Source organism: Mesorhizobium sp. M0802 (assembly GCF_040320115.1).
Classification (GTDB): Bacteria; Pseudomonadota; Alphaproteobacteria; order Rhizobiales; family Rhizobiaceae; genus Mesorhizobium.
The window spans coordinates 54,437-109,297 of the sequence record NZ_JAMYOY010000017.1 but is presented as its reverse complement, the minus strand read 5'-3'; the positions used below and the strand labels follow the sequence as shown (position 1 = coordinate 109,297).

Here is a 54,861-nt window from a genome sequence, read left to right as displayed (position 1 = left end):
ACCGCAATCCCGGCGATCACTCCTGCGAGCACAAGTTCAAGGAAATCAACGAAGCCTACGAAACGCTGAAGGACCCGCAGAAGCGCGCGGCCTATGACCGTTTCGGTCACGCCGCCTTCGAGCAGGGCGGCATGAATGGCGGCGCGCAAGGTTTTGGCGCCGGCGGCTTCGCCGACATTTTCGAGGATATTTTCGGCGACATGATGGGCGGGCGCCAGCGCCGCTCGTCGGGCGGCCGCGAACGCGGCGCCGATTTGCGCTACAATATGGAAATCACGCTGGAAGAAGCGTTTGCCGGCAAGACCGCGCAAATCCGCGTGCCGGCCTCGATCTCATGCACGGAATGCTCCGGGACCGGCGCCAAGCCCGGCACCCAGCCGGTGACCTGCTCGATGTGCCATGGCCACGGCAAGGTACGGGCGACGCAAGGCTTCTTCTCGATCGAGCGTACCTGCCCGCAATGCCAAGGCCGCGGCCAGACGATCAAGGACCCGTGCCCGAAATGCGCCGGCCAGGGCCGTGTCACCGAGGAACGCTCGCTGTCGGTCAATATCCCGGCCGGCATCGAGGACGGCACCCGCATCCGGCTTGCCAATGAGGGCGAGGCGGGCCTGCGCGGCGGCCCATCGGGCGACCTCTATATTTTTCTGGCGGTGAAGCCGCATGAATTCTTCCAGCGCGACGGCGCCGATCTCTACTGCAAGGTGCCGATATCGATGACGACGGCCGCCCTTGGCGGCTCGTTCGAGGTGACGACGCTGGACGGCAGTCAGACCAAGGTGAAAGTGACCGAAGGCACGCAGAACGGCCGCCAGTTCCGCCTCAAGGGCAAGGGCATGCCGGTGCTGCGCCAGCCCAATGTCGGGGACCTCTATATCCAGACCGCGGTCGAAACGCCGCAAAACCTGTCGCGCCGCCAGCGCGAGTTGCTGGAAGAGTTCGAGCAGCTGTCGTCGAAGGACAATTCGCCCCAGTCGAGCGGCTTTTTCGCCCGCATGAAGGACTTTTTCGAATCCTTCGGCGAGCACTGAACCCAAACTAAGGCCGCCACGCTTCCCGAACGTCATCAACATCTTATGCCAGATCGCGCCTTGCCTTGGACCTGTTAGCTGCTAAGTAGCGTTCGGGGAGTGTTGAGGAGAACTTGCATGGCACGTGGTCCGGGATTGCGGAAGGCGCTGGCGGAAAAGTTCGACGACGAACTCAAATTCTTCAAAGGCTGGATCGACAAGCCGAAGTCGGTCGGTTCGATCGTGCCGACAAGCTCCGTCACCGCCCGCAAGATGGCTTCCATCGTCAATCCGAAGTCCGGCCTGCCGGTGCTTGAAGTCGGCCCCGGCACAGGCGTCATCACGCGTGCAATCCTCGCCCAGGGCGTTAAGCCCGAAAACCTCTACGCGGTCGAATATTCCACCGATTTCGTGCGCCATCTGCGCCAGCTCTATCCCGGCGTCAACGTCATCGAGGGCGATGCCTTCAATCTCAACGCCACGCTTGGCGAGAAGAGCGGTATGGTTTTCGATTCCGTGGTCTCCGGCGTGCCGCTGCTCAATTTCCCGGTCGCACAGCGGATCGCCTATATTGGAAGCCTGCTAGACCGCATCCCGGTTGGACGGCCGATCGTGCAGCTGACGTACGGCCCGTTGTCGCCGATCCCGCCCGGCAGGGGCAACTACACGGTCAAGCATTTCGATTTTATTCTCCGCAACATCCCTCCGACGCAGCTGTGGATCTACCGGCGCGAGGTGCATTGATTTGCACTGCCGGCGGCTGTACCTGTCCGGGAACAAGAGTGGCCAATGGCTGTGATCGCGAAAATCCTCGTCTTCGCCGGCTCGGTGCGCAGCGGCGCCTTCAGCGGCAGGACCGCCGATGTGGCGCAGAAGGAGCTGGCCATGCAAGGCGCCGAGGTGACGCGCATTTCGCTGGCCGACTATCCGCTGCCGATCATCGACGAGGACCTCGAAAAGGAAAAAGGCGTTCCCGACAACGCCGTGAAGCTCGGCCGGCTGATCGCCGCCCATGACGGGCTACTGATCGCGACGCCGGAATATAATGGCTCGATCCCGCCACTGCTCAAGAACACGATCGACTGGGTAAGCCGGGTGCGCCTCGATGGCGGCTGGCCGGTGAGGCCATTTGTCGGCAAGGTCGCCGGCCTGTGCTCGTCTTCGAACGGACATTTCGCCGGGATCCGCTGCATCAACCATCTGCGCGCCGTGCTGGTGCGCTGCCAGCTGGAGATGGTGACGCCGGAATGCTCGGTATCCGATGGCGGCAGTGCCTTCGACGGCGACGGCAATTTCAGGGATGATAGACTGACCAAATCGATGGAGCACCTATGCCGCACGCTGATCGAAACCTCGCGCATGCTATCGACCCGGACCGGGGCATGATTTCCACAGCCATGCAGGCCCATACCATGAGAGACAGGCTGATCGTCGGCCTCGACGTGCCGACGGTGAAAGAGGCCGAACAGGCGGTGCAGGAGCTCGACGGCGTCGTCTCCTTCTACAAGATCGGCTATCAGCTGGCCTTCGCCGGCGGGCTCGACTTCGCCAGGGAGTTGGCCAGCGGCGGCACGAAAATCTTCCTCGACATGAAGCTGCTCGACATCGACCACACCGTGGCGAAGGGTGTCGAGAACATCGTGCGCATGGGCATGACCATGCTGACCATCCACGCCTATCCCAAGGCGATGCGAGCCGCGGTGGAGGCCGCCAGGGGCAGCGACCTCTGCCTGCTGGCGGTCAGCGTGCTGACCTCGATGGACGAGCAGGACGTGATCGACGCCGGCTATGAATACGACCCGCACACGCTGGTGCTGAGACGTGCCGAACAGGCGCTGCATGCCGGCATGGGCGGCGTCGTCTGCTCGGCCGAGGAGGCGGAAGCGGTGCGCCGCATCGTCGGACCCGACCTGGCGGTGGTGACACCGGGGATACGGCCCAAGGGCAGCGACCATGGCGACCAGAAACGCGTGGTGACGCCCGGCCAGGCGATCCGCAACGGCTCCAGCCATCTCGTGGTCGGCAGGCCGATCGTGGCGGCAAGCGACAGGCGCGCGGCTGCCGAAGCCATACTGGAAGAGATGCGCGCCGCGTAGCGAGGAGAAGAAAATGCCCAAGGGATACTGGATAGCCCGCGTCGATGTGCGCGATGCTGAAGGCTACAAGGACTATGTCGCTGCCGCCAAGCTCGCTTTCGACCGTTTCGACGTGAAGTTCCTGGCCCGTGGCGGTGAGCATGAAAAGGCCGAGGGGCCTGGCCGCGCCCGCAATGTCATTATCGAGTTCGAATCGCTGGCGATGGCGCATGACTGCTACCACTCGCCGGAGTACCAGCGCGCCGTCGCCATCCGTCAGAAAGTGGCCGATGGCGAGATCGTGCTGGTCGAGGGTATCTGACGCGCGAAGCTGCTCTGCTCAGTGCGGCGCTTCCTCCTGCGCCAGCACCTCCAGTTGATGGCGGTGCCCCGACAGCTCATAGCCGACAACAGTGACGGCCGGCGCTAGCGTGAGTAAGATGAGGCAGACCGCCATGTCGACGCCGGCAATGGCGGCGATGATGGCAAGTGCGACGACCGCAGCCGTTCCCGCCAGCAGCCAGACGTGGAGGGGATCGAAGCGCTGGACGAGATAATAATACAGCGCATAGATCGCCCCCAGGAACACGCCTAGCGGAATGGCGACTGACAGCAGGGTCGCTACCGGGCCGTTATGGGTCTTGTGCTCGATGAAATAGGCCGCGACATGCAGCCCGGCGCCGGTGGCGACGATGGCAGCGACGATCACCATCTGGCCATAGCCCCAGACGAAGGAACGGCTGCGGTGCTGGTGCAGCACCGTCCCCGAGGGCAGCATGTAATAGACCCACCACATGCCGAAGGTGAGACCCATTCCGGCAATGCCGATCAAGGCGACATCGAGGTTCCAGCCCTGCTCCTCGACCACGGCCGACAGCGTCGCCAGCGTGCCGACCACCCCTTCGCCCAGCGCGATGATGGCGAACAGGCTGTAGCGCTCGGCGACGTGATGCGCGTGCCAGGGCGTGCCGCCATCCCGGCGTTCGGCGATGACCGGTCCGGCAAGCTCGATGAGAAGCAGGACCGCGCCGAAAGCCAGGCTCGTCGCCAGCGAGAAATCGACCAGGATCTGCACCACCCAGCCGATCTGGGCGATCGCGATGGCGGATGGCATAGGTGAGACAGGCACGCCGCCGCCCAAGGTCCTGCCGCGCCGCGCGCAGCCATTGGAAGATCATGGCGACGCGCATGATGACGTAGCCCAGCACCATGACCGAATTGTTGAGGTGTTCGCCATGCTCGATCGAGGCGAACATGCGCGGCAGGCCGATGGCCAGCACCAGCACGCCGATCATCTGCACCATGGTGACGAGGCGGAAGATCCAATCGTCGGTGTCATAGGCGGAGGAAAACCAGGAGAAATTGATCCACGCCCAGCAGATGGCGAAGCTGGCAAAGCCGAAGCCGATCAGCGCCGCCGCGTAGTTGCCCTCGGCAAGGGCGTGCGCCAGTTGCGCGGCGGCAAGGCTGAAGGCGGTGACGAAGGTCAGATCGAACAGCAGTTCGAGCGGCGTGGCGACGCGATGCGCCTCGTGCGGATCGCGCCCGGCCATGCGCCTGATGTGATGGTGGAGGGAGCTTGCTGGTGTGCTCATCGCGCGGCCTTGCCTGAGGACTGTCCCGCGACACTCAAGGTGGAGCAAAAGCCGTCAAGGCGCGGTAGGTCGCGCCGGTCCCTCGACCGTTCAGATCGCCTGTCGGTTCAGTCGGTTCGCCGCCGTCTCGGCAACCGCATCGGCCAGCGTCATGCCCCATTGCATCAGGCAATAGGCGCGGAAATCGAAGCAGGGCAGGCCGGGACAGACCTCGAACTCGATGAGGTGGACATGGTCGTTAGCCTCGACCCTGAAATCGAGGGAAAACACGTCTCGCAGGCCGAGCCCGCTGACCAGCCGCTCGGCGATGCGGCGGATGGTTGCCGCGGCTGCCGGCTGGGTGTCGGCAACCGCCTCCAGCACCGGCTCGCTGTATAGTCCAGCCGCCTTGGCGGCCTCGCCGGTGTCGCCGTAAAGCGCCATCGAGTCCGCCATGGTCTGGAAATCGCCGCCGGAGTCGACGAATGCAACGCCGAGCGCTTCCGCCCCGGCATCCGTTTGCAGCCCAAGGAAGCTGGCGCGGACATTGCGACCGCCGACATAGGGCTGGACGACGACATCGTCGCGATAAGCGGCATAGACCCGCCGGCTAAGCTCCAGCGCATGGGCCAGGTCGTTGCAGCGTGAATCCGGCCAGATGCCTACCTTGGAGCCGAGCCGGTTCGGCTTGACGAACCAGCCGGCTTCCGAAGCTGGCGGGTCGGCCAGCCAGCGGCCGTCGCGGGCCAGGCCTGCCTGCGGCGCCGGCAGGCCGAGCGCGCAAAGCACGGCGCCGGAACGGAACTTGTCCTGGCAAAGCGCGAACAGCGCATCGTCGGCTCCGATGGTTCTAAGCCCATTCAGCCTGGCAAGTGCGGGCGCTGCAGCACCGCGGAAATAGGCAATGCCGTCGGTCAGCGTCCAGACCAGCGTGGTTGCGGGATCGGCCTTCGCCAGCGCGCTTGCCGCATCGTCGAGTGCAACCGGCATAAAGGCGAGGCCGCGCCGCCCGCAAGCGGCGGTGATTTCATCGAATTCGGGCGCGAGATCGGTCGATTGCGCCAGATAGGACGAGATTTCCAAGGCACGCTCGGCGGGAAAGCCGTCGGCGACCAGCCGGTCGAGACAGGCCTTTTCCGGCTCATGGACGAGGATCAGGGTCGGGCGCGGCATGGATCAGGACCTTCGGTGGTGTTGTCCCACCATGGCATGGCCCCTGCTTCAGACTTGCGCGAAACCGACCGAGGCGGACGCCTGCGCGACAGCGCTCAGGCGATGACCACGCGCGGCTCGAAGCGGCCGTTGACGGGGATGTCGAGCAGGAAGGTCATGCCGGCCTGTGGGTCGAGCTTGCGCTGCTTGTCGTCCTTGCCTTTCCAGGCCGAGGTCACCGCCAGCCGATCGGCCTTGGCCCCGACAAAGGCCGGGCACGAGGACTGCCCCGCCGGCACGGCAATTTCGCGCAACAATGTGCCATCTGGCGAATAGGCCTTGACCGCCTTGCCGCCCCAGACGGCGTTCCACAGCACGCCGTCGCGATCAACGACCGAGCCGTCGACAAAGCCCTTGGACGAGCGATGGTCGACGAACACTTTGGACTCGCCGATCGGCAGACCCGTTGCCGGATCGCAGGCGACGCGCATCAACAGGCCGGTCGAGGTATCGGTGTAGTAGGCGATCGTTCCATCCTGCGAGAAACAGATCGAGTTCGACACGGTGATGCCGGTGTAAAGCGTGCGCAATTCGCCCTTGAAGAACCAGTAGATGGCGCCGGCGCCCTTCTCCTCACCCTTGCCCATCGTGCCGACCCAGAAGGCGCCGCACGGATGGACGCGCGAATCGTTGGAGCGGGTCAGCGCATTGTCGGCCTCGATGGGCGTATGCAGCGTCAGCTTGCCGGTCGAGACGTCGCGGACATGCAGGCCGGTCTCGGTGGCGATGAGCTGGCGATTGTCATCGACAATGGCGATGGCGCTGGCCATCTGACCGAGCTCATGGACTTTCCGCGCGCCGGACGTGACACCCTGCTCCAGCAGCAGGCCGTTGACAATGTCGAACCAGAACAGCGTGTCGGTGGCGGGATCGTAGCTCGGCCCCTCGCCGAGCTCGCAGACATGGTCCGAGAAAACCGAAACGTTTTCCATCATGCCGCTCCGCCGAAGGCCGCATCCCAGGCCGTCACCGCCGCCTGCGCGCGCGAGGCCACCTCGTCGACGCTCATGCCGGGTTTGAACAGGCTGGAGCCAAGACCAAAAGCAGTCACCCCAGCGGCTTTGTAGCCGGCAAAGTCTTTGTCGGAAACGCCGCCGACGGCGCCGACCACGGTATCGGCCGGCAGCACGGCCCGCATCGCCGAAATGCCGCTAGGCCCGAGCACGCTTGCCGGGAAGAATTTGAGCGCCGAAGCCCCAAGCCTAATCGCCTGAAAAGCTTCGGAGGGGGTGAACACGCCTGGCATCGTCACCATGCCATGGTGCATGGCGCGGGCCATGACCTCGGCATCGATGTTGGGGCTGACCAGCAGCCTCCCGCCGGCCTTGGCCAGGGCGTCGACATCGGCTGAAGTCAGCACCGTGCCGGCGCCGACCAGCGTTGTCTTGGGCAATGCGGTGACAATGCTGGCGATCGATGAAAACGGCTCCGGCGAATTGAGCGGCACCTCGATGGCTTCGATGCCGGCGTCAAACAGCGCCTGGCAGATGGCAACCGCCTCGCTGGGTTTGAGGCCGCGCAGAATGGCGATAAGACCACGCTTGAGCTTCGGGAAGGGGGCGGTCTGGGTCACGCTGTCACTCCACTCTGGTGAGTCATTTGGCGATCATGCCATTTTCCCGCGCTGCCTCGATAAGGCCGGCACGCACCGCCTCGTCGGCGTCGACCGTCCTGACGGCAAGCCCTGCAAGGTCGAGCGCCTGGCGGTAGAGGGCTGCTAGCGACCCCGAGGCGACCAGCACGATTGCGGTGGTGCTTTCGCCATAGCGGCGGCCCGCCGAGGCGATCTCGCCGCCGATCAGCAGGCCGGACAGGCAAGCGGCGGCATCGTCGGCCTTGAGGTCCTGCAGCAGGCCGGCGGCGCGGATCGAGAACAGCCGCGAGGTGACATCGCCGCCCTCGGCCAAAGCCTTGCGGCACCATTCCTGGAAGAACGGATTGTCCGGAATGACCGGCTTCGGGCTCTCGCCCAGCGAATGGCGCAGGATCGAGTGAGTGGCCAGCACCGAAAACAGCTCGCCGGTCGGCCAGGTGCAGAAGCCGTCGACCGCGCCGTCTTCGACCAGAACCCATTTCGAATGGGTGCCGGGCATGCAGACGAGATGGCGACCTTTTGCCGGCAAACCGGCGCCGGCAAGCTGGGTTTCCTCGCCGCGCATTACGTCCGGCGCATCTTCCAGGCGCTGCGCCAGGCCAGGCACGATGCGGATGTCGCGGCGCTGGCCGGGAATGCGGGCGGCCCCCGCGAGGATGGCACTGAGCGGCGCCGGCACGGTGACGTAAGGCGCTTCCAGCCAACCCTGGCGCGAGCCGGCCATGCCGCAGATGATGACCGGCAGTGTGTCAGGTGCGCCGAGCGCCGCCAGATGGCCCTCGAGGATGGTCGAAAAGCCTTTTTGCTGCGCGGTGATCAACCCATCATCGCCGCGACGCTCGGCAAGCACCCCGCCCGCCTCGTCGACCAGCCAGACCCGCATGCGGGTCGTGCCCCAGTCGACGGCGGCGACTGCTGGCGTGCCTTTTGCCGGATTTTGATTCACCGGGCTCACAGGAAACCCCCGTCGACGATCAACATCTGCGCCGTCAGCATACGCGAGGCGTCGGAGGCCAGGAACAGGACCGTGCCGACGATGTCGTCGGGCTGCATGACCTGCTTGATGCATTGCTTGGCGACATGGGCGGCGAGCCTCTCCTCGGTGACCCAGAGTTCCCTTTGCCGGTCGGTGATCACCCAGCCCGGCGCAATCGCATTGACGCGGATGCCGTCGACCCCAAGCTTGCCCGCGAGACCTTTGGTGAGGCCGAGTATGCCGGCCTTGGCGGCGGTGTAGGCCGGCATATCGGGGTGGTTGATGAGATAGGAGGTTGAGGTGAAGTTGATGATCGAACCGCCGCCGGCCCGCTTCATGCCCGGCGCCACCGCCTGTGCGGTGAAGAAATGCGGGCGCAGATTGACGGCGAGATTGTTGTCCCAGAACTCGACGGTGACGTCGGCGACATCGTGGCGTTCGTCCCAGGCGGCATTGTTGACCAGCACGGTGACGTCGCCATGCGCCTCAGCCGCTTTTGCGGCCGAAGCGCGCAAGGCCTCGACGTCGCGCAAATCGGTCTTAAGGTAGAGCGGTCGCCGGCCAAGTTCTTTTTCGACGCGGTCGGCAAGCAGCGTGCTTGGGCCATCGGCGATGTCGATGAAGGCGACATGGGCGCCCTGGCGAACGAAGCCCTCGGTCAGTGCCGCGCCAATTCCGGAACCGCCGCCGGTGATCAGCACCGAGGCTCCCCTGAGGTCGGCAAAATCCGCCGATGGCATCATATCTTCATCTCCCGGTCCGGTCGGCGCGCATCCTATCCAGCCAAGTCCGGGGAGCAAGGGCGAAAACGGCGATTTGATTGGCTTATGTCAGACAAAAGGCCGCAAGATGGCGGCCACAGTCGTCTTGGCTCGCGCCGCTGACTTGCTCGACGCAGGCAAGACCGCCGGTCAGACTGCCTTGGCGTAGAGGGCGCCGCGATAGGAATCGCGGAGGTAGCCGAGCGTGGCGTCGGCGTCGACCGGTTTGCCGAAGAGATAGCCCTGGCCGCCGGCGCAGCCGAACTGAACGAGGCGGTCGGCCTGCGCCTCCTCCTCGATGCCTTCGGCGACGACATCCATGCCGAGCCCTTCGCACATGGCCAGAATGGCGCGGATGATGTGTTCCGACGGGCGGTCGTCGAGGATCGAGGAGACGAAAGCGCGGTCGATCTTGAGCTTGTCGAAATGGAATTCGCGCAAGCGGCCGAGCGAGGACTGGCCGGTGCCGAAATCGTCGAGCGAGACTCGGATGCCGACGCGACGCAGGTCCTCGACGATCTTCTCGGCCGAGGCCGGATCGTTCATCAGGCCGGTTTCGGTGATCTCGATCTCCAGCCGTCGCGGATCGAAGCCGGTGCGGTCGAGGATCGACAATATGTGCAGGCCGGTGTTCTGGTCGACGAGCTGCGAGGGCGACAGGTTGAAGGACAGGAACAGGTCCTTCGGCCAGCTGCGCGCCGCTTCGGTCGCCTTGCGCAGCACCAGCTGCGATAGCGGGCCGATGATGCCGCGCTCTTCGGCGATCGGGATGAACACGGTCGGCGGCACCACGCCGAGGTCGCGATCGGTCCAGCGCGCCAGCGTCTCGAAGCCGATGGTGCGGCGGGTGGTCAAATCGACGATGGGCTGGAAATGCGGTTCGACCTCACCGGCCGAGACGGCACGGCGCAGCGCCTGTTCGATGCGGGTGACGCGCTTGGCCGCCTCTTCCATTTCGCGGGTGTAGACGACGACGCGGCCACGGCCCGAACGCTTGGCGTGGTAGAGCGCCGTTTCGGCCTTGTTGACGAGGATTTCCGTGGTTTCGTCGCCGGAATAAAACAGCGAGCAGCCGACCGAGGCCGAAAGCCTGGCGGTGCGTTCGCCGACATCGTAGGGCGCTGACAGGATTTCGATCATCATGCGCGACTTCTCGGCCGCCGCCTCCTCCGAGAACACCATCGGGTAGAGGAAGGCGAATTCGTCGGCACCGATGCGGCAGACGGTGGAGTGGCTGTCCATCGAGGCGCGCAGCCGCATCGCCACCTGGATCAATATGTCGTCGCCGGCCTTGTGGCCGAACAGATCGTTGATCGGCTTGAAGCCGTCGAGGTCGAGAATGCCGACCGTGAACGGCGCGGGATCGTCTGCACGGTCGCTGATCAGGCGATCGACCTTGTCGAAGAAGCGGCGATGGTTGCCAAGCCCGGTCAGCGCATCGGTGAACGCCAGATCCGAGTTTTCCGTGCTTGCCTGCCCGGTGCCAAACGTCGTTTGCATCGGTATCCTTGTTTGTGACGCCCGAAATTTAGGCTGAGACTGGCAGCAAAGCGTTTAGGAAGCGTATCGCGAAATCGATTTTTCGCTGGCGAATGATGCTTTAGCGGACGCGGTAGAGTTCGACCGGGGTTCCGCGCGTTTCGGCCACCGGTTCGAGCCAATCGGGGACGCTTCCCTGCATCAGCCTGGCCAGGAAGCCTTGCGGCGCCTTGGCGGCAAGCATCTTGCTTTCGGCGCTGCCGCGGCAGAGCGCCATCAGGCCGACGTGATGAGCCGCCGCGATCATCCTCGCCTGGTCCGCCGATCCGAGGAAGGCATCGAGCGCAAGCAGGTCGCCGGCGATGTTGCGATGATAGGGGCCGGCAAAGACGCGGTGCCCGGAATAGGCCAGGATGGGCGAACCGAGATTGGAGATGGCAAGCACCGTGGTGTGCGGCAGCCGGGCCAACGCCGCGAAGGAGGCCTTGCGCTCGCAGGACGGATCGCTGTCGGTGTCCTGTGCCTCGACCGAGACCTTGTTGGCCTCGAATACGCTCGACGTCGCGGCGGCAGCACCGGCCCAGACGGCATTCACCGACACCACCCAGACCGCCGCCATGCGCAGCGATACGCTGCGCGCAGGGCTGATCCTCGCCCGTTCGCGCCAGCTTGCGATCCAGGCCGACAGCGGGATGACGGCAAAGGCGATCGAGAATGTCGAGCCGCGGACCTGCCAGGCGCTGACGATGAAGGCGCCGACCAGCAAGGCGCCGACGAGGCTGTCCTGGCGGCGCCATGGTCCGCGCAGGCGAAGCGCCATCAGCGCGATCGCCACCAGCGGCGTGACATAGCGCGCCGCCAGCGACGCCGGCTCGCTGGCGGCAATACTGAACAGCGACTGCGCCTCGTCAATGTGATCGAGCCACAATTCCTTGAGGCGCGGATCGAGGTTTGCGTAGGGAGCCGCAAGGCATTGCGGAAACAGCGCCACGATGACGGCGCCCAGCACAAGCGCGAGCAGGCTAAGCGAGATCAGGCGGCGGCTGGCCGTGCCATTGGACACCGTGAGCGACGTCACGGCGGCAAGCCCCAGTCCGGCGATTGCCGCCACCACGAACTGCACAGCCGAGAAGGCATCGCACTGCGGCTGGCCCATGGCCGATGGCGGGATGGTGGTGACGAAGACGAGGGCTGAAACCCCGGCAAAGCCGAGACCGAAATCCCTGGCGATCCGGCGTTCGCCGCCGGGATCGACGACGAACAGCAAGGCGATGCAGGCGCCGATGGTCGCGACATAGGGCGCGGTTTCCATGCCGACGGCCAGCGTCAGGGCCGCACACAGCCCGGAAATCAGCGCCGCCCAGCGACGCGCCGGCGCCTCGAGCAGTAGGCTGAGGCTGGCCATGGTCAGCGTCAGCTGGACATTGTGATGATCGAGCGCACCCGGCAAGAAAATGCCGATGAAATGCAGCGCTGCAGCGCCGATGACGATAGCGGGCAGCACGGCGCCGACGCCGGCGAAGCTTCGTGCCGCACGGGCTGTAAAAAACACCGCTAGGCAGAACAGCAGCGACGGCCACAGCACCTGTGCGATCGCTTCGGCCATGGCCATGCTGCCGGTCAGCGCTGAGGCGGCGAGGATGATGGCGGCGAGCGGTGCGTCGACCAGCCGCGACCAGTGCATGACGAAACCGCCTTCCGGCCCCATCCTGTACTGATGCAGGTCGAACCAGCCCTGGCCGGCCAGCATGTCGCGAACCTCGACCAGCCGCAGCAGGCTGTCATTGTCGCCGCCGGCATTGCTCAATTCGCGAAAGCCCGTGGCGGCATTGACGGCCAGCACCACCAGCATGGCAAGCAGCGCCAGCGTCATATCGGACTTCCAGGAGGAAGCACCCGCCTTGGCTGCGTTCATCATCATGACCTTCGTCGGAAAGACTGCGGCCTTAAACCTAGCCTTAACAGCTTCAATAAATAGTAAAGTCGCCTGAGCGAGGCCGCATATGAGCGCGGCCGGAGGCTCCGCCGGGCGTCGGGAGACGGAAATGCCGCACGAAGTCCGCCATGAGCCGGCCATTGCCGTGCTCCTGCCTTGCTACAATGAGGAACTGACCATCGCCGAGGTGGTGCGGCGCTTTCGCGAGACGCTGCCGTCGGCCGACATCTATGTCTATGACAACAATTCGCGCGACCTGACGGCATTAAAGGCCCGCGCAGCGGGCGCCATCGTCGTCCGCGAGCCGCGCCAGGGCAAGGGCAATGTCGTGCGGCGCATGTTCGCCGACATCGATGCCGATATCTATCTGATGGCCGACGGCGACGGCACCTATGCGCCGGAAGATGCCTCGCTGCTGATCAACATCCTGCAGACCGAGCGCTGCGACATGGTGGTGGGCACCAGGCGCGGCGTCACCGACGATGCCGGCCGTTCCGGCCATGCCTTCGGCAACCGCATCTTCAACAGCCTCTACAAGCGGCTGTTCGGCACCGACTTCACCGACATCTTCTCCGGCTACCGCGTCTTCTCGAGGCGCTTCGTCAAGAGCTTTCCCGCGGTTTCCGGCGGCTTCGAGATCGAGACCGAAATGTCGGTGCATGCCTCGCAGCTCAAACTGCCGGTGAGCGAGATCGCGCTCGATTATGGCCGCCGGCCTGAGGGATCGTCGTCGAAGCTGTCGACCTATCGCGACGGCGCCAGGATCCTGTGGATGTTCGCCATGCTGATGAAGGAAACGCAGCCGCTGCGCTTCTTCGGCGCCTTCGCGATTTTCTTCCTGGCGTCGAGCCTTGCCCTGATGACGCCGGTGCTGATCGAATTCGCCCAGACCGGCCTCGTGCCGCGCATGCCGACCTGGGTGCTGTCGGTCGGCCTGCTGCTGCTCTCGATGCTTGCGATGGTGACCGGATTGATCCTCGATTCGGTGTCGCGCGGACGCGCCGAGCAGAAGCGCATTTTTTATCTCTCGGTGCCGTCGGGCCGGGTCGAACGGCGCGAACGCACTGGTGAAATCCCGAAGGCCGAACCGGGCAAGACGCCCCGGGCCGCCTGAGGCCGTGAGCCGGCTCGTCCGCTTCGTCCTGGCCGGCGGCGTTGGTTTCGTCGCCGATGCCGCGGCGCTCTGGCTGCTCTTGGCGGTGACGCCGCTCGGTCCCTTCGTCGCCCGTGTCCTGTCGATCGGCTTTGCGCTGTGCGTCACCTGGCAGATCAACCGGCACCTGACCTTTTCGCCGTCGAGCCGCGGCGTGGCGCAGGAGGGCGCGCGCTATGGCGGCGTCGGCATCGCCACCAGCATCGTCAACTATCTCGTCTACTGCGCCATCCTGTTCGCGCTGCCGGCAATGCCGCCGCTGGCGGCACTTGCCATCGCCTCGCTGGTAGCGATGGCGCTGTCGTTCCTCGGTTACTCCCGGCTGGTCTTCGACCGTTAGGGGGTCTGGGCCAAGCAAGCGCGATTGGCAGAAGCCGCCAAGTTCCGTATATCGGCGACTGCCTTGCCGCAATTCCGGACGGAAAACCGCTACGCACTTTTCCTGGACTTGCTCGACCCGCTGGAGACCAGAAGATGACCCTGAAGATCGCCGTCCAGATGGACCATGTCTCCACCGTCTCGATCGCCGGCGACACGTCGTTTGCGCTGTCGCTGGAGGCGCAGCGGCGCGGGCACCAATTGTTCCACTATACGCCGGACCGGCTGTCGATGCTGGGCGGCAAGGTGTTTGCCCGCATCGAGGAGATGAAGCTCCGCGACGAGAAGGGCAATCATTTTTCGCTGGGCGACAAGGTGCGCACCGACCTGTCGGAGATGGATGTGATCCTGCTGCGCCAGGATCCGCCCTTCGACATGAACTACATCACCACGACGCATATTCTGGAGCGCATCCACCCGAAGACACTGGTCGTCAACGACCCGGCCTGGGTGCGCAACAGTCCGGAAAAGATCTTCGTCACCGAATTCCCCGATCTGATGCCCGAAACGCTGATCACCAAGGATCCCCAGGAGGTCGCGGCCTTCCGCAAGGAATTCGGCGACATCATCGTCAAGCCGCTCTATGGCAATGGCGGCGCCGGCATCTTCCATCTCAAGGAAGACGATCGCAACCTCGCCTCACTGCTCGAAATGTTCGCTCAGCTGTCACGCGAGCCGTATATCGTCCAGCGCTATCTGAAGGATGTGCGCAAGGGCGACAAGCGCATCATCCTGATCGACGGCGAGGCGGTCGGCGCCATCAACCGCGTGCCGGCCGACCACGATTCTCGCTCCAACATGCATGTCGGCGGCCGCGCCGAAAAGACTGAGCTGACGGAGCGCGAACGCGAGATTTGCGCCCGCATCGGCCCGTCGCTGAAAGAGCGCGGCTTCATCCTGGTTGGCATCGACGTGATCGGCGACTACATGACCGAGATCAACGTGACCTCGCCAACCGGCGTGCGCGAAGTGCAACGCTTTGGTGGCGCGGATATCGCCAGCCTGTTCTGGGACGCGGTAGAGGCGAAGCGGCGGAATTTGGCCGCGTAGTGTGCGTTGCTACGGAGGACTTTGGTGGGTCCAGAGAAGCATCGAAAGATGCTCTTTATCGGGTAAGACTGCCGAGCAAGCGGCTCATCAAATCAAACTATGTCCCGGAAGCGCCGAGGCCTCAGTTTCGGAGGAAGGAGACCGATAAGTCTGGTCTGCAATTTTCGCTGTGGTGTTGCCCAGTCTTTCAGCAGAAAACCCGCATCGGAGTTCTTTTCCAGCAATGCAAAAGCTGCAGACAGTCCGATCAGGTCGACCAAGGTCCTGCGCATTGAGTGGCGGGAGATTAAATGCTCCAGTCCCGGCGCCACTTCGCACCAACGATTGGCCAGTGCCCGCCGTATCGCTATTTCAGTATCAGGCGACATCCTGCCGAGGCCAACTCCGGTACCCAGGATGCGCCCGTCCGCCCAGCCATTGCCGCCGTGAAGCCGATAGCTGCCAAGAGCCCGCCCAATCCTCACGGTTCCGCCGATCATATGGGCGGCACGAGCCATATAACCATCGGCACATATCCTTATTTCGTCCGGATCGGATGGACGCATGATTTCAAGCGGAGCTCGACGAAACATCATCCCCGATGTGGTTGACCAAAACCAACCCACGGTGCCCCGATCAATAAATAATAATGTCGGGTCAGCTTCGGTGTCGACATGCAGGTAGCCGCTCATTTTCGGCATCGATCGCGGGTCATTCAGGTGGAATACGGGATGACCGCCCGCAAGCAGTTTGCCGGCCGTATCTATCACCACCTCATCGGAGCTCGACATCGCCGCGATACGGGTGTGGCTGAGATGCGCTCTCACATGGCATTCTATGAAGTCAGGGTGCCAAGCATCGTCACCGTCAAGAAACGAGATCAGGGGCCCGGCTGTCGCGTCAAGCCCGGTCATCATTGTTGCCATCTGCCCGCCATTTTGCAGTCGGGGCAGAAAGCGGAAACGACTGTCACCAAGCTGGGACAGACACTCTTCAATCCTTCGGCGGGAAAGCGTCGGTCGAAAAATCATCGACCACCACGCACTCGAACGCAGTGTATGTCTGCGCCGCTACGGATCGGATCGCAGTGTCGATGAATGCCTCTTGATTGAAACAGCCTACGCAAACGGATACGGTTGGTAGCGCGATGTGAGAACCAGCCCCGCTTGGGACGATGTTTTCTTTCAAGAGGCGCTTCTCCGTACACCAGATTTGATCGCCTGAGATATTCCGTCGATCAACTGGCGATGTTTCTGTGCCAAATTTCTCTCTGTCGAAGCGAGTTTTGCCCCGCACTCAAGATCGCAATTGCCGCATGTTGACCCTACAGCACGGGTATCGCCCTCCTACCAAATTCGAGATTGTCAGAGCCATGCTGCGTCATGGCCACAAACTCAGAAAGGGGCACCCTTCCGCGAAGTCGCAACCTGCTCTTCAGGCCAGTTTGCTGTCTGACGATCCGTTCATATCCTATTCGGGAATGTCCGGTACGCCGCTCGGATTAGCAAGTCATATGCCTTTCCTTCCACGCGGCCACCGCGCCTGGTTTCTCATCTCGCCAACCTGGTCCATCGAAAACAGTGCTAGCGTCAAAACCATCCGGACCTATGCCGTTCTGCATAGACTCAAGAACCCCCGTCACTCGCTAATCTTCCTATCCAACACTCAGGCCGAGGCTGATCTGTTGAATCAGTCCGGCGAGGCCGCCGTCCTGCACAACAAGACGTCAACAACCTCCGAACACATATTCAGGCCTCTCGATGACGTCCCTGTAGAATTTGATGCAATCTACAATGCGCAACTGGCTCCGTGGAAGCGCCATGACTTGTCGCTTGGCATCCAGCGTTGCGCATTTGTCTTCTATCGAGATTCAAGCGGGTCCTCCACGACGGAGTCGGAAAGAGCGCGAATAAATCGGCATAGGGAGCTCGCGCCGCATCACGTCTTTATCAACGAGTTTGACGGCACCGGCAAGCCGGTCCGATTGGCACCGGCTCAGGTGAACACGCATCTAAATCGTGCAGCCGTGGGAATCTGTCTCTCTCACCTGGAAGGACCAATGTTCGCCAGCACGGAATATCTTCTCGCGGGCCTTCCAGTAGTCACGACGCCGAACCATGGCGGCCGAGACCTTTATCTGGATGACGACTATTCGCTCACAGTTCCACCCGATCCTCGATCCATCGCGGAGGCTGTCTTAGCGCTGAAGGAGCGACGAATTCCCCGGGATTACATTCGTTCGCAAACTTTGAAACGAATCGAACGAGACCGCGGGCGGTTCATAGACCTTGTAAACGAGATTTTTCTGGAGAGCGGCTCTTCGCGCCGGATCGCCCTGCCTTGGCCTTTCAGATATCCTGTCATGGAGTGGCTTCCACCGCAGGTCGCGATCGATCGATCGCTTTCAGGTTCGGTCGATGCCTTCATCACCGCTTAGAAGCAACACCCTCAGATTGCCGAAGGGCCTAGTCGCCCTTGTTAAACGCGGTCGAGGAGGCGGAGCAGCCGTTCCATTTTGCTTAACCATCTTCCGTTTTTGCAACCGGCACAGCGCGCTGCAACCACCACGAATGCATGTTCCTGTAATGTTCTTGCCTTGGCCTGAAATCTATGGTTGTCTTGTCCTGACGTCGCTCGCGGTCTGAACCACAAGGCCGAGGCGAGCCGGTATCCGGGGGCAGAGCAAGATGGTGGCGCGGGTTCGCACGGTGGCTTTCCAGGGCATCGAGGCCGTGCCGGTCGATGTCCAGGTGATGATTGCGCCGGGCAAGGTCGGCATGCAGATCGTCGGGCTGGCCGACAAGGCGGTGGCCGAAAGCCGCGAGCGCGTGCAGGCGGCACTGCATGCGTCGGGGCTGTCGATGCCGTCGAAGAAGGTGACGGTCAACCTGGCGCCTGCCGATCTTCCCAAGGAAGGCAGCCATTACGATCTGCCGATCGCGCTCGGCCTGATGGCTGCACTCGGCGCCATTCCGGGCGACATGCTGGCCTCCTATGTCGTGCTCGGAGAATTGTCGCTCGACGGCACCATTGCCACGGTCGCCGGTGCGCTGCCGGCGGCGATCGGCGCCAATGCCGAGGGAAAAGGCCTGATCTGCCCGTTCGGCTGCGGGCCGGAAGCGGCCTGGGCGGGCAAGGATTTCGACATATTGGCGCCGCGCAGCCTGATTGCCATCGCCAATCATTTTCGCGGCACGCAGGTGCTGTCGCGGCCCGAGCCCGGCATCCATGTCTCGGCCCGCGACCTGCCCGACCTTTCCGACATCAAGGGCCAGGAAAGCGCCAAGCGGGCGCTGGAAGTGGCGGCGGCCGGTGGCCACAATCTGTTGATGGTCGGGCCTCCCGGCTCGGGAAAATCCATGCTGGCGCAGAGGCTGCCTTCAATTCTGCCACCACTGGCGCCCAAGGAACTTCTTGAAGTCTCGATGATCGCCTCGGTGGCCGGCGAGCTCGGCGAAGGCAAGCTCACCGACCGGCGGCCGTTCCGCGCCCCGCACCATTCGGCTTCGATGGCGGCAATGGTCGGCGGCGGCATCAGGGCGCGGCCGGGCGAAGTATCGCTTGCCCATAACGGCGTCCTGTTCCTGGACGAGTTTCCCGAATTCACGCCGCAGACCTTGGATGGGCTGCGCCAGCCGCTGGAGACCGGCGACTGCATGATCGCGCGCGCCAACCACCGCGTCACCTATCCAGCGCGCATCCAGCTGGTAGCGGCGATGAACCCGTGCCGTTGCGGCATGGCCGGCGAGCCCGGCTATCGCTGCCTGCGCGGCGAACGCTGCCGCACCGACTACCAGGCGCGCATCTCAGGCCCGCTGCTCGACCGCATCGACCTCAGGATCGAGGTACCGGCTGTCTCGGCCGCCGACCTGATCCGGCCCGACCGGGCGGAGAAGAGCGCGGCGGTCGCCCAGCGCGTGGCGCGCGCCCGCACCATCCAGCGCGAGCGGTTCGAGCGGCTGGGCGTCACCAGCGCCACCACCAACGCCCATTGCTCGCCTTCTGTCATCGAGGACATCGCCGCGCCGGACGCAGCCGGCCTGTCGCTGCTGAAAGACGCCAGCGAGAAACTCGGCTTTTCTGCGCGCGCCTATCACCGCGTGCTTAAAGTGGCGCGCACACTGGCCGACCTCGACGCCAGCGAGGCCGTCGGCCGCATCCACCTGGCCGAGGCGATTTCCTACCGCATGATGTCGGAGCGGGTAGCGCAGGCGGCGTGACGAAGCCTAGCCTGCTTTGTCGGGATGGCTAGCTGTCCGCCCGGACCGATATCAAGAACCGATGATGTCTGGCTTTGCTAAAAGTCAGAACTTGTAGGCGAAGGCTGCGCGAACGACGCTGAAATTCGTCTTCACGTTGTAAGGATCGACGGGATCGAACCCGAAATCCTTCTTGCCGAGGTCGACGTATAGATATTCCGCGCGAACGGTCCAATTGTTGTTGAAAGCATATTCCGCACCGCCGCCGACCGCATATCCGGTCTGAAGCTTGGTTTCGGTTTCGTTGAAGACATGTTCGTCGATCTTGACATTGCCTACGGCAAGGCCAGCGGTGACATAGGGCAGAAACTGATCGAATGCGTAGCCGACGCGACCCCGGATCGTCCCGTAGGCATCCAGACTTGCACGCGCAAAAAGACCGCCGTCGTCGAATTCCTGCTTGAAGCCCAGATAATTTATGTCGCCTTCGATACCGAAAACCCACGGGCCGGATTGATAGTTGGCACCGACCAGGACACCGCCGGTGAAGTCGCTGATGTCGGCCGATCCAGTGATGCCTATGAAGTTGCCGTCGATATTGCCAAAGGCGCCACCCGCATTCGCGCCGATGTAAAAGCCGGTCCATGAATAGGTGGAGGCTACCGGTTCAACGAAATCCGCTGCATTGGCCCCGGTCACAGTCATGCCCGCAACCAGCAAAATTCCTGCAAAAAGCCGCATGGATGTCCCCGACCCGACCATCAATTGATCAATGTCTTAGCAATACACCCAAATCCTTGCGAAACCTGTGTCAAAACAGTCACGCTGCAGGCTAAATTAGTGATTGCAGGCAATGGAGGCAGCGTCTTCCCACGAGTGCGGTCGCGAAGCTGCGCAGCCTCAGCCGACGCCTTTCCGCCGCAGGATCAGGCCCGCTCTTTCGCCTTCAGCTCCAGCCGCCGTGCGTGCAGCACCGGTTCCGTATAGCCATTCGGCTGTTCGCGGCCTCTAAACACCAGGTCGCAGGCGGCGTGGAAGGCGATGGAATTGTCGAAATCGGTGGCCATCGGGCGGTAGAGCGGGTCGCCGACATTTTGGAGGTCGACGATCGCTGCCATGCGCCGCAGCGAATCCATCACCTGAATTTCGGAGCAAACCTTGTGGTGCAGCCAGTTGGCGATGTGCTGGGAGGAGATGCGCAGCGTGGCGCGGTCTTCCATCAGGCCGACATCGTTGATGTCGGGCACTTTCGAGCAGCCGACGCCCTGGTCGATCCAGCGCACGACATAGCCCAGAATGCCTTGCGCATTGTTGTCGAGCTCGCGCTGGATCTCGTCGGGGGTCCAGTTCGGCCGCACCGCCACCGGCACCGACAATATATCATCGAGCTTCGCCTTCGGCCGGCTCTTGAGCGCCGCCTGGACGGCATGGACATCGACCTTGTGATAGTGCGTGGCGTGCAACGTCGCCGCCGTCGGCGACGGCACCCAGGCGGTGTTGGCGCCGGCCTTGGGATGCGCGATCTTCTGTTCCAGCATCGCCGCCATCAGATCGGGCATCGCCCACATGCCCTTGCCGATCTGGGCATGACCGGCCAGCCCGCATTCGAGCCCGGCGTCGACATTCCACGCCTCGTAGGCGGAAATCCAGGCGGCCTGCTTCATGTCGCCCTTGCGGATCATCGGCCCGGCTTCCATCGAGGTGTGGATCTCGTCGCCGGTGCGGTCGAGGAAGCCGGTGTTGATGAACACGACGCGTTCCTTGGCGGCGCGGATCGCCTCCTTGAGGTTGACGGTGGTGCGCCGCTCCTCGTCCATGATGCCCATCTTGATGGTGTTTGCCGCCATACCGAGCAGCGCTTCGACGCGGTCGAAAATCTCGACTGCGAAGGCGACTTCCTCCGGCCCATGCATCTTCGGCTTCACCACATACATCGAGCCCGCGCGGGAATTCATCCGACGCCCGTTGGCGCCGACATCGTGCAGCGCGATCAGCGCCGTCATCGCCGCATCCAAGATGCCTTCCGGCACCTCGTTGCCATCGCGGTCGAGGATGGCCGGATTGGTCATGAGGTGACCGACGTTTCGCACCAGCATCAGCGAGCGGCCAGGCAAGCTCAGCGCGCCACCACTGGGCGCAGTCCAGGCGCGGTCCGGATTGAGCTTGCGCGTGAAGGTTTTGCCGCCCTTGCTGATTTCCTCCGCCAGATCGCCCTTCATCAGGCCGAGCCAGTTGCGGTAGACGATGACCTTGTCCTCGGCATCCACCGCCGCGACCGAATCCTCGCAGTCCTGGATGGTGGTCAGCGCCGATTCCAGGATCACGTCGGCAATGCCGGCCGGGTCGGTGCGGCCGATCTGGTTGGTGCGGTCGATGAGGATCTCGATGTGCAGGCCGTTCTGGACCAGCAGGATGGCTTCCGGGTTGGCGCCGTCGCCGCGATAGCCGGCAAATTGTTTCGGGTTGGCCAGCGTGGTGCCGCCGGCGCCGGCGCCGAGCCGCAAGGTGCCACCCGAAACCGTCAGCCCGTTCACGCCGGCCCATTTGCCCGAGGTGAGCGGCACGGACTCGTCCAGAAAACTCTTCGCCCAGGCAACCACCTTGGCGCCGCGCACGGGGTTGAAGCTTTTACCCTTCTCGGCGCCACCGGTCTCGGCAATGGCGTCGGTGCCGTAGAGCGCATCGTAGAGCGAGCCCCAGCGGGCATTGGCGGCGTTGATCGCATAACGCGCATTCATCACCGGCACCACCAGCTGCGGCCCGGCAACGGTGGCGATCTCGGGGTCGACATTGTCGGTCGACACGGAGAAGGCCAGCCCTTCGGGCACGAGATAGCCGATCTCACGCAAGAAGCTTTTGTAGGCCTCCATATCGATGGGCGCGCCATTGGCGCGGTGCCAGGCGTCGATCTGTTCCTGCATGGCGTCGCGTTTGGCCAACAGCGCTCGGTTCTTCGGCGCCAGATCATGCACTATGGCCGAAAAGCCGTTCCAGAAAACGTCCGCGGCAATACCGGTACCCGGCAGCGCCTCGCCGACAAAGTCATGCAGTTCGCGGGCAATCCGCAATCCGGCGATCTCGACGCGATCGGTCATCAGGGCTTCTCCAGATGAAAGGCTTTGCGGCCTTTGGCATGTCAGGGGTGAAGGGTCAATTCAGCTTAGGGTGAAGCCGGGGATTTTGAAGCTGCTGATCTCCCCCCTCGTGGGGGAGATTACCCTAAACCGCGATCCTCGGCCGACCCGATGCAACCGCCACCACATGCGCTTCGATAAACATCCGTTGGGCCTCAACCGTAGACACCTCGAACTCGGTCGAAACGTCGATCTCGGCATTATCCGTGCCGGCATCCTTCGCGCGCGCGGCTACGATCGCCCGCACATCAGCCTCCGCTGCCGCGATCGCCTCGGCCTCGTCGGTGAAGTCGCGCACCGTTTGCCCCGACGCGACCCGGAACAAACCTTCCTTGGGCTGGCTGACGCGGGCTTCGGCCGAGACGCGGACCTGGCCGACGACGGCGCCGAGCGCGTTGGCGACATCGGTATCCTCCGGCACCACGCACTCATTACCGACCAGCTCGGCCAAGCCGGCATAGTGCAGCGGCGCCGAGGCGCCGAGGCCAATGACCGGACGATCGAGCGCGACGCTGAGCCTTGCGATGCCGGGATGGGAATCGACGGCGCGCTGCACCAGCGCATGCGCGACGGTGGCGGCGCCATCCAGCCCATCCTCGGCAAAGGCTGTCTCCAGAATGTATTCGGCCGACCAGCGCGTGAGCGTCAGCAGCACGCGTTCGGAAATCACCTCCGGAGACGGCGCGATGTACTGGCCTCGCCCATCACGCTTGCGGGCAAACAGTTCGGCGCCGAGCCGGGCCGCAAGCGGGTCCCAGTTGGCCTGCTTGCCGAGCACATGGGCGGCGTCCGAGGGGGTGAAGCCCGAGATATGCACAAGACCGCGCGAGACCAGCCGGTTCAGCGTGGCGTTCTGGGCGTTCGAGGTGAGCAGCCTGTCGATGGCGAGCGGCACGGCACCAATCAGTTCATACAGTTTCGCCTCGGGCGCGGTCAGGCCGGCGGCGAGCCTGTCCGGCACGCCGGTGCGCAACGCAAAGCGGCTGTCCATGCGGCCGGGGTTGGGCGCCCTGAGCTGGCGCTCGAGCTCCGATGTCACTGAAGCACCATGCATCATGCCGGCCAGCGCCAGTGGCACCAGGCGGCGCGGCCCGAGCAGGATTTTCGGGTTGAGCGCGCCATCTTCCAGCGCCACTTCGGAATCTCCGCCGAGGCCGAAGGTGCGCATGGCGACCGCCTCGACCATGGTGCGGAAGCCGCCGACAGTGGCGCCTTCGGGATCGAGCCGAGGACGGCCGCCGTCGAGCACGGCGACATCGGTGGTGGTGCCGCCAATGTCGGACACCATGGCGTTGTCCAGGCCCGTCATGTGGCGGGCGCCGACCAGGCTGGCGGCCGGGCCGGAGAGGATGGTCTCGATCGGCCGCTGGCGGGCAAACGCCGCCGAAACCAGCGCGCCATCGCCGCGCACCACCATCAGGGGCGCTGCGATGTTGCGGGCTTCCAAAAATCCTTCGGTTGCCGCCACCAGCCGGTCGATCATCGAGATCAGCCTGGCGTTGAGCAAGGTGGTGAGCGCGCGACGCGGACCGCCGAGCTTGGCCGACAATTCATGGCTGGCGGTCACCGGCAGGCCGGTCTTTTCGCGGATGAGGTCGCGCGCGGCGAGTTCATGCGCCGGGTTGCGGGTGGCGAAATAGGCGCACACGGCAAAGCCCGACACCGAGGCGCCGAGTTCAGGGAGTGCTGCTTCCAGCCCCGACAGATCGAGCTTGGCCGCATTGCCGTGCACGTCATGGCCGCCCGGACAAAACACCACCGGATCGGTGCCGAGCGCCGTCTTCAGCCCGTCGCGCGCAAGGTCGGCCCCGGTAAAGCCGATCATGATGAGCGCCACACGCCCACCCTGGCCCTCGACCAGCGCATTGGTGGCGAGCGTCGTCGACATCGACACGAGTTTGATCGCGGCCGGATCGGTGGCCGATTTTCCCAGCACCGCATCGACCGCGCCGGAAATGCCGACGGCAAGATCGTGCCGCGTGGTCAGCGCCTTGGCCTTGGCCAGCACCTTGCCTTTTGGCCCGCCTTGTTCCGACCACAGCACGGCATCGGTATAGGTGCCACCGGTGTCGATACCGAGAAACAGGGGTTTTGGCTTGGCGGTCATGTCTGGCGGTCCGGGATTCTGCTCCCCCGCCCTTAGCCGATACGGCCCGGCTGATAAAGGCGGGAGAGGTGGGCCAGTTTGACCCTCGTCGCCGCTCATGCCCGCCAAACTTTGTAACGGTCACATTTTTTCATTGGTGCGTGGCCTGCCTTTGCGTGCACCATGCGCCGATCTCATCCCTTTCAGGACTTCGCCATGACCACGCTTCCCGGCATCGCCGACATCCATGCCGCCGCCGCGCGGCTCTCCGGCCTGATCGCCGAAACGACCTTGATCGAATCGCTGGAACTCAACAAACGCTTCGGCGGCCGCATCCTGTTCAAGCCGGAGACGCTGCAGCGCACCGGCTCGTTCAAGTTCCGCGGCGCCTACAACAAACTGTCTTCGCTGAGCGAAGAAGAGCGCAGCCGCGGCGTCGTCGCCTTCTCCTCAGGCAACCATGCTCAGGGCGTCGCCGCGGCGGCTGCCATGTTCGGCGTCAAGGCGGTCATTGCCATGCCGGCCGACGCGCCGGCGATGAAGATCGCCAATGTCCGCAAGATGGGCGCCGAAGTGGTGCCGTTCGACCGCTTTCGCGACGACCGCATGACGGTGGTGCGACCCTACATGGACAAGGGCATGGTGCTGGTGCCTCCTTTCGACGATCCGGCCATCATCGCCGGCCAGGGCACGATCGGTCTCGAACTGATGCGCCAGGCAAAAGCGCTCGGCGTCAGCCTCGATGCGGTCGTCATTCCCTGTGGAGGCGGCGGCCTGACGAGCGGCATTTCGATCGCCGTCAAGGATGCCTCGCCGGCCACGGCAGTCTGGGCCGTTGAGCCCGAGCATTTCGACGACACCCGCCGCTCGCTGATCGAGGGAAAAAGGGTTTCCAACGAGCCCGGCCACAGTTCGATCTGCGATGCCATCCTCACCGCAGAGCCCGGTGCCATCACCTTCGAGATCAACCGCAAGAACCTCGCCGGCGCCATCGCCGTCTCCGACAAGGCGGCCGCACAGGCGGTGCGCGACGCCATGGCCCATCTCAAGCTGGTGGTCGAACCCGGCGGCTGCGTGGCGCTGGCCGCCCTTTCGTCGGGCGAGATCGAGCTGTCAGGCAAATGCGTGGCCGTCGTGCTGTCGGGCGGCAATGTCGATTTCAGCACCTATGCCGAGATCATGGCAGCGGCCTAGGCGGGCGGCTAATGCGTTCGATACGAAGCAAAGCCTCGCGCGCTTCAACATCCACACCTTCCCGTTTGTCAGCCTCGCTTGGCTGATCGGCCAGTCGCCGCAGGTCCTCTTCCAGGCCGCCGAGAACATCGATCGGCAGTTTGTGCAAGATCAGGTTCATGCAGTGCCACTTGTGCGTTTCATCGGTTCCTCGAAGAATCCGAGAGATCGGCTCGATCAGTGGTGGTCCCAAGGTAACAAGGAAATCGGCGAGAGGTCTGGCGACCGGCCAATTGCCATCAGCCGTCCAATCCAACAGTTCGTCCAGTATCGGAGCAATCGCAGGATAGCCGGCTTCGACCATCCGAGGGATGGAGTCGAGATCATGCTTGTTGCGCGGCAATAGGCCTTGTGCATCAATCATTGAAGGGTCACCTACTGCCCATCGAGCGGCAACATTGGAAGGCTTGTTTCCAGACGAGCGCATGATGCGTCGGTGGTCAAGGAGATTGCATGAACGACCATGACATACGAGCGGCTCTGGATCGCCACGACCCGCTCGATCGCACCGACCTGCCGGAGGATACGGCGGCCCTCGCCCGCTATCTCATCGGCAAGCTTGTGGTGCGGGAACTGCCGGAAGGCATGGTCAGCGGCCGCATCGTCGAGACCGAGGCCTATGTCACCGGCGACGCCGCCGGTCACGGCTATCGCGGGATGACGCCGCGCAACCGTTCGATGTATCTCGAGGCCGGGCACGCTTACGTCTATCTCGCCTATGGCGTCTCCTGGATGCTCAACGTCTCGAGCGAAGGAGCGGGGACCGGCACCGGCGTGCTGATCCGGGCGCTCGAACCGCTCGAAGGCATTGCCGTCATGCGGCAGAATCGGCGTGTCGAACGCCTGCGCGATCTGGCGCGCGGGCCGGGGCGGCTCGCCCAGGCCTTGCGGATCGACCGCTCACTCGATGGCATCGATCTCTGCCGGCAAGGCCCACTATGGCTGGCAGCCGACGAACATCAGGCCGGCGACATCGGCCAGGGCATCCGCATCGGCATCACCAAGGATGCCGCCCGCCCGCTGCGGTTTTATGTCAAGGGCAGTGCCTTCGTCAGCGGTCCGAGATCGCTCAACGGCTAGTGGCAGTCGCACGCCTTGGAGATCGGCGAAGCATTTCTCCCGACGCCGCGAAGGCCTATACCAACACTGGGTAGCTCCTGCGGCGTCTAGTCCAGCGTCCGCCTGAATCGCACCAGTGCTACGCCGGCAAACAGCACCACGAACCCCACCAGCCAAGCGATCTCGCCCGCCACCGCCGGCAATTCGGCGCCCTTCAGCATCACCGCGCGAGTGATGCGCAGAAAATGCGTCAGCGGAAAGATCTCGCCGAAGGTCTGCGCCCAGCCCGGCATGCCGCGATAGGGGAACATGAAGCCGGATAAAAGGATCGACGGCAGGAAGAAGAAGAAGGTCAGCTGCAGCGCCTGCATCTGCGTGCGGGCGATGGTCGAGATGGTGTAGCCAAGCAGCACCAGCGCCAGCACGAACACCAATACGGCTGTAAGCAGCAGCGACATCGAGCCGGTGAAAGGAATGGCGAACAGAAGCTTCGACGCCGCCAGCACGACGACCACCTGGACGCCGCCGACCACCAGATAGGGCAGCACCTTGCCCAGCATGATCTCGAACGGGCTGGACGGCATGGCGAGCAGGTTTTCCATAGTGCCGCGCTCGGTCTCGCGGGTCAGCGCGATCGAGGTCATCATCACCAGGGTCATCTGCAGGATGACGCCGAGCAGGCCGGGCACGATGTTGTATTGCGAGATGCCTTCCGGATTGTAGCGCTGGTGCACCACCACATCGAGCTGGCCCCTGGCGGCCTCACTCGCCGCCTCCTGCATCCCTTGCGCCCGAAGCAGCGCCTGGCTGGCCACTTTGCTTAGCGTCGAGATGGCGCCGCTGGCAGCGGCCGGGTCGGTGGCGTCGGCCTCGATGAGTATCTGCGGATTGTCGCCGCGCTCCACCCGGCGGCCGAAATCGGCCGGGATGGTGACGACGAAGGCGACATCGCCGCGCGCCATCAGGAATTCGGCAGCCTCGGCACTTTGCGCAACATGGTCGAAGCGGTAGTAGCCGGTCGTCTGCAGGGCCGCGACAATGGCGCGGGTGTAGGGGTCGTTGCTGGTCGCCACCAGTGCGGCAGGCAGGCTTTTGGGATCGTTGTTGATGGCGTAGCCGAACAGCACCAGCTGCAAAAGCGGCACGCCCAGCATCATGGCGAAGGTGATGCGGTCGCGCCGCATCTGGATGAATTCCTTGATCAGCAGCGCACCGAGCCTGGCGAAGGAGAAGACGCTGTTCATGCCATATTGTCCTTCGAGCCGGACATGAACTGAATGAAGACGTCCTCGAGGCTGGTCTCGCCGGGTTTTACGCTGACACCCTTGTGCTCCTTCTCGACATCGGCGAGCGCCTTTTCGAGCTTTGCCTTGTCGGAGCCGACGACATGCAGCGTCGCGCCGAACGGCGCCACCTGGTCGACGCCGGGCCGGTCCCTGAGTGCATCGGCGACCTGGTCGAGGCGCGGTCCCTGCAGCACGAAGGTGGTCAGACCGGCATTCGTCACCACCTCGTCCACCGTGCCGGTGGCCAGCATCTTGCCGTAGGAGATGTAGCTGATTCGGTGGCAGCGCTCGGCTTCGTCCATGTAGTGGGTGGACACCAGCACGGTCAGACCGCCGCTCGCCAGCCGGTGGATCTCGTCCCAGAATTCGCGCCGCGCCTTCGGATCGACGCCGGCGGTCGGCTCGTCGAGCAGCAGCAGCTTCGGCTTGTGCATGATGCAGGCGGCCAGTGCCAGCCGCTGCTTCCAGCCGCCCGACAGCGTGCCGGCGAGCTGGTTGCGGCGGCTCGTCAGGCTAAGCTCGTCCAGCGTTTTCGACACATGCTCCTCGACCGGCTTCAGCCGGTAGAGCCGCGCCACGAATTCGAGATTCTCGCCGATCGTCAAATCCTCGTAGAACGAGAATTTCTGCGTCATGTAGCCGACTTCGCGCTTGATGCGGAGCGACTCGGTGCGGATGTTGAAACCCAGCACCGTACCCTCGCCCTCGTCGGGCGTCAGCAGGCCGCACATGATGCGGATGGTCGTCGTCTTGCCGGACCCGTTGGGCCCGAGAAAGCCGACGATCTCGCCCTCGGCCACCGTCATCGTCACATGGTCGACGACAGTCTTGTCGCCGAAACGCTTGACCAGGCCATGAACGTCGATGGCGTTCATTTTGCGGAGGCCGCCAGCTCGACATCGACGATCTGTCCGGGCTGCAGCGCTTGCGCCTTGCCCTCAGGCCGCGCCTCGACGAGGTAGACCAGCTTCTGCCGGTTCTCGAGCGAGTAGATCACCGGCGGGGTGAATTCCGGGTCGGGCGAGACATAGCTGACGCGCGCCTTCACCTCCGGCCCGCAGCCGTCGCAATGGACGACAAGCAGCGTGCCGACTTTGATCGACGAGAACGCACTTTCCGGGACATAGACGCTGAGCTTCACCGCACCGTCCGGCAACATCGAAATGACAGGCGCGGTCGGACCAGCGGTGTCGCCGGGATTGCGGATGACGTCATTGATGCGGCCGGGCGAGGGTGCAGCCAGCACGCGCTTCGATAGCCGCCACTCAGCCTGTTCCAACGCCGACTGTGCCTGTTTGACCTGATTGTCTGCCGCCTTGATCGTTTCGGGACGCGCAGGCAGACCGCCGACGGCGAGGTTGGCCTGCGCCTGGCCGACCTGCGCATTGGCGGTCTCCAGCGTCGCGGCGGCGGTGTCGTAGTCGGCCTGCGTGCCGGCACCGCGCTTGAACAGGTCGGCGGCGCGGTCGTATTTGCGCTTGGCATCCGTCGCCTGGGCCTTGGCCATGTCGACCTCGGCCTTCAGCACCGCGATCTCTTCCGGCCGCTTGCCGATCTGCAGGTCGGCCAGCTGCGCCTGCGCCTGGGCGAGGGCCGCTTCAGCCTGGGCCACGGCGATTTTTGCGTCTGCGCTTTCCAGCGTCACCACCTGCGTGCCTGATACAACACGGTCGCCGCGCTTGACCGCCACGGTCTCGACCTGCGCCACTTCGATCGGCGCCAGCAAGACATAGTCGCCCTCGACATAGCCGACGGCAAGCGGCGCTGCCGGCGCGCAGGCGCCGAACAGCTTGGCCGCGAGAGGCAGGGAACAGAGAAAACTCATCGCTTGCCCTCCTTGCGGGCGACCGGATTGCGGGCCGCCAGTATGGCGCCAAGATTGCCCGTGACAGCCGCCACCACTTTAACGGCCTCGGTGTTGCCGATCTCGCGCCAGCCCATACGACGCATCACTGCTTCGCGGCCGATGCGGAAATAGATGACCTGGCCGATCAGCGTGAAGACCACGAGCTTGGTGGCCTCGCTTTCGGCCGGCTCGCCCGTCGCCTGTTCCCAGATCTGGCAGAGGCGGCGATGCGTCGGTTCGAACACCCCGTCATAGATACGGTCGAGGGCGGCCGTCGGATGCGACAACTCTCTAAGTACGAATTGTACGATCTCGCCCGCCTCCGGCCGGGCGACGATAAATCCTACCATCCGCTCCAATGCGGTCGAGAGCTGCGCCCGCGCCGTCTCTGAACTGGCTTGACCTTGCAGCAGCGTGCCGCCGAGCGCCTGGCCGGCAACCGACTGGATGGTCTCGACGATGTGGTCGGCGGCGGCCCCGCGGAGCCCTTCCTTGCCGCCGAAATGATAGGCGATGGAGCCGATGTTGGCCTTCGCCTCCGCCGCGATCTCGCGCGTCGAGGTGCCGTCGAAGCCCTGCCGCCCGAACAGTTTGAGCGCGGCCAGCACCAGTGCGGCGCGCGTCTGCTCGGCGGGCGATGTCTCCTGGCGGGGCATTTTGTCGGGCGCGGATTTGATCATGTCGGCCTGTTTAATCAATCGATTGATTAAAGTCAAATTGATTGCCTACGGCCGCTTGCCATGTCGGGCCGCAGACGCTTTAGTGCGCGGCCATGGGCAAGGAAGTCGAACGCAAGTTCCTGGTCTCCACCGCCGAATGGCTAGAAATGGCCGAGGCGAATATACGCATTCGCCAGTTCTACCTTGCCGCAGCACCTGGCCGCACCGTGCGCGTGCGCATCAGCGACGGCAGTTCGGCGAAGCTGACGCTCAAATTCGGCAGCAAGATCCGCGAGCGTGACGAATACGAATATGAAATTCCACTGGCGGACGCAGAGGAGATGCTGGCCTTCGCCATCGGACATGTCATCGAGAAGACACGCCACCATGTTAGGCATCGCGGCTATCTCTACGAAGTCGATGTTTTCGGCGGGATTCTAGCCGGCCTTGTGGTGGCCGAACTGGAGACGCCGGAGGATGTACCTGACGAAATGCTGCCTGATTGGCTCGGCCGCGAAGTGACCGGCGAGCAGAGATTTTACAACGCGTCGCTCGCCCTAGAGCCGGATGATTTTAGGTCGGGTCGACCTAAAATCGGAATCCGGCTCTAAATCAAAAGAGATGGACCATGATGTCGTCCGAAAACCGCTTCACACTTTTCGGCATCATGCTCTAGGGGGATTCCGGAGATCGCCGCATGAGCTTTCGCATCGATCCGCGCCTGCCGCTGACCGGCGAGGTCAGGCGTATCCTTGGCGAGGAGATCGGCAAGGCGCTTGCCCATCTGGCCGTCGCGCGCGACCAGCCGGAGCAGGCATTGCACAAATGCCGCAAGCGGCTGAAGAGCGCGCGCGCCTTGCTGCGGCTGGTCCGTTCCGGAAATGAAACATTCTGTCGGACTGAGAACCAATGCTACCGTCAGGTGGCGGCGCTGCTTGCCGGGCCGCGCGAGGCGACCGCGCTGGTCGAGACCGTCGACCGGCTGGCAGCCGCCTTTCCCGAGCAGGTTGCCGGCGGCGGCCTCGACAGCGTGCGCGACCGGCTGATTGCCCGCCAGCATGAAATGCATGCCGGCGCCGGCCTCGACGCCGCCATAGGCGCGGCCACCGCCGCCTGCGAGGAAGGCCTCATCAGGATAGAGCGGCTGCTGCTCCCCGATCTGCCTGAGCATGCAGCCGATGTGGTTGCGGAAGGCGCTCGCAAGACCTTGCGCCGTGCCAGGAAGGCGCTGGACCGGGCGGGATCGCGCGGCGAAGCAGAGGATTTCCACGATCTGCGCAAGGCTGCCAAGACCCACTCGATGCATTTGTCGCTGCTCGGCCGGCTGTGGCCGACGCCGATCAAGGTGCTGCGCAAGGCAGTTGATGAACTTGGCGAAAAACTCGGCGAACTGCACGACGTCTTCGTCATGCGCGTGTTGCTCGAGGCCGACGGTGAGCCGCTCGGCGATGCGCAGGACACAAGGCTTCTTGGCAAGCTTTTGAAGCGCTCGGAAAAAAGCCTGAAGAAGAGCTGCCTCGCCGGAGCGGCCGAGCTGTTCGGCGACAGCCCCAAGCGCTTGACGAAGAAACTCGCGCGCAATGCGCGCGACGACCTCGCCGGCCCGGCATTGTCGAAAGAGGTCCCGGTCGGTTGATCATGGCCGAGGACGTCACCTCGTGCTAGTCACACTTTGCCATGACCGCGCCGCGCGACACGCTTCTCGACCGACTTGGCCGCTGGCTTGCCGGCCGGCTGCAGGACGAATCCTCCGGCTATGAGCCCTACACGCCGTCCGACGCCGAGACGTTGCGGCGCACGCTCGAGCCCGGCGACATCCTGCTCATCGAAGGCAACCAGAAGATCTCGGCGGCGATCAAATACCTGACCCAGTCGACCTGGTCGCATGCGGCCTTCTATATCGGCGATGCCTTGTCCGAGCCGGAGGACGGATCGGAACGGCGTCGGCTGATCGAAGTCACGCTCGGCGAAGGCTGTGTCGCCGTGCCGCTGTCGCGCTACCGCGCCTACAACACCCGTATCTGCCGGGCGAGCGGGCTGACCCCGGAAGACCGCGACCATGTCGTCGCCTTCATGATCGGCAAGCTCGGCCTGAAATACGATCTCAAGAACATTTTCGACATGCTGCGCTTTTTCCTGCCGACGCCGCCGGTGCCGGTGCGCTGGCGCCGCCGCATGCTGGCTTTCGGCTCCGGCGACCCGACGCGCGCCATCTGCTCGACCCTGATCGCCGAAGCCTATGGCGAGATCCGCTATCCGATAATGCCCGAGATCACCCGCGCGCCCGGGCGCGCCTCGGCGCAGTCGAACTATTCGCGCCGCGAAATCCTGCACATCCGCCACTACTCGCTCTACACGCCGCGCGACTTCGACCTGTCGCCATTCTTCCGCATCGTCAAACCGACGCTGGAATATGGTTTCGACTACCGGGCGGTGACCTGGGAGGACAAGGCAGGCACCGACGCCGCAGCCGCGAAGGCTGGCGCAATCGCCTCAGGCACGTGATGGCTTCGGCCTGAGTCATGAGGTGCAGGCGTCTCACATGGCGGCTGCATCACGCCGAAACCGCAATAGCGCCCTGGTTTTCGGCCCTGTGTTCGACCCAGACATGGACCGGTTCGTCCCGGCCGCGGATGCTAACCGGTCCATGATCGCGCGCATTCAACCGTGTCGTTGGCGATTCCGCCTTCGCGGCCTCAATCAGTCGTGACCCAAAGCAAATATTCGCCTGAAGTTCCCGGCAGAGCGCCTGCAAACGGCTGGCGACGTTGACGGTGTCGCCCACCACCGCGAAGGACAGGTTGCGCTCGCTGCCGACCGCGCCGAGGACGACGGCGCCATATTGTGCACCGATCCGAACGTCCAGCGGCGGATATCCCCTGGACACACGCTGGACATTCCAGTCTTCGATAGCGGCGATCATCGCTTCAGCGCACCGGATGGCCCGGGTTGCGTCGTCATGGCTGGCTTGCGGAACCCCGAAGGTCGCCATGATGCAATCGCCGATATAGTTGTCGACGGTGCCATGGTGGTCGAAAACGACCTGCTCCATGCGACGGTGGAACTGACGCAGTAGTTCGAACACTGCTTCGGCCGGATGATCCTCGGAATAGTGTGTGAAGCCGACGATGTCGGCGAACAGCACCGCGATATCCTGCCGGCGGACCGGACCGAAGGGCTCGTCATCCGAGGCGAGCTGGTCGACGACATTGGGCGAAAAATGCCGGGCGAGATTGGCGCGGGCGCGCTCTGCCTTGACATAGTCTTCCGACAGATGCCGGGAACGGGAGACGACCAGCGCCATGATCGCGCCGATAATCAGGACAACCAACACATTGGTCGCCTGCGCGAACGTATCGACGAAATTGGGGTTGAGATAGAGATTCAGTCGCTCTGTCATCGGCAGCGAATAGAGGTTCGTTGCCGGAATGACGGTTCCCGCATGCAAAACCACCCATCCCACCCCGATCGTCCACGTCAAGGCCGCGAGCGCGCCGAGATAGAGCGCCAATCGTGTCGAAAGGGTCAGCGCGCCAAGGCATACGAAAATCAGCAGGAATTTGAAGCTGCCCTCGCGCAGTTGCATGGCGGCCGGCGCGACCTCGAGGGAAAACGGGTTGGGCGTTACCAGCAGAACGGTCAACAGAATGATGTCCAGCGTACCGACGAGGTAACCGATCCACCATGGCGCGTTGCGGCGGCGCGCAAAGCGAAACTGGATCAGGCCGACGAGTTGGAACAGCGCGAGGCCCGCCAGCACGAAGAGCAGCGAGGCATCCCAGCGGCTGATCAAGGAAAAGAAGCAGGAGATCACGGCGAGCGATGCCGTGCGCGCCCAGAACTGCAATGCAGCACCCTGGCGTTCTGCGCGCTCCCGCAAATTTTTCAGGCGCGAATAGCGGCGAAGTTCAAGTGTTGGCGCGGTCGGCATAGGATCACTTCGATTTTGCGGGGACGGTCACGCATCCGGCGAACCCGCCCCGTACAGACTGGCAAATCAGCGCGCGAACTCTATCATGGTTTCGTTTTTGAAACGCGGCTGGCGCGTCAAGCCGGCAACGGGCGGCGTCCCTTTGCCGGAGCGGTGGGCCGGTCGGACGCACCGGCATCCCTGGGGTGCGGGCCGATCGGCATGATCGCCGGAAACGGGGTTGCGCCAAAAGCAAACGTCCATTTGTAGCCGGTCAGCCCGTCTTCCGGCGTCGTGTGCTGGTCGTGATGGGCGAGCAGTTTGGCGCGCTCGGCCAGTTCCTCCGCCTCGCGCTTCACCATCTCCGCCGTCTCCGGCCGCATCCGCCTGGAGAAAGAGACGAAGGTCGCTTCCCGCTCCAGATGGGTGATCGCCCAGCCGATGAAATTCTTGTTTGTCATCTCGAATAGCGGCCTGAGCGGCCCTTCGAAATTCCACTGGATCGGTGTGTCGACCAGCAGCCGTGCCGACAGCCCGCTGCCCAGCGCAATGAGGCCGAGCGCTTCGAGATCGCGCAGGTAGAGGAACATCGACGCTTCGCTCAAGCCCTGCGAGCGCATGACGCCCTCGGGCGTGAATTTCTCCGATAGCATGACGAAGATGAACAGCAACGCCGGCCGTCCGGCAAGCTTGCGCTCGACCTCCGGCGCGATGCGGTTGACCGGTCCCGGCCCCCGGTTCATCGATCCGAGCACGTTTTCCAGCTCGACGCCGGCGGCGGCGCAGATCCCGACGAGACGGTCGAGCTTGCAGTTGCGCTCGTGAAAGATGCGCTTCACCGTCGGCTCGGAAACGCCCATCCGCCCGGCTAGCTCACGATAAGTGACGCCCTTGGCCTTCAGGGTCCGCTTCAGCGCCTCGAAGATCAGGCCGTTCATGGAATGCACCTCTTTTGCGCCATTTCGTATCGGCTTCCGATACTAGCTCCAATTGCCCTTCCGGAAAAGTATCGAAAACTCTAGCTCTCCGCCATCCATCACAGGAGACCTGACCATGAAAACCCTCATCCCCTCCATTTGTCTCGCCGCCTTCGTTATCGCGCTCGTGCCTGCGGCCGAAGCCGCCGAACTCTGGCGCGCCTCGGGCTTCGAGCAACCCGAATCGGCGCTGTTCGATGCCGCCAACAATCGCATCATCGTCTCCAACATCGTCGGCAATCCCGGGGAGGCCGACGGCAACGGCTATCTCTCGGTGCTGTCGCTGGACGGCAAGGTCGTTAGCCGGCACTGGACCGCCGGCATGGATGCACCGAAGGGCTCGGCGATCTCTGGCGGCAAGCTCTACGTCGCCGACATCACCAAGGTGCGCATCGTCGATCTCGCCAGCGGCAAGCTCATCTCGACGATCGATGTGCCCGGCGCCGTTTTCCTCAATGACGTCACATCGGACAGTTCGGGCAAGGTTTATGTCACCGACATGCTGGCCGATGCGATCTACCGCATTGACGGCGACAAGCCGGAACTGTTCGTGAAGGATGCGAAGCTCGCCGCACCCAACGGCATCTTTGCCGATCGCGATCGGCTGATCGTGGCGTCCTGGGGCAAGGGCATCAAGCCGGACTTCAGCACTGCCGCGCCCGGGGGCCTGCTGTCGGTCGATCTCGCGACGAAAGCCGTGACGCCGCTGCCTGGCGCACAAAACTTTGCCGACCTCGACGGCGTCGTCGCCATCGGCGACAGCATCTACGCCACCGCCTTCATGACCGGCACGCTCTATCGGTACAAAGTCGGCGAGGCGCGGGAGGCTGTAGAGCAGTTCAAGCCGGGCAGCGCCGATATCGGCACAGACGGCACGCAGATTTTCGTGCCGCTGATGAACGAGAGCGAGATCGCGGTGCTGAGCCTGGACTGACGGCGCACATTTGCCGGCTCAGCCAACGGGCGCGGTTTTGAGTTGCGCCCGCGCATCCTTGATCGAAGCGGCAAAGGTCACCAGCGGCCGCTTGACGCCGTGGTTGATCAGCATGCGCCGCGTCTGCGGCGAGGCGCCGGCGATGATGAAACGCACGCCTGCGCGTTTCGCCTTGTGCGCCGCGCCCTCGATGACATTGGCCGCGGTGGAATCGAAGAAGGGCACCGCCGAACAATCGAGGATGAAGTTCTTGCGCTGGTCGGCGATGCGGTCGAGCACCGTGCCGACAGTCGAGGCGGCGCCGAAGAAGAAGGCGCCGGAGATGCGATAGACGACGGTGTCGGCGTCGCTTGCCTCGCTTGCATCGTAGGCGCGGCCGCTGCTGTCGGCGACATCGTCCTGCACCAGCGGCAAATCCGCCTCCACGGCGATCGACTTGGCCATGCGGTCGATGAACAGGATCGAGCCTAGCGCGAAGCCGACGACGATGCCTTCGGTGAGGTCGCGGAAGACGACGATCAGGAAGGTTGCCATCAGCACCAGCGCGTCGCCGCGCGAAGCGCGCAGCAATGTGGCGAAGGCCTGCTTCTCGAACATGTTCCAGCAGACAACCGCTAGCACCCCGGCAAGGGCGGCAAGCGGGATGTAGCTCGCCAGCGGTGCGGCCTCCAGCATGAAGACCAGCAGAAAAAGCGAATGCAGCATGCCGGAAACCGGCCCATGCGCGCCGGCCCGCACATTGGTGGCGGTGCGGGCGATGGTGCCGGTGGTGCAGATGCCACCGAACAGGGCAGACGCGATGTTGGCAAAGCCTTGCGCGACAAGCTCGCAATTGGAACGGTGCCGCCGCCCGGTCATGCCGTCGGCGACCACGGCCGACAGCAGCGATTCGATGGCGCCGAGCAGCGCAAAAGCCACCGCATCCGGCAGCACCGCAATCGCCTTGTCGAGGTTGAGTCCCGGCAGTGCCGGCAACGGCAGGCTGCGCGGAATGCCGCCATAGCGCGTGCCGATCGTTTCCGCCGGCAGCGAAAGCAGCGCCACGACAAGGGAGGCCAGTCCGACGGCGATCAGCATGCCCGGCCAGCCGGGCCGCCAGCGCTTCACCCCCACGATGGTGGCGATGGTCAACGCCGCCACCAGCGTCGCCGAGATGTTGAGCGTGCCGGCCGCGTGGCCGATCGCCATCAGTTTCGGCAGCAGCGGCCCGGGCTCCGGCCCGGCAAGCCTCAGCCCGAACAGTTCGACGATCTGGCCGGAGAAGATGATGATCGAGATGCCGGCGGTGAAGCCGACCGTCACCGGGTAAGGGATGAATTTGATATAGGTTCCGAGCCGGAGATAGCCGATGGCGAGCAGGAAGATGCCGGCCATCATCGTCGCCAGCAGCAGTCCGTCGACGCCTTCGCGCTGCACCGTCGCCGCCACCAGCACGATGAAGGCGCCGGCCGGGCCGCCGATCTGGAAGCGGCTGCCGCCGAGCGCCGAGACGATGAAGCCGCCGACAATGGCCGTGAACAGGCCGCGCTCCGGCGTCACGCCCGAAGCAATCGCAATCGCCATCGACAGCGGCAACGCGACAATGGCGACGGTCAGCCCGGCCATGAAGTCGGCCTTGAACTGCGGCAGGCGGTAACCTTCGCGCCAGACCGTCACCAGCTTGGGCGTGAACAGCTCTGAAAATGTCGGCTTTGCCGACTTCTGGGCCGGTTGATGCACTGCCCGCCGGATCTGATCCATGGACTGCCTTCCGCTTGCGTGAAGGCGGCGGGATCGTCGGCAGGACTGTCGGCGGTCGCCGTCGCGACTATATGCCGGCTCAGCCTTGCGGGTTCGGCGGCGCGACCGGCTTGAGGCGCACGCCCCGGCCGCCGCGCTCGCTGGTCTGGTTCTCGCCGATGAGCTCCACCCCGGCCTCGTCGAGAGCCTGGACAACCTTCATCAGCGTATCGACCACACCCCTGACCACGCCGTCACTCGCTTCCATGCGCTGGATTGTCGGAAGCGAAACGCCGGCACGCTCGGCGAGTGTCTTCTGATCGATGCCGGCCAGCGCCCTCGCGGCGCGCATCTGCGCGGCAGTGATCATCGGTCGGAACCCCCGTCTGAGTCTGCGGAGACGACGTGTAATACAATCATAGTGATGTTTCAACCATCATAAAGCATACATGAAACATGATCTCTCCACAAAGCCGGATGGCGGGATACGGGATGAGCATGCTACGCTAACCGCCTTGGCTCTTATTGGCGGGGAAATATCAGTTGAAGATTTTCAGGACCTTGACGACGTCGGCAGCCTTGCTGTCGGCGGTTTTTCTGCTGGCAGGCTGCGGACACGGGCTGATCAACCGGCTGATTTGAATGTCGCTCCGGATCGTCAGTCTTCGGGCTCGTTGCCATCGGCCACCGCCTTGTTCCGCTGCAGCATTCGCGCCGCCAGCCAGCACAGCGTCGCCCAGGTGAAGCCGGCGCACCATCCCGCCAGCACGTCGGAAGGCCAGTGGACGCCGAGATAGACGCGGCTGACGCCGACCAGCAGCGTTACCAGCACCGCCAGGCTGAGGACATAGATTTTCGTCGTTCGTCCCGGCAGGAAGCGCGCTGCCAGCGAGCCCAGCGTGAGATAGGTCACCGCCGACAGCATGGCGTGGCCGCTGGGAAACGACAGCGACGTCTCGTTGGCCAGGTGCGAGACAAGATCGGGGCGCGGCCGGTCGATGCCGGCCTTGAGCAAGGTCGACAGCAGCTGCCCGCCGGCCACCGCGACAAAGATCAGCAGCGCCGTCCTCGGCCTGCGGATCAGCAGGAGGTAGACGATCACCGCCGTTACGATCAGCACCAGCACGCTGGAGCTGCCGAGGCTGGTGATGTCGCGCATCGCGCCTTCCAGCCATGCCGGGCCGACGGGAACATCCGGCTGACCCACTTTTCGGAAAGCGAGCAGGATCTCAGTATCGAAAGCGTGCGGCGTGGTGGCCCGCGCCACCTCCATCAGTTCCTCGAAGCCCCACAGCCCGGCGGCTATCACCAGCCCGGCCAGCAGCACCGGAAATTCAAGCCAGTTGGTGAACGCACGCGGAGTCTTCATCGGATTACAGTCGCCCCTGCAGGTAAGGCCCGAGCGAGATCAGCACCACCGCCGCGATGGCCAGCACGATGCCGGTCGCCTGCAAGGCATTGACGCGTTCGCCGAAGAACACCAGCGCCACCACATTGACCGCCACCAGCTGGATCACCGCCGACAGGCTGAACGACACCGACATGCCGAACTCACGAACCAGCCGCAGCATCATCAGATTGCCCGCCGTATAGAGCGCCAGTGTCAGCACGATCTTGCCAAGGCTTGGCGCCAGCCCCCATTGCTTGGCCGCGATTGCCGCCAGCAGGAAGATCACCGTCGAAACGACGAGCTGCGCCAGTCCCCAGAAACTCACTTTTGTGCCTCGCTGTCGTTTGTGGCAGCCCTTGTTTCGCAAGCGCGCCGACACGTCAAGCAGACTGCGGCGAGACAGGCCCGACGATGACGAGAGGTGGCTGAATGAATGGCAGCACGATCGCGGTCTGATTGCAACGCTCGGGCCGGATTAACGCAAACCCAGGCAGCTGCCCACCCAAGCCCCGGAAAAGAATGGACATTTAAACATGGCGCCCTACCTCTTCTGGAGGAGAGTGCCATGCCAAAGTCCGTCTATGACCGTGGCCTGCTGAAACCCGACGACATCGCCAGGCTGCAACGCGTGTTCGACGAAGCCTGCCGCAGGCGCGACGTGCATCCCGATTCGGCGGAGGCGCGGGAGATCGCGCTGAACCTGCTTGCGCTGCACAATGCCGGGATGGTCGAGGAAGATATGCTTATGGAAACCGTGGGTTTCCGCAGGTTGGAGCCGAAATCAGCCTGAGGCCCGCAAGGCGGCCTATCCGGCGCGCTGCACGACGGCCACATTCATCTCTGCCCTCAGCCTGAAGCCGATGGACTCGTACAACCGGACCGCGCCGGCATTGCTGGCATAGGCATGCAGGTAGGGAACTTCGCCGCGCGCAAAAATTCGGTTGGCCACGAACACCGACAGCAGCCGGCCGAGGCCGCTGCCGCGAAATTCGGGATGCGAGCAGACGCCGCTGAGTTCGCTGTAGCCGGGCTGCTTCATGCGCTCGCCGGCCATCGCCGCCAGCCGGCCGTCGATCTTCACGCCCCAGAACTCGCCGAGGCTCAGCGCCTTGAGCGTGAACGGGCCGGGCCTGGTCAGTGACGCCAAAGCGAGCATCCCGGCCGCGTCGTCCTGCATCAGCTGCTGCACACGCTCGTCCGACACGGAAGGCAATGGCGCCTCGGCAACCATCTGAACGCCGAAGGCGGTCACGGTCGCGGTCAGTTCCGGCGGCAAGGCAATGGGGTCCGCCTGGAGCATGAACACGCTCTCACCTGCAGGAATGAGGCTTGCGAGCGCCTGCAGGCTCTCAGCGTCGTCTGCCCCGGAAGCCGCGAAGGGGACGATCGAGGAGGGATAGCGCCTGGCGAGCCTGTCGCCATACGCAAAGATCCGATGCCGCGTGTCGAGCGCGCTCCAGACCGGACGATCGAGGACATGGCTCATGGCGCGACATCCTGTTTCACACGACGGTCGAGCGGGGCCGCCGCCAGGCCGTCCTCTATTGCCGAGAGTTGTTCGAGAAGCGGCCCTGCAAGGCCTTTGCACAAGTCGGCAACGGCGTTCTCGATGCGCGGCCAAACGTCCCGCTTCGCCCTGTCGACCAGGCGCTGGCCGTTCGCGGTCAGCGAGATCATCCTGCGGCGCTGGTCGTCGTTCGATGGCGCGGCCTCGACCAGCCCCCACTCGGCCAGCAGCGCCACGCTGCGCGTCACCCCCGGCTGGGTGATCCCCAGTGACTGCGCCAGCTCGCCGACAGGCAGCGGCCCGAGCCGGTCGAGCGCGGCCAGCAGAGGATACTGGCTGGACTGCACCGGCACCTCCAGCCCATCGAGCATGCGCTGCGTATCGGCCTGCAACTGCTCGCCGATAACCGCGCGCGCGGGCAAAATCCTCGAGATAACCGACGATGGCATCCTTGCCAGGGAAGGCGGCGGTGCGCGGCGGATAGGAAAGGCCAGGTAACGCCGACAGCGCGCGATGGGTGTTCAGCGACAGTTTTTCGTGCCGCCGCCGCCATGGTTCGGCCAGCCGCTGCTCCTTTTCGAGCAAGACGGCCGCCACGCCGAGCCGGTCAAGCGCGGCGGCGGCGGCCAGTCCCGCCGCTCCGGCGCCGATGACGATCACCGCCTCGCCTGAGCCTTTCGGCCCGGGTACGATAGGCATCGTTTCGCTTGTCGTAGCCGCCATTCGGTCGAGATTTCCTTTCAGGTGCGCCATGGGGACCCGTCCTATATGGCACGTCCCATATGGCACAGGGGCGATATGATCGATAATGAGGTCGCGTCAATGCGACTGATTCGAGGCCTTGGGGGCAAGCCTCTGTTTATCATCGGCACGCGGAAGTTCGACCATGCCCTCCTTGCGTATCTTTCTCGACAGACTGCTGGAGGGCGCCGCGGCCAAGGTGCCGCGCCAGGATTTTTCGCATGTCGAGCGGCTGGCGCTTGTCCGCCGCCACGGCGACTTCTCGCTGGCCTATTCGACCGCCGTGCAGCAAAAATTGTCCTATTTCGGCGACGCCGACGGCTACATCGCCTTCGGCACCAAGATGAAGCACCATTTCGCGCTCGGTGACCCGGTGGCCCATCCGGCCGATCGGCCCGACTATATCAGGCGCTTTGTCGAAGCCGCCGACAGCCCGTGGTTCGTGCAGATCGGCGAACCGACGGCCCGCGTGCTGGCCGGGCTCGGCTACCAGGTCAACCGTCTCGGCGTCGACACGCGGCTGGAAGTGCCGGCTCACGATTTTTCCGGCAAGCGCAACGAAACCGTGCGCTATTCCGAACGCTGGCTCTTGAAGAAGGGGTTTTCCTTTGGGGAAGGAGCGGTCTATCTCGACGAGGTCCAGCGCCTGTCGCAGAACTGGCGGGCCGACCGCATCGTCAAGCGCTGGGAGATGGCGTTCCTCAACCGGCCCTTTGCCGATCATCTCGGCATCGATATGCGCCGTTTCGTGCTCTACAGCCCGGAAGGCGAGCTCGTCGCCCTGCTCGATTTCGATCCGATGTTCAGCGGTGGCAAGGTGATCGGCTACACCACCTCGTTCAAGCGCAAGCACATCGATGCCTCGCCGCATGCCGAAATCGGGCTGACCAAATTCGCCGTCGACCGGTTTCGCAATGAGGGCATTTCGGTCGTCACGCTCGGCCTGTCGCCGATGCTCGAGGTCGGAGCCAACGGCTTTGCCGAATCGAGCTTCTGGCGCAACGCCTTCGCGCGGGCCTATGAGTCGCCCTGGGTCAACCGCAGCAAGTTCAACCTCAAGGGCCAGGCGGCGTTCAAGCGCCGCTTCCACGGCATCGAGGAACCGACCTACATCGCCTTCCGCCAAGGCAGGCTGATCGAGATGCTGGGGTTGCTGCGCCTCATCAAGGCGATCTAGCAAGAAAACGCGACGCGCTTTAGAGCGGCAGGGTCAGTTGCGCAGCCGGTAGCCGGTGCGGAAGATCCAGGCGACGATGGCGATGCAGATGGCGAGGAACACCATCGTCATGCTCAGGCTGACGGCGACCGAGACATCGGACTTGCCGTAAAAGCTCCAGCGGAAACCGCTGATCAGGTAGACGACCGGGTTGAACAGCGTCACCGTGCGCCAGGTCTCGGGCAGCATGTTGATCGAATAGAAGCTGCCGCCGAGGAAGGTCAGCGGCGTGATGATCAACAGCGGCACCAGCTGCAATTGCTCGAAGCTTTTCGCCCAGATGCCGATGATGAAGCCGAACAAGCTGAAGGTCACCGCCGTCAAGACAAGGAAGGCCAGCATCCAGAACGGATGCTGGATGGTGAGCGGCACGAACAGCGAGGCCGTCGCCAGGATGATCAGGCCGAGGATGATCGACTTGGTCGCGGCGCCGCCGACATAGGCGATGACGATCTCCAGATACGACACCGGCGCCGACAAGAGCTCGTAGATGGAGCCGACGAATTTCGGGAAATAGATGGCAAAGGAGGCGTTGGAGATCGACTGCGTCAACAGTGAGAGCATGATCAGCCCCGGCACGATGAAGGCGCCGTAGCTGATGCCGTCGATCTCGGTGATGCGCGAGCCGATGGCCGAGCCGAAGACGACGAAATAAAGCGATGTCGAGATCACGGGCGAGACGATGCTCTGCAGCACGGTGCGGAACGCACGCGCCATCTCGACCCGGTAGATCGCCCATACTGCTCGCCAATTCATGGCTCTTGCCTCAACAGATTGACGAAGATCTCCTCGAGCGAGCTGTTTTGCGTGTCCATGTCGCGGAACTGGATGCCGGCCGTCTCGAGTTCGCGCAGCAGCGATGCGACGCCGGGGCGTTCGCTCTGGTTGTCATAGGTGTAGGTCAGCTGTGTGCCATCGCCCGACAGCTCCAAGGCGTAGTGCGAGAATGCATCGGGAATGGCGGTGAGCGGGTTGCGCAATTCGACGATCAGGCGCTTGCGGCCGAGCTTGCGCATCAGTTCGGCCTTGCCCTCCACCAGGATGATCTCGCCGCGGTTGATGACGCCGACCCGGTCGGCCATCGCCTCGGCCTCTTCGATATAGTGCGTGGTGAGGATGATGGTGACGCCGTCGTCGCGCAGCCGTCGCACCATCGCCCACATGTCCTGGCGCAGTTCGACGTCGACGCCGGCCGTGGGTTCGTCGAGGAACAGGATGCGCGGCTCATGCGAGAGCGCCTTTGCAATCATCAGCCGCCGCTTCATGCCGCCCGACAGCGTGATCGCCTTGGCGTCCTTCTTGTCCCACAACGACAGGTCGCGCAGCACCTTTTCGACGAAGCCCGGATTGGGCGCCTTGCCAAACAGGCCGCGGCTGTAGGTGACGGTTGCCCAGACGCTCTCGAACGCATCGATGGTCAGCTCCTGCGGCACCAGCCCGATCAGGCTGCGCGCGGCGCGGTAGTCTCGGTTGATGTCGTGGCCGTCGACGGTCACCGTTCCCGACGAACGGTTGACGATGCCGCAGACGATCGAGATGAGCGTCGTCTTGCCGGCGCCGTTCGGCCCCAGCAGCGCGAAAATCTCGCCGCGTTCGATGTCGAGGTTGATTTCCTTCAGCGCCTTGAAGCCGGTGGCGTAGGTCTTGGTGACCCCGGAAATCGAAATGATGGAAGGCAAATTCGTGGAAGACATGAGGCCGAAAACGACTGTTTGAAAGAGGCGGGGATTATTATTGCGCTGAATGTCGGTGCGCAGGCTCGGAAGTCAATGCCGCTGCTGACAATTGTGGACAAACGTTCCCCTTTGCCGTTTCGTTTCAAGAGTGCTGCGGGGCACTGACGGATTGATCCCATCTGCTGCGACAACGCGCCCCGCGTGACGCCAAGCCGCTTTGACCGGGCCGCATCCGCCGCCTATTCTGCGCCAACAAACAGCAGCCGGAGCCCGCATGGACCCGCTCATCCTGTCGCGAATGCAGTTCGGGGCGAATATCTCGTTCCACATCCTGTTTCCGACCATCACGATTGCGCTTGGCTGGGTGCTGCTGTTCTTCAAGCTCCGCTACAACGCCACCAATGATTCCGCCTGGATGCGCGCCTATTTCACCTGGGTGAAAGTGTTCGCGCTGTCCTTCGCCATGGGCGTGGTCTCCGGCGTCACCATGAGCTTCCAGTTCGGCACCAACTGGCCGGGCTATATGGAAAAGGTCGGCAACATCGCCGGGCCGCTGCTTGCCTACGAGATCCTCACCGCCTTCTTCCTCGAAGCGGCCTTCCTCGGCATCATGCTGTTCGGCTTCCGCCGCGTCTCCAACCGCGTCCACACGCTGGCGACGGTATTGGTCGCCGGCGGCACCACGCTGTCGGCCTTCTGGATCATCGCGCTGAACTCCTGGATGCAGACGCCGGCCGGCTTCGAGATGATCGACGGCAAGGCGCATCCCGTCGACTGGTGGGCGATCGTCTTCAACCCGTCCATGCCCTACCGTCTGACGCATATGCTGCTTGCCTCCGGCCTGACGGTGTCGTTCCTGATCGCCGGCCTGTCGGCGCTGCGCTACCTCACCGGCGACCGGTCGGAATCGATGTGGAAGGCGCTGCGCACCGGCGTCTTCACCGCCGCCATCCTAATCCCGATCCAGATCTTCGCCGGCGACCAGCACGGGCTGAACACGCTGGAGCACCAGCCGCAGAAGATCGCCGCCATGGAGGCCAACTGGAACACCGGCCCCAACGTGCCGCTGGTGCTGTTTGCGCTGCCCGACGAGGCGGCGAAGGAAAACAAATTCGAGATCGCCATTCCCGACGGCGCCAGCCTGGTGTTGCGCCATTCCACCAGCGGTATCGTGCCGGGGCTCAACGACTATCCCGGCCTGCATCCGCCGGTCTTCCCGGTGTTCTGGGGCTTCCGCATCATGGTCGGCACCGGCATTTTGATGCTCATCGTCTCGTGGTCGGCGACCTTCTTCCTCAAGCGCCGCCACAGCCTGCCCAAGCCGCTGGCCATGCTGATGGTGCCGATGGCGCTGTCGGGCTGGCTGGCGACGCTCGCCGGCTGGTACACCACCGAAATCGGCCGCCAGCCCTGGCTGGTGACGGGCGTCTTGAAGACGGTGGACGCCGTCGGCCCGGTCGCCGGCAGCCATGTCGCGCTGACGCTGGCCATCTATCTCATCCTCTATGTGCTTTTGCTGATCGCCTATCTCGGCGTGCTGGTGCACCTGGCGCTGAAGGCCGCCAAGGACGGCGACACCTCGCCTCTGCCGGGCGTCATGAAGACGGCCATGTCGCAACCGGCCGCAGCGGAGTGAGGAATGGTCCGCGTAGCGGACGAAAAGCCAACGATTTGGCTTTTCGAATGACGAACGCCCGGAGCACTAGCGAAGGGCAGAACCGTTGATGAGAGGGATGACAGACCGATGAGCTTCGACTGGCCAACCGCGCTGCCCCTGATCTTCGCCGGCCTGATGGGCCTCGCCATCCTGATCTACGTCATTCTCGACGGTTTCGATCTCGGCATCGGCATCCTGTTCTCGGTCGCCGAAGATGCCGAGCAGGACACCATGATCGCGGCAATAGGCCCGTTCTGGGATGCCAACGAGACCTGGCTGGTGCTGGCCGTCGGCCTGCTCCTGGTCGCCTTTCCGCTGGCGCATGGCGTCATCCTCACCGCGCTCTACATTCCGGTCTTCGTGCTTTTGGTTGGCCTCATCCTGCGCGGCGTCGCCTTTGATTTCCGCGCCAAGGTGCCGGCCGGCAAGAAGCATCGCTGGAACCGCATTTTCTTCCTCGGTTCCGTCATCGCCTCGCTGGCGCAAGGCTATATGCTCGGCGTCTATGTGCTCGGCCTCGATGTCGGTTTTGGCGGCATCGCTTTCGGGGCGCTGGTGGCGCTCTGCCTGTCCGCGGCCTATGCAGCGATGGGCGCGGCCTGGGTCATCTACAAGACCGAGGGCGAATTGCAGAGGAAGGCGGTGGCCTGGCTGCGCACGGCCCTGGTGCTGACCGCGCTCGGCATGGCGGCGGTGTCGCTGGCGACCCCATTCGCCAGTCCGCGTATCTTCGCCAAATGGTTCGTCTGGCCCGAAATGCTCTATCTGTCGCCGCTGCCGATCCTGTCGGCGCTGCTGTTCCTGTGGCTGTGGCGGCAGACCTTCCATCTGCCCAAGCCCGACGATCGCCACGCGCTGCGGCCGTTCCTGACGCTCGCCGCCATCTTCGCGCTCGGCTTTGCCGGGCTTGCCTGGTCGTTCTACCCCTTCGTGGTGCCCGACAGGCTGACCATCTGGCAGGCGGCGTCGGCGACGGAAAGCCTGGCCATCATCCTCGCCGGCACGGTGGTCGTGCTGCCGGTGATCATCTTCTATTCGTTCTATGCGTATCGGGTGTTCGGCGGGAAGGCGACGGATCTGACGTATGATTGAAGGGCTCTCTAATCGCGGTTTACGCGAGGCACCCCCCTCTGGCCTGCCGGCCATCTCCCCCTCAAGGGGGGAGATCAACTCCTCACTGCGGCCTTCGCCAACCTTGCAAGATGAGCACCGTCAGCGACGCTGCCAATCTCTCCCCTTGAGGGGGAGATGCCCGGAAGGGCAGAGCGGGGTGCTGTCCCGCTGGCGTCTCAGGTAGGGCGCCGCCGCTCTCTGCGTCCGGCCAAGTCCTATCGCCCCTCAGCTCTTCCCCGCCAGCACCAGCACCGGCTTCTCGCTGTACAACCCCGGGAACAGCGCCTTCAAATTCGCCACCTTGGGCAGATCGTTGTAGACGATGTAGGGGTAGGTCGGGTTCAGCGTAAGAAAGTCCTGGTGATATTCCTCGGCCGGATAGAAGGTTTTGCCCGTCTCCAGCGTGGTAACGATGGGCTTGGCAAACACCTTGGCCTGGTCGAGCTGGGCGATGTAGCTCTGGGCGATCTTCTGCTGCTCGCCATTCTCGGCAAAGATCGTCGAGCGGTACTGGGTGCCCGAGTCCGGGCCCTGGAAGTTCAACTGCGTCGGGTTGTGGGCGACCGAGAAATAGACCTGCAGCAGCTGGCCGTAGGTCACCTTGGACGGATCGTAGGTGATCTCGACCGATTCGGCGTGGCCGGTGCGGCCGCTGCCCACCGTTTCGTAGACGGCGTCATCCTTGGCGCCGCCGGTGTAGCCGGAGACGGCCTTGGTCACGCCCTTGACGTGCTGGAACACGCCCTGCACGCCCCAGAAGCAGCCGCCGGCGAAGATAGCCTTCTCGCTGCCGCTGGCGGCCTTCTCGTCCATTGCCGGCGGCGGGATCACCACCGCGTCCTCGGCCGAGCGCGCAGGGCTCTGCCAGAAGGCAGCCGCCGCGGCGGCGACGATGAGCGCGGCAAGCGCGCTCTTGAAGATCGGCGTTCTCGTCCTTGCAATCCCGGTCATGTCTGATCTCCTTGATGGTGGCGAAGACTATACGACAGAACGTCCCGCCTGGTTTCTCAAATTGCCGTGCGCCGGCCCGGCCATTGTGCGGCCGGGGACCCAGCCTTATTGCGCGGGCGCCATGGCGTCCGCCGGCTTCATCGCATCCGTTGCGGGTTTCATCGCATCGGCCGGCTTCATGGCGTCGGTGGCGGGTTTCATCGCATTCGTCGCCATTGGGTCGGCTGGCTTCATGGCATCGGTCGCCGGCGCCATGGCATCGGTCGCGGGCTTCATCGCCTCGGTTGCCATCGCCGGCTTCATGGCGCTGGTCGCGTCTTCGGCGCGGGCGCCGGCGGCGAAGGCGGTCATCGAAAGCGCAAAGGCGAGTGCGGTCAGGATCTTGGTCATGATGGTATTTCCTCCTTGAAGAGGGCGCGCGGGTGCGAGCCCGGTTATGCCGCGCTAGCGGCGTTGCGTAGAAAAGGAAAATCAGTCGGCGGCTGCAGCCAGGATCGGCCCACCACCCGGCGACTGCACCAGCACCGCGATGCTCAAGCCGCCGGAGGCTGCCGGCAATGGCAGCGTGGTGGCGTCGCCGCTCCAGCTGCCGAGTTTCTCCAGCGAGTGCACGACATTGGCATGCGGCAGCGTGCGGCCGGTGTTCTCGCCGCGCGCCACCGGCACTTCGACGACGCCCTTGTTGTAGCGGACCAGCCAGACATCGGCGCGGCCGGCCGGCGCGGAACCGGCGCCGATGCTGATCTTGCCGCCGTCGAGCGACAGCGTCGGCCCGTTCGTGCGGCCGCTCGCGGAAATCAGCTGCTCGATCTCGCCTGATGCCGCGCCCACCGCATCGGCACCGCCATTGACCACCACCTGCGGCGTGAACGGGCCGGAGCGGCCGAGCGACGGCTCATAGCGCACCTGGCGCTGGGTGAACTCCTCGCGGCCGAAAATGTCCTTCCAGCCGAGATAGTCCCAGTAGGTGACGTTGAACGACAGCGCCAGAACGCCCGGCTGGTCCTTGACCTTGATCAGGTTGGCATTGGCCGGCGGGCAAGACGAACAGCCCTGGCTGGTGAACAATTCGACCACGGTGAGCGGCTGGGCGAAGGCGGCGCCGCCAAGCATCATCAGCGCCGCGCCTGCGGTGGCCAGCATGCCGGCGCGTTTTGTGTTGGATCCAGTCATTGGGGGTCTCCGTTGCGGCGGGTTCGTTCCCACACTTCGCCGCTGCCAGAGGCTTCGTTACATGGTTCACCGCTTCGTGATTGGGGGCGGACGCGTCGTTGCCTTCTCCCCTTGTGGGAGAAGGTGGATCGGCGCGAAGCGCCGAGACGGATGAGGGGTGTTCCAGCGGAGTGAGACGTTGGTTAATCTAACGTCATGCCACATCAGCCCGTCGCTCCTGCCAAACGAAACTTTGCCCGTTCGCTCCGACGTGAAATGACGGAGGCGGAAGACAAACTGTGGCACGAACTACGTGACCGCAGGCTCGATCGGATCAAATTTCGGCGCCAAGTTCCTGTTGGAAAATACGTCGCCGATTTCGCTTGTCTTGAATCACTCCTCGTCATCGAGATCGATGGGAGTCAGCATGCGGACTCAGAGTCAGACCAGGCCCGTAGAACGGAACTGGAGGCGAGAGGCTTTCGTGTGTTGCGCTTTTGGAACGACGATGTCCTGAAAGACATGGACAGCGTCTGCACCACGATAATCGCTTATGTAAGGGATGTCAGTTTGCAGCGATGGCGGTGAAAGAACGCCGGCGTCAAGCTGGAACACCCCTCATCCGTCTCGGCGCTGCGCGCCGATCCACCTTCTCCCACAAGGGGAGAAGGCAAGGGCACCGCCACCCCGCTTGCCCCTGCAACCCGCCCCTGCTAAAGCGCGCGCCATGAGCACGCCTCTCGACCACATCCGCAATTTCTCCATCGTCGCCCATATCGACCATGGCAAATCCACTCTTGCCGACCGGCTGATCCAGTCGACCGGCGGGCTGGAGCTGCGCGACATGAAGGAGCAGGTGCTGGACTCGATGGACATCGAGCGCGAGCGCGGCATCACCATCAAGGCGCAGACGGTGCGGCTGAAATACCGCGCCAACAATGGCGAGGACTATATCCTCAACCTCATCGACACGCCCGGCCATGTCGACTTCGCCTATGAAGTGTCGCGTTCGCTCGCCGCCTGCGAAGGCTCGCTGCTGGTCGTCGACGCCTCGCAGGGTGTCGAGGCGCAGACGCTGGCCAATGTCTACCAGGCCATCGACAACAATCACGAGATCGTCGTGGTGCTGAACAAGGTCGATCTGCCGGCCGCCGAGCCCGAGCGCATCCGCGAGCAGGTCGAGGAAGTCATCGGCATCGACGCCTCCAACGCCGTGCTGATCTCGGCCAAGACCGGCCTCGGCATTCCCGATGTGCTGGAGGCAATCGTCCACCAATTGCCGCCGCCGCGCGAAGGCGACGCGTCGGCACCGCTGAAAGCCATGCTGGTCGACAGCTGGTACGACGCTTATCTCGGCGTCATCGTGCTGGTGCGCATCATCGATGGAGTGCTGAAAAAGGGCGCGACTATCCGCATGATGGGCACCGGCGCCAAACATCTGGTCGAGCGCACCGGCGTCTTCACGCCGGCCCGCATCAATGTCGACGAGCTCGGCCCCGGCGAGTTCGGCTTCTTCACCGGCTCGATCAAGGAAGTAGCCGACACCCGCGTCGGCGACACCATCACCGAGGACAAGCGCCAGACCGCGCATGCGCTGCCCGGCTTCAAGCCGGCGCAGCCGGTGGTGTTTTGCGGCCTGTTTCCGGTCGACGCCGCCGATTTCGAGGATCTGCGCGCCGCCGTCGGCAAATTGCGCCTCAACGACGCCAGCTTCTCCTACGAGATGGAAACCAGTGCCGCGCTCGGCTTCGGCTATCGCTGCGGCTTCCTTGGCCTGCTGCATCTCGAAATCATCCAGGAGCGGCTGGAGCGCGAGTTCAACCTCGACCTGATCGCCACCGCGCCGAGCGTCGTCTACCGGCTGCTGCTCAATGACGGCTCGGTCAAGGAACTGCACAACCCCGCCGACATGCCCGACGTGGTGCAGATTTCGGCCATCGAGGAGCCGTGGATCCGCGCCACCATCCTGACGCCCGACGACTATCTCGGCGGCATCCTGAAGCTCTGCCAGGACCGGCGCGGCATCCAGGCCGACCTCTCCTATGTCGGCAAGCGCGCCATGCTGATCTACGACCTGCCGCTCAACGAAGTCGTCTTCGATTTCTACGACCGGCTGAAGTCGATCTCCAAGGGCTACGCCTCGTTCGACTATCACCTGACCGACTATAAGGAAGGCGATCTGGTGAAGATGTCGATCCTGGTCAATGAAGAGCCGGTCGACGCGCTGTCCATGTTGGTTCACCGCACGGCGGCGGAAAAGCGCGGCCGGCAGATGTGCGAGAAGCTCAAGGAGCTGATCCCGAACCATCTGTTCAAGATCCCGATCCAGGCCGCCATCGGCGGCAAGGTCATCGCCCGCGAAACCATCTCGGCGCTGCGCAAGGACGTGACCGCAAAATGCTACGGCGGCGACGTGAGCCGCAAGCGCAAGCTGCTCGACAAGCAGAAAGAAGGCAAGAAGCGGATGCGCCAGTTCGGCAAGGTGGATATTCCGCAGGAGGCGTTTATTCAGGCGCTGAAGATGGGTGATTGAGGGGCCGGTTGGCGCGCAGAGCGCGCAAGGCAGCGGGCTCCCCGCCAGCGCGGCGCTGAAGCTGCGCCGTGGCATTATTCTCCGGGCGGCGGCGCGGGGTGATCCTCGGGGGGAGGCGGAGGTTCGCCCAAAGCGGCAGCGATCTCTCGGAAGATCCCGTCTACGTTCGCGAAAATCAGTCGCCCCAGGTCAATAACGTCCGACGCGTCGCCAAGGCGAATGAAGCGCATGGTCCTCAGGCACAAGACAGCCATATCGTCAGGCCCATTGTCCGCTGCTTGATAGGCTGGCTGAATTGAAGATAGGATCGCTCGGACCAATCTTGGTTCCAGTCGTGGCGTCGCGGTATTCCAAACATGTATTGCGACAGACTGGTCTCCAACCCGGAGGCCAAAGTTCGGCGTGAAGTTGACTGAAAACGTTTCTTCAGGGCTTGGCACCGTGGCCGCAGCGAATTCCAAAACTGCGCCTGGATTCAAAGTTCTCCAGGCATTCAGCCGCTCGAGACCAAGTTGCGCAGATCGCCTCTCCGGCGCTTTTGTAATTGCCAGTGTCGCCGCCAGCAAACTTTCTAATGGCTCTCCAGCCATCAAGCGCCGGCAGGACCGGCGAAGGCTACTATGAAAATCATAGCCTCCCTCTCTTGGCGTAGATCTTCGACGCAGCTCAGTTCGCTGCGGCCGATCGTTCATATGGACAACTCTTAGGAAGGCAGAAATTCCAAAAGATGGCATTGGATGCGCCCTTCTCAGACCCTCGAATAATGAAATGGCCCGCTGGCAGCGGGCCATTTCATATTCATCATGCGGCGTTCTCGAGATTCGCCGGGTACCAGACCAGGCTGTTGGTAGACGCTTTCATGATGTCGATACCGCGCTCGGCATCGACACGGCGCTTGTAGCCCTCGCTGCTTACGGAGATAGTCTCGCCGTTCGCAGCTTCGTATGTCCAACGCCATTCACCACGATTGTCCTTGTACAACCAGTACGAGGGGTAAGTACGCTGCGCCATAGGAGTCACTCCTTGATTGGCGTAAGCGAACGTCAGGCTTGACCATGGCGGATTATTCTGATTCAACATCAGTGTACCAAATACGCCATACCCCGCGCCTGACGTCCAATCTTGTGCGGATTAGAACTCTGAAACCGTCGCGGCTCGCCAGCTTTGCGGCGGTTTCTTGATTCTGGACGGCTTCAAGATGCGGTTAAGCTATGCCGAGAGTCAAGGCATGACTAATAAACCATTAACGGAAGCTAATGGTTTCGGCATTTCCCCAATAAGTACAAGCGCTTACGCAACTCCTCCCAGCGGGGATAACTCAGCGCAAAGCGATCCCACTCCGACGAACAATACTTCTTGTTTTCTAAAAAGCAAACATCATGAAGAGGTCTGATTCTAACGCACTGCAACATAGGTCCACATTACTGACGCTTTATTGTAAGGCGACCATCGCCAAGTTTTGCGATCACCCACCCTGCGGTATCCCCGCCCGGCTCAGGGAGACACCACATGCGCACCACTTCAGACACCGTCGCCGCAATCGGCCTCGCCATCGGCGGCGCCTTCGGCCTGGCCGGCATCTTCGTCGCCAGCGCTCCGCTGCGCGAAACGCTCTGGGCGATCGATGGCGTGGCGCTTGTGGTGGCAACCGCGCTGCTGACCATGAACTACCAGCGGCTGGGCAACGAGTGCGTAGCCGCCGGGTTCCTCACCTTCCTCGTCGGCGAGAGCTTGATCATATCAGGCAATGCGGCGGGGCTGGAGGCCAGCGTTCCGTCCTATGTCGGCGGCATCTCGCTGTTGGCAGCGGCGCTCGTCTTGATAGCGCGTCGAACAACCTTTGCGCTGTGGATGCGGCTCCCCGGCGCGCCATCCTGTTTGTCGTGACGGTGGCCATGGTGCTGTGGGGCGCGCCCTTGCTGCCGACCTCGGCGCCGCTGCCCGCCGCCGGCTATCGTTCCTGGTGCTGACTTTTGCCGGCTGGATATGGACGTTGCTGAAGTCGCCGAGGTGATTGACGCGATCCGACGGCTGGCGCCGCATGTGAAGTGGGGCAGTAGGGGGCGTAGGGTATCACGAGGCCGCCCCCTCATCCGGCCGCTTCGCGGCCACCTTCTCCCCGCTGGGGAGAAGAGGCGAGCACCAGCGCCGAGCGAGCTCCTCTCCCCTCGGGGAGAGGTCGGATTGCCCCGAATTGCCTTTCGCAATTCGGCTGGCAATCCGGGTGAGGGGGACTTGCCTAGCCGTGGCTCTAGGCCCGGCCCTCGCGGCGTGCGACCCTCGCATCTCCGATTCGGGACCGCCCATCATGCTCCGCCTCGCCCTTGCCGCCCTCTTCATCGCCACCCCGGCGCATGCCGCCGATATGGCGTTCTTCGTCAAGAACCTGCGCAGCCAGGCAGTCGCGGTGGAGCTGTTCAGCCGTGACCGCAAGATGTCGTGGCCGGGCGGTGGTCAGGTGTTTCTGATCGAGCCGAGCTCGCAGAAATCGGTGCCGATCTCGTGCAATCCGGGCGAGAACATCTGCTACGGCGCGTGGGTGAATGGCAATGATGCGCTCTCGGCCGGCGTCGGGCCGGATAATGACCAGCCGTGTGATACGTGCTGTTTCATCTGCGTGGAGAAGACGACGGAGACGATCGATCTGGTTGAGTGAGGGGCGGGGCGCCGAAGCTGCTGATCTCCCTCCTCGTGGGGGAGATGTCC

Annotated in this window: 56 protein-coding genes and 2 pseudogenes (1 of these 58 running past the window's edge); 24 read left to right on the top strand and 34 right to left on the bottom strand. The window is 63.6% G+C overall.

What is annotated here, in order from left to right; all coding sequences use genetic code 11:
• From dnaJ to NKI10_RS22635, 5 genes are all read left to right on the top strand, one after another.
• A protein-coding gene (dnaJ, locus tag NKI10_RS22655) for a molecular chaperone DnaJ (RefSeq protein ID WP_023681322.1) crosses the window boundary here: on the top strand, nt 1-1,031 show its 3' portion. It extends 100 nt beyond the left edge of the window; the window shows 1,031 of its 1,131 coding nt (coding positions 101-1,131); its start codon lies off the left edge, out of view; the stop codon is at nt 1,029-1,031.
• Nucleotides 1,032-1,148: 117 nt separating this feature from the next.
• On the top strand, nt 1,149-1,754 hold the full coding sequence (pmtA, locus tag NKI10_RS22650; RefSeq protein WP_352862048.1) for a phospholipid N-methyltransferase PmtA: 606 nt from the start codon (nt 1,149-1,151) through the stop codon (nt 1,752-1,754).
• 45 nt (nt 1,755-1,799) lie between these two features.
• Complete coding sequence (locus tag NKI10_RS22645; RefSeq protein WP_023701964.1) at nt 1,800-2,396, top strand: NADPH-dependent FMN reductase; 597 nt, start codon at nt 1,800-1,802, stop codon at nt 2,394-2,396.
• Nucleotides 2,393-3,106 (top strand): orotidine-5'-phosphate decarboxylase, encoded by a 714-nt coding sequence (pyrF, locus tag NKI10_RS22640; protein ID WP_023725308.1) that lies wholly within the window; start codon nt 2,393-2,395, stop codon nt 3,104-3,106. The genes NKI10_RS22645 and pyrF overlap by 4 nt, the downstream gene beginning before the upstream one ends.
• Nucleotides 3,107-3,119: 13 nt before the next feature.
• The gene (locus NKI10_RS22635) at nt 3,120-3,407 is read left to right on the top strand and encodes a DUF1330 domain-containing protein (protein WP_023741329.1); all 288 of its coding nucleotides are present in this window, start codon (nt 3,120-3,122) and stop codon (nt 3,405-3,407) included.
• Nucleotides 3,408-3,425: 18 nt separating this feature from the next.
• On the opposite strand, the gene NKI10_RS22630 is transcribed toward NKI10_RS22635, so the two are convergent.
• From NKI10_RS22630 to NKI10_RS22590, 9 genes and pseudogenes are all read right to left on the bottom strand, one after another.
• Complete coding sequence (locus NKI10_RS22630; RefSeq protein WP_352862046.1) at nt 3,426-4,199, bottom strand: low temperature requirement protein A; 774 nt, start codon at nt 4,197-4,199, stop codon at nt 3,426-3,428.
• Nucleotides 4,200-4,251: 52 nt separating this feature from the next.
• Nucleotides 4,252-4,638 (bottom strand): annotated as a pseudogene (locus NKI10_RS22625) (low temperature requirement protein A); the annotation flags it as partial.
• Nucleotides 4,639-4,770: 132 nt separating this feature from the next.
• Nucleotides 4,771-5,832 (bottom strand): D-alanine--D-alanine ligase family protein, encoded by a 1,062-nt coding sequence (locus tag NKI10_RS22620; RefSeq protein WP_352862044.1) that lies wholly within the window; start codon nt 5,830-5,832, stop codon nt 4,771-4,773.
• A 95-nt stretch (nt 5,833-5,927) separates the two neighbouring features.
• Nucleotides 5,928-6,803: an SMP-30/gluconolactonase/LRE family protein gene (locus tag NKI10_RS22615; protein ID WP_352862042.1), complete on the bottom strand. Its 876-nt coding sequence runs from the start codon at nt 6,801-6,803 to the stop codon at nt 5,928-5,930.
• Nucleotides 6,803-7,444 carry a 2-dehydro-3-deoxy-6-phosphogalactonate aldolase gene (locus NKI10_RS22610; protein ID WP_352862040.1) on the bottom strand — a complete coding sequence of 214 codons (642 nt, stop codon included), beginning with the start codon at nt 7,442-7,444 and terminating at the stop codon, nt 6,803-6,805. The genes NKI10_RS22615 and NKI10_RS22610 overlap by 1 nt, the downstream gene beginning before the upstream one ends.
• A 22-nt stretch (nt 7,445-7,466) precedes the next feature.
• Nucleotides 7,467-8,411 (bottom strand): 2-dehydro-3-deoxygalactonokinase, encoded by a 945-nt coding sequence (locus NKI10_RS22605; RefSeq protein ID WP_352862078.1) that lies wholly within the window; start codon nt 8,409-8,411, stop codon nt 7,467-7,469.
• Nucleotides 8,412-8,416: 5 nt separating this feature from the next.
• Entirely contained in the window at nt 8,417-9,184 is a 768-nt protein-coding gene (locus NKI10_RS22600; protein ID WP_352789064.1) for an SDR family NAD(P)-dependent oxidoreductase, read from the bottom strand.
• A 168-nt stretch (nt 9,185-9,352) separates the two neighbouring features.
• The gene (locus NKI10_RS22595) at nt 9,353-10,702 is read right to left on the bottom strand and encodes a putative bifunctional diguanylate cyclase/phosphodiesterase (RefSeq protein WP_352862038.1); all 1,350 of its coding nucleotides are present in this window, start codon (nt 10,700-10,702) and stop codon (nt 9,353-9,355) included.
• Between the two features lie 100 nt (nt 10,703-10,802).
• Nucleotides 10,803-12,596, bottom strand: a complete 1,794-nt coding sequence (locus NKI10_RS22590) for a GtrA family protein (RefSeq protein WP_352862036.1) — start codon at nt 12,594-12,596, stop codon at nt 10,803-10,805.
• Between the two features lie 130 nt (nt 12,597-12,726).
• Between NKI10_RS22590 and NKI10_RS22585 the strand changes: the two genes are divergently transcribed.
• The 3 genes from NKI10_RS22585 (at nt 12,727) to gshB (ending at nt 15,198) form a co-directional block, all read left to right on the top strand.
• Nucleotides 12,727-13,731 carry a glycosyltransferase gene (locus NKI10_RS22585; RefSeq protein WP_352862034.1) on the top strand — a complete coding sequence of 335 codons (1,005 nt, stop codon included), beginning with the start codon at nt 12,727-12,729 and terminating at the stop codon, nt 13,729-13,731.
• Between the two features lie 4 nt (nt 13,732-13,735).
• Nucleotides 13,736-14,110, top strand: a complete 375-nt coding sequence (locus NKI10_RS22580; protein ID WP_023739808.1) for a GtrA family protein — start codon at nt 13,736-13,738, stop codon at nt 14,108-14,110.
• Nucleotides 14,111-14,244: 134 nt separating this feature from the next.
• On the top strand, nt 14,245-15,198 hold the full coding sequence (gene gshB, locus NKI10_RS22575) for a glutathione synthase (RefSeq protein WP_023741337.1): 954 nt from the start codon (nt 14,245-14,247) through the stop codon (nt 15,196-15,198).
• A gap of 92 nt (nt 15,199-15,290) precedes the next feature.
• Here the strand turns inward: gshB and NKI10_RS22570 are convergent, their stop codons facing one another.
• Complete coding sequence (locus NKI10_RS22570; RefSeq protein ID WP_352862032.1) at nt 15,291-16,208, bottom strand: glycosyltransferase; 918 nt, start codon at nt 16,206-16,208, stop codon at nt 15,291-15,293.
• A complete protein-coding gene (locus tag NKI10_RS22565) occupies nt 16,171-16,473 on the bottom strand; it encodes a glycosyltransferase family 2 protein (RefSeq protein ID WP_352862030.1) in 303 nt (100 codons plus the stop codon). Before NKI10_RS22565 ends, NKI10_RS22570 begins: the two co-directional genes overlap by 38 nt.
• A 76-nt stretch (nt 16,474-16,549) precedes the next feature.
• Between NKI10_RS22565 and NKI10_RS22560 the strand changes: the two genes are divergently transcribed.
• On the top strand, nt 16,550-17,614 hold the full coding sequence (locus NKI10_RS22560; RefSeq protein WP_352862028.1) for a glycosyltransferase: 1,065 nt from the start codon (nt 16,550-16,552) through the stop codon (nt 17,612-17,614).
• Nucleotides 17,615-17,864: 250 nt separating this feature from the next.
• Nucleotides 17,865-19,397 (top strand): YifB family Mg chelatase-like AAA ATPase, encoded by a 1,533-nt coding sequence (locus tag NKI10_RS22555; RefSeq protein WP_352862026.1) that lies wholly within the window; start codon nt 17,865-17,867, stop codon nt 19,395-19,397.
• Between the two features lie 84 nt (nt 19,398-19,481).
• Here NKI10_RS22555 and NKI10_RS22550 read toward each other — a convergent pair whose 3' ends face one another.
• The 3 genes from NKI10_RS22550 to NKI10_RS22540 all read right to left on the bottom strand — a co-directional run bounded on the left by NKI10_RS22550 (nt 19,482) and on the right by NKI10_RS22540 (nt 24,617).
• Entirely contained in the window at nt 19,482-20,117 is a 636-nt protein-coding gene (locus NKI10_RS22550; protein ID WP_023825822.1) for an outer membrane protein, read from the bottom strand.
• A 185-nt stretch (nt 20,118-20,302) separates the two neighbouring features.
• Nucleotides 20,303-22,471 carry a malate synthase G gene (locus NKI10_RS22545; protein WP_352838834.1) on the bottom strand — a complete coding sequence of 723 codons (2,169 nt, stop codon included), beginning with the start codon at nt 22,469-22,471 and terminating at the stop codon, nt 20,303-20,305.
• A 124-nt stretch (nt 22,472-22,595) separates the two neighbouring features.
• Entirely contained in the window at nt 22,596-24,617 is a 2,022-nt protein-coding gene (locus tag NKI10_RS22540) for a hydantoinase/oxoprolinase N-terminal domain-containing protein (protein ID WP_352838835.1), read from the bottom strand.
• A gap of 195 nt (nt 24,618-24,812) precedes the next feature.
• On the opposite strand from NKI10_RS22540, the gene NKI10_RS22535 reads away from it, so the two are divergent.
• On the top strand, nt 24,813-25,790 hold the full coding sequence (locus tag NKI10_RS22535; protein WP_352862023.1) for a threonine ammonia-lyase: 978 nt from the start codon (nt 24,813-24,815) through the stop codon (nt 25,788-25,790).
• On the opposite strand, the gene NKI10_RS22530 is transcribed toward NKI10_RS22535, so the two are convergent.
• Nucleotides 25,774-26,193, bottom strand: a complete 420-nt coding sequence (locus tag NKI10_RS22530) for a DUF5071 domain-containing protein (RefSeq protein ID WP_352862021.1) — start codon at nt 26,191-26,193, stop codon at nt 25,774-25,776. The genes NKI10_RS22535 and NKI10_RS22530 overlap by 17 nt on opposite strands.
• An 89-nt stretch (nt 26,194-26,282) precedes the next feature.
• Here NKI10_RS22530 and NKI10_RS22525 point away from each other — a divergent pair, with 89 nt between their 5' ends.
• Nucleotides 26,283-26,909, top strand: coding sequence for a DNA-3-methyladenine glycosylase (locus NKI10_RS22525; RefSeq protein ID WP_352862019.1), 627 nt, complete (start codon nt 26,283-26,285; stop codon nt 26,907-26,909).
• Between the two features lie 86 nt (nt 26,910-26,995).
• On the opposite strand, the gene NKI10_RS22520 is transcribed toward NKI10_RS22525, so the two are convergent.
• The 4 genes from NKI10_RS22520 to NKI10_RS22505 are packed head-to-tail and all read right to left on the bottom strand — an operon-like array spanning nt 26,996 to nt 30,700.
• Nucleotides 26,996-28,132 (bottom strand): ABC transporter permease, encoded by a 1,137-nt coding sequence (locus NKI10_RS22520; protein ID WP_352862017.1) that lies wholly within the window; start codon nt 28,130-28,132, stop codon nt 26,996-26,998.
• Complete coding sequence (locus tag NKI10_RS22515) at nt 28,129-29,049, bottom strand: ABC transporter ATP-binding protein (RefSeq protein ID WP_352862015.1); 921 nt, start codon at nt 29,047-29,049, stop codon at nt 28,129-28,131. The genes NKI10_RS22520 and NKI10_RS22515 overlap by 4 nt, the downstream gene beginning before the upstream one ends.
• Nucleotides 29,046-29,999 (bottom strand): HlyD family secretion protein, encoded by a 954-nt coding sequence (locus NKI10_RS22510; protein ID WP_352862013.1) that lies wholly within the window; start codon nt 29,997-29,999, stop codon nt 29,046-29,048. The genes NKI10_RS22515 and NKI10_RS22510 overlap by 4 nt, the downstream gene beginning before the upstream one ends.
• Nucleotides 29,996-30,700 carry a CerR family C-terminal domain-containing protein gene (locus tag NKI10_RS22505; protein WP_352862011.1) on the bottom strand — a complete coding sequence of 235 codons (705 nt, stop codon included), beginning with the start codon at nt 30,698-30,700 and terminating at the stop codon, nt 29,996-29,998. The genes NKI10_RS22510 and NKI10_RS22505 overlap by 4 nt, the downstream gene beginning before the upstream one ends.
• Before the next feature lie 92 nt (nt 30,701-30,792).
• Between NKI10_RS22505 and NKI10_RS22500 the strand changes: the two genes are divergently transcribed.
• From NKI10_RS22500 to NKI10_RS22490, 3 genes are all read left to right on the top strand, one after another.
• A complete protein-coding gene (locus NKI10_RS22500) occupies nt 30,793-31,290 on the top strand; it encodes a CYTH domain-containing protein (RefSeq protein WP_023739820.1) in 498 nt (165 codons plus the stop codon).
• Nucleotides 31,291-31,376: 86 nt separating this feature from the next.
• Nucleotides 31,377-32,315 carry a CHAD domain-containing protein gene (locus NKI10_RS22495; RefSeq protein WP_352862009.1) on the top strand — a complete coding sequence of 313 codons (939 nt, stop codon included), beginning with the start codon at nt 31,377-31,379 and terminating at the stop codon, nt 32,313-32,315.
• 41 nt (nt 32,316-32,356) lie between these two features.
• A complete protein-coding gene (locus NKI10_RS22490) occupies nt 32,357-33,184 on the top strand; it encodes a C40 family peptidase (RefSeq protein WP_352862007.1) in 828 nt (275 codons plus the stop codon).
• 49 nt (nt 33,185-33,233) lie between these two features.
• Here the strand turns inward: NKI10_RS22490 and NKI10_RS22485 are convergent, their stop codons facing one another.
• Together NKI10_RS22485 and NKI10_RS22480 are read right to left on the bottom strand one after the other, a co-directional pair.
• On the bottom strand, nt 33,234-34,610 hold the full coding sequence (locus NKI10_RS22485; protein ID WP_023814550.1) for an adenylate/guanylate cyclase domain-containing protein: 1,377 nt from the start codon (nt 34,608-34,610) through the stop codon (nt 33,234-33,236).
• A gap of 116 nt (nt 34,611-34,726) precedes the next feature.
• Nucleotides 34,727-35,527, bottom strand: a complete 801-nt coding sequence (locus tag NKI10_RS22480) for a helix-turn-helix domain-containing protein (RefSeq protein ID WP_023739823.1) — start codon at nt 35,525-35,527, stop codon at nt 34,727-34,729.
• A gap of 115 nt (nt 35,528-35,642) precedes the next feature.
• On the opposite strand from NKI10_RS22480, the gene NKI10_RS22475 reads away from it, so the two are divergent.
• A complete protein-coding gene (locus NKI10_RS22475; protein WP_352862004.1) occupies nt 35,643-36,500 on the top strand; it encodes an NHL repeat-containing protein in 858 nt (285 codons plus the stop codon).
• Nucleotides 36,501-36,518: 18 nt separating this feature from the next.
• Here the strand turns inward: NKI10_RS22475 and NKI10_RS22470 are convergent, their stop codons facing one another.
• The 4 genes from NKI10_RS22470 to NKI10_RS22455 all read right to left on the bottom strand — a co-directional run bounded on the left by NKI10_RS22470 (nt 36,519) and on the right by NKI10_RS22455 (nt 39,934).
• Nucleotides 36,519-38,240, bottom strand: coding sequence for a SulP family inorganic anion transporter (locus NKI10_RS22470; protein ID WP_352862002.1), 1,722 nt, complete (start codon nt 38,238-38,240; stop codon nt 36,519-36,521).
• 79 nt (nt 38,241-38,319) lie between these two features.
• Nucleotides 38,320-38,589: a helix-turn-helix domain-containing protein gene (locus tag NKI10_RS22465; RefSeq protein ID WP_023687514.1), complete on the bottom strand. Its 270-nt coding sequence runs from the start codon at nt 38,587-38,589 to the stop codon at nt 38,320-38,322.
• A gap of 288 nt (nt 38,590-38,877) precedes the next feature.
• On the bottom strand, nt 38,878-39,588 hold the full coding sequence (locus NKI10_RS22460) for a phosphatase PAP2 family protein (RefSeq protein WP_023687516.1): 711 nt from the start codon (nt 39,586-39,588) through the stop codon (nt 38,878-38,880).
• Nucleotides 39,589-39,592: 4 nt separating this feature from the next.
• Entirely contained in the window at nt 39,593-39,934 is a 342-nt protein-coding gene (locus NKI10_RS22455; protein WP_023673273.1) for a hypothetical protein, read from the bottom strand.
• Between the two features lie 240 nt (nt 39,935-40,174).
• Between NKI10_RS22455 and NKI10_RS22450 the strand changes: the two genes are divergently transcribed.
• A complete protein-coding gene (locus NKI10_RS22450; RefSeq protein WP_023673272.1) occupies nt 40,175-40,399 on the top strand; it encodes a hypothetical protein in 225 nt (74 codons plus the stop codon).
• A 15-nt stretch (nt 40,400-40,414) separates the two neighbouring features.
• Here NKI10_RS22450 and NKI10_RS22445 read toward each other — a convergent pair whose 3' ends face one another.
• The 3 genes and pseudogenes from NKI10_RS22445 to NKI10_RS22435 all read right to left on the bottom strand — a co-directional run.
• Nucleotides 40,415-41,095, bottom strand: coding sequence for a GNAT family N-acetyltransferase (locus NKI10_RS22445; protein ID WP_352862077.1), 681 nt, complete (start codon nt 41,093-41,095; stop codon nt 40,415-40,417).
• On the bottom strand, nt 41,092-41,565 hold the full coding sequence (locus NKI10_RS22440; RefSeq protein WP_352862076.1) for a MarR family winged helix-turn-helix transcriptional regulator: 474 nt from the start codon (nt 41,563-41,565) through the stop codon (nt 41,092-41,094). The genes NKI10_RS22445 and NKI10_RS22440 overlap by 4 nt, the downstream gene beginning before the upstream one ends.
• 154 nt (nt 41,566-41,719) lie before the next feature.
• A pseudogene (locus NKI10_RS22435) lies at nt 41,720-41,815 on the bottom strand (hypothetical protein); the annotation flags it as partial.
• A gap of 187 nt (nt 41,816-42,002) precedes the next feature.
• On the opposite strand from NKI10_RS22435, the gene NKI10_RS22430 reads away from it, so the two are divergent.
• Nucleotides 42,003-43,034 carry a phosphatidylglycerol lysyltransferase domain-containing protein gene (locus tag NKI10_RS22430; protein ID WP_352861999.1) on the top strand — a complete coding sequence of 344 codons (1,032 nt, stop codon included), beginning with the start codon at nt 42,003-42,005 and terminating at the stop codon, nt 43,032-43,034.
• A 33-nt stretch (nt 43,035-43,067) separates the two neighbouring features.
• On the opposite strand, the gene NKI10_RS22425 is transcribed toward NKI10_RS22430, so the two are convergent.
• Both NKI10_RS22425 and NKI10_RS22420 read right to left on the bottom strand, forming a co-directional pair.
• Nucleotides 43,068-43,829, bottom strand: coding sequence for an ABC transporter permease (locus NKI10_RS22425; protein ID WP_352861997.1), 762 nt, complete (start codon nt 43,827-43,829; stop codon nt 43,068-43,070).
• A complete protein-coding gene (locus tag NKI10_RS22420) occupies nt 43,826-44,752 on the bottom strand; it encodes an ABC transporter ATP-binding protein (protein WP_023692970.1) in 927 nt (308 codons plus the stop codon). Before NKI10_RS22420 ends, NKI10_RS22425 begins: the two co-directional genes overlap by 4 nt.
• A 271-nt stretch (nt 44,753-45,023) precedes the next feature.
• Here NKI10_RS22420 and NKI10_RS22415 point away from each other — a divergent pair, with 271 nt between their 5' ends.
• Complete coding sequence (locus NKI10_RS22415) at nt 45,024-46,385, top strand: cytochrome ubiquinol oxidase subunit I (protein WP_352861995.1); 1,362 nt, start codon at nt 45,024-45,026, stop codon at nt 46,383-46,385.
• Nucleotides 46,386-46,493: 108 nt separating this feature from the next.
• Entirely contained in the window at nt 46,494-47,498 is a 1,005-nt protein-coding gene (locus tag NKI10_RS22410; RefSeq protein WP_023696076.1) for a cytochrome d ubiquinol oxidase subunit II, read from the top strand.
• A 246-nt stretch (nt 47,499-47,744) separates the two neighbouring features.
• Here the strand turns inward: NKI10_RS22410 and msrA are convergent, their stop codons facing one another.
• The 3 genes from msrA to NKI10_RS22395 form a co-directional block, all read right to left on the bottom strand.
• On the bottom strand, nt 47,745-48,470 hold the full coding sequence (msrA, locus tag NKI10_RS22405) for a peptide-methionine (S)-S-oxide reductase MsrA (RefSeq protein ID WP_023673263.1): 726 nt from the start codon (nt 48,468-48,470) through the stop codon (nt 47,745-47,747).
• A gap of 105 nt (nt 48,471-48,575) precedes the next feature.
• Entirely contained in the window at nt 48,576-48,860 is a 285-nt protein-coding gene (locus tag NKI10_RS22400; protein WP_023824047.1) for a hypothetical protein, read from the bottom strand.
• 81 nt (nt 48,861-48,941) lie between these two features.
• On the bottom strand, nt 48,942-49,643 hold the full coding sequence (locus tag NKI10_RS22395) for a DUF1223 domain-containing protein (protein ID WP_502897565.1): 702 nt from the start codon (nt 49,641-49,643) through the stop codon (nt 48,942-48,944).
• Between the two features lie 195 nt (nt 49,644-49,838).
• Between NKI10_RS22395 and NKI10_RS22390 the strand changes: the two genes are divergently transcribed.
• Nucleotides 49,839-50,210: an endonuclease domain-containing protein gene (locus tag NKI10_RS22390; RefSeq protein WP_352861992.1), complete on the top strand. Its 372-nt coding sequence runs from the start codon at nt 49,839-49,841 to the stop codon at nt 50,208-50,210.
• A 139-nt stretch (nt 50,211-50,349) separates the two neighbouring features.
• Nucleotides 50,350-52,155 (top strand): translation elongation factor 4, encoded by a 1,806-nt coding sequence (gene lepA / locus NKI10_RS22385; RefSeq protein ID WP_352861990.1) that lies wholly within the window; start codon nt 50,350-50,352, stop codon nt 52,153-52,155.
• An 801-nt stretch (nt 52,156-52,956) separates the two neighbouring features.
• On the opposite strand, the gene NKI10_RS22380 is transcribed toward lepA, so the two are convergent.
• The gene (locus tag NKI10_RS22380; RefSeq protein WP_352520685.1) at nt 52,957-53,166 is read right to left on the bottom strand and encodes a YegP family protein; all 210 of its coding nucleotides are present in this window, start codon (nt 53,164-53,166) and stop codon (nt 52,957-52,959) included.
• 498 nt (nt 53,167-53,664) lie between these two features.
• On the opposite strand from NKI10_RS22380, the gene NKI10_RS22375 reads away from it, so the two are divergent.
• Nucleotides 53,665-54,042, top strand: coding sequence for a hypothetical protein (locus tag NKI10_RS22375; RefSeq protein ID WP_352861988.1), 378 nt, complete (start codon nt 53,665-53,667; stop codon nt 54,040-54,042).
• Nucleotides 54,043-54,463: 421 nt separating this feature from the next.
• Nucleotides 54,464-54,811, top strand: a complete 348-nt coding sequence (locus NKI10_RS22370) for a hypothetical protein (protein WP_352861986.1) — start codon at nt 54,464-54,466, stop codon at nt 54,809-54,811.
• Nucleotides 54,812-54,861: the final 50 nt, after the last annotated feature.

Bases quoted from the DNA above. Each gene is read 5' to 3' on its own strand.
- pmtA (WP_352862048.1), top strand. From the start codon at position 1,149: ATGGCACGTGGTCCGGGATTGCGGAAGGCGCTGGCGGAAAAGTTCGAC.
- NKI10_RS22645 (WP_023701964.1), top strand. From the start codon at position 1,800: ATGGCTGTGATCGCGAAAATCCTCGTCTTCGCCGGCTCGGTGCGCAGC.
- pyrF (WP_023725308.1), top strand. From the start codon at position 2,393: ATGATTTCCACAGCCATGCAGGCCCATACCATGAGAGACAGGCTGATC.
- NKI10_RS22635 (WP_023741329.1), top strand. From the start codon at position 3,120: ATGCCCAAGGGATACTGGATAGCCCGCGTCGATGTGCGCGATGCTGAA.
- NKI10_RS22630 (WP_352862046.1), bottom strand. From the start codon at position 4,199: ATGCCATCCGCCATCGCGATCGCCCAGATCGGCTGGGTGGTGCAGATC.
- NKI10_RS22620 (WP_352862044.1), bottom strand. From the start codon at position 5,832: ATGCCGCGCCCGACCCTGATCCTCGTCCATGAGCCGGAAAAGGCCTGT.
- NKI10_RS22615 (WP_352862042.1), bottom strand. From the start codon at position 6,803: ATGGAAAACGTTTCGGTTTTCTCGGACCATGTCTGCGAGCTCGGCGAG.
- NKI10_RS22600 (WP_352789064.1), bottom strand. From the start codon at position 9,184: ATGATGCCATCGGCGGATTTTGCCGACCTCAGGGGAGCCTCGGTGCTG.
- NKI10_RS22595 (WP_352862038.1), bottom strand. From the start codon at position 10,702: ATGCAAACGACGTTTGGCACCGGGCAGGCAAGCACGGAAAACTCGGAT.
- NKI10_RS22590 (WP_352862036.1), bottom strand. From the start codon at position 12,596: ATGAACGCAGCCAAGGCGGGTGCTTCCTCCTGGAAGTCCGATATGACG.
- NKI10_RS22585 (WP_352862034.1), top strand. From the start codon at position 12,727: ATGCCGCACGAAGTCCGCCATGAGCCGGCCATTGCCGTGCTCCTGCCT.
- gshB (WP_023741337.1), top strand. From the start codon at position 14,245: ATGACCCTGAAGATCGCCGTCCAGATGGACCATGTCTCCACCGTCTCG.
- NKI10_RS22570 (WP_352862032.1), bottom strand. From the start codon at position 16,208: ATGATTTTTCGACCGACGCTTTCCCGCCGAAGGATTGAAGAGTGTCTG.
- NKI10_RS22560 (WP_352862028.1), top strand. From the start codon at position 16,550: ATGCTGCGTCATGGCCACAAACTCAGAAAGGGGCACCCTTCCGCGAAG.
- NKI10_RS22555 (WP_352862026.1), top strand. From the start codon at position 17,865: ATGGTGGCGCGGGTTCGCACGGTGGCTTTCCAGGGCATCGAGGCCGTG.
- NKI10_RS22550 (WP_023825822.1), bottom strand. From the start codon at position 20,117: ATGCGGCTTTTTGCAGGAATTTTGCTGGTTGCGGGCATGACTGTGACC.
- NKI10_RS22545 (WP_352838834.1), bottom strand. From the start codon at position 22,471: ATGACCGATCGCGTCGAGATCGCCGGATTGCGGATTGCCCGCGAACTG.
- NKI10_RS22540 (WP_352838835.1), bottom strand. From the start codon at position 24,617: ATGACCGCCAAGCCAAAACCCCTGTTTCTCGGTATCGACACCGGTGGC.
- NKI10_RS22535 (WP_352862023.1), top strand. From the start codon at position 24,813: ATGACCACGCTTCCCGGCATCGCCGACATCCATGCCGCCGCCGCGCGG.
- NKI10_RS22530 (WP_352862021.1), bottom strand. From the start codon at position 26,193: ATGATTGATGCACAAGGCCTATTGCCGCGCAACAAGCATGATCTCGAC.
- NKI10_RS22525 (WP_352862019.1), top strand. From the start codon at position 26,283: ATGAACGACCATGACATACGAGCGGCTCTGGATCGCCACGACCCGCTC.
- NKI10_RS22520 (WP_352862017.1), bottom strand. From the start codon at position 28,132: ATGAACAGCGTCTTCTCCTTCGCCAGGCTCGGTGCGCTGCTGATCAAG.
- NKI10_RS22515 (WP_352862015.1), bottom strand. From the start codon at position 29,049: ATGAACGCCATCGACGTTCATGGCCTGGTCAAGCGTTTCGGCGACAAG.
- NKI10_RS22510 (WP_352862013.1), bottom strand. From the start codon at position 29,999: ATGAGTTTTCTCTGTTCCCTGCCTCTCGCGGCCAAGCTGTTCGGCGCC.
- NKI10_RS22505 (WP_352862011.1), bottom strand. From the start codon at position 30,700: ATGATCAAATCCGCGCCCGACAAAATGCCCCGCCAGGAGACATCGCCC.
- NKI10_RS22500 (WP_023739820.1), top strand. From the start codon at position 30,793: ATGGGCAAGGAAGTCGAACGCAAGTTCCTGGTCTCCACCGCCGAATGG.
- NKI10_RS22495 (WP_352862009.1), top strand. From the start codon at position 31,377: ATGAGCTTTCGCATCGATCCGCGCCTGCCGCTGACCGGCGAGGTCAGG.
- NKI10_RS22490 (WP_352862007.1), top strand. From the start codon at position 32,357: ATGACCGCGCCGCGCGACACGCTTCTCGACCGACTTGGCCGCTGGCTT.
- NKI10_RS22485 (WP_023814550.1), bottom strand. From the start codon at position 34,610: ATGCCGACCGCGCCAACACTTGAACTTCGCCGCTATTCGCGCCTGAAA.
- NKI10_RS22480 (WP_023739823.1), bottom strand. From the start codon at position 35,527: ATGAACGGCCTGATCTTCGAGGCGCTGAAGCGGACCCTGAAGGCCAAG.
- NKI10_RS22475 (WP_352862004.1), top strand. From the start codon at position 35,643: ATGAAAACCCTCATCCCCTCCATTTGTCTCGCCGCCTTCGTTATCGCG.
- NKI10_RS22470 (WP_352862002.1), bottom strand. From the start codon at position 38,240: ATGGATCAGATCCGGCGGGCAGTGCATCAACCGGCCCAGAAGTCGGCA.
- NKI10_RS22465 (WP_023687514.1), bottom strand. From the start codon at position 38,589: ATGATCACTGCCGCGCAGATGCGCGCCGCGAGGGCGCTGGCCGGCATC.
- NKI10_RS22460 (WP_023687516.1), bottom strand. From the start codon at position 39,588: ATGAAGACTCCGCGTGCGTTCACCAACTGGCTTGAATTTCCGGTGCTG.
- NKI10_RS22450 (WP_023673272.1), top strand. From the start codon at position 40,175: ATGCCAAAGTCCGTCTATGACCGTGGCCTGCTGAAACCCGACGACATC.
- NKI10_RS22445 (WP_352862077.1), bottom strand. From the start codon at position 41,095: ATGAGCCATGTCCTCGATCGTCCGGTCTGGAGCGCGCTCGACACGCGG.
- NKI10_RS22440 (WP_352862076.1), bottom strand. From the start codon at position 41,565: ATGCCATCGTCGGTTATCTCGAGGATTTTGCCCGCGCGCGCGGTTATC.
- NKI10_RS22430 (WP_352861999.1), top strand. From the start codon at position 42,003: ATGCCCTCCTTGCGTATCTTTCTCGACAGACTGCTGGAGGGCGCCGCG.
- NKI10_RS22425 (WP_352861997.1), bottom strand. From the start codon at position 43,829: ATGAATTGGCGAGCAGTATGGGCGATCTACCGGGTCGAGATGGCGCGT.
- NKI10_RS22415 (WP_352861995.1), top strand. From the start codon at position 45,024: ATGGACCCGCTCATCCTGTCGCGAATGCAGTTCGGGGCGAATATCTCG.
- NKI10_RS22410 (WP_023696076.1), top strand. From the start codon at position 46,494: ATGAGCTTCGACTGGCCAACCGCGCTGCCCCTGATCTTCGCCGGCCTG.
- msrA (WP_023673263.1), bottom strand. From the start codon at position 48,470: ATGACCGGGATTGCAAGGACGAGAACGCCGATCTTCAAGAGCGCGCTT.
- NKI10_RS22400 (WP_023824047.1), bottom strand. From the start codon at position 48,860: ATGACCAAGATCCTGACCGCACTCGCCTTTGCGCTTTCGATGACCGCC.
- NKI10_RS22395 (WP_502897565.1), bottom strand. From the start codon at position 49,643: ATGACTGGATCCAACACAAAACGCGCCGGCATGCTGGCCACCGCAGGC.
- NKI10_RS22390 (WP_352861992.1), top strand. From the start codon at position 49,839: ATGCCACATCAGCCCGTCGCTCCTGCCAAACGAAACTTTGCCCGTTCG.
- lepA (WP_352861990.1), top strand. From the start codon at position 50,350: ATGAGCACGCCTCTCGACCACATCCGCAATTTCTCCATCGTCGCCCAT.
- NKI10_RS22380 (WP_352520685.1), bottom strand. From the start codon at position 53,166: ATGGCGCAGCGTACTTACCCCTCGTACTGGTTGTACAAGGACAATCGT.
- NKI10_RS22375 (WP_352861988.1), top strand. From the start codon at position 53,665: ATGCGCACCACTTCAGACACCGTCGCCGCAATCGGCCTCGCCATCGGC.
- NKI10_RS22370 (WP_352861986.1), top strand. From the start codon at position 54,464: ATGCTCCGCCTCGCCCTTGCCGCCCTCTTCATCGCCACCCCGGCGCAT.